Genomic DNA, 57,671 nt, shown 5'->3' with positions numbered 1-57,671 from the left:
ATCAATCTGCATATCGTCGAGCCCCTTGCGGCGCAGATCGAAACGGATCTTGATGGGGCCATGGCCCTTGGCGGCACCGGCACGTACAGCCATACCGCCGTAACGTTCGTCATTGACCCAGTTGTAACCACGGCAGTAGTCGACCACCGCTTCGATCACCTCTTCATTGAAACCCTGCTGGCGCAGCCGGTTTGCCAGCTCTGACTCGGCACTCTCGCGGCGGGCCAGACTGCGCATGGCAAAGGCGCGGGCGGCGGCCAGCTGCTCTGCAAAGGTCGGTTCGGCAGGCTTGACCGGTTCGGTAACGGATTCATCAACCATCATAAATAACAAGGCCGGGTATCTACCCGGCCTTCCTTTGTTCCTTATTCGAACTCTTGTTCGCTTTCGGCATCGAACTCTTCTGCCTCAACCGGTGCAGCCTTGTCATCGACAGGCACTGCGCCGGAGAGCAGCAGCTCGCGCAGACGGGCTTCCACTTCACCAGCCATCACCTTGTTCTCGGCGAACAGCTTCATCACGTTGGCCTTGCCCTGACCGATCTTCTCACCGTTGTAGCTGTACCAGGCACCGGCCTTGTCGATCAGCTTGTGCTTGACGCCGAGATCCACCAGCTCACCCTCTTTGGAGATACCGGCGCCGTAGAAGATCTGGAATTCAGCCTGCTTGAAGGGCGGGGCCACCTTGTTCTTGACCACTTTGACGCGAGTCTCGTTACCGACCACTTCGTCGCCTTCCTTGATGGCGCCGATACGACGGATATCCAGACGCACGGAGGCGTAGAACTTGAGCGCGTTACCACCGGTAGTGGTCTCCGGGCTACCGAACATGACGCCGATCTTCATCCGGATCTGGTTGATGAAGATGCACAGGCAGTTGGCGTTCTTGATGTTGGCAGTCAGCTTGCGCAGCGCCTGGGACATCAGACGGGCCTGCAGACCAACGTGGGAGTCACCCATCTCCCCTTCGATTTCCGCTTTCGGGGTCAGGGCCGCCACGGAGTCGACGATAATGACGTCAACCGCGTTGGAGCGAACCAGCATGTCGCAGATCTCCAGCGCCTGTTCACCGGTATCCGGCTGGGAGATCAGCAGGTCGTCGACGTTGACGCCCAGCTTGGCAGCATAAATAGGATCCAGCGCGTGCTCCGCATCGACGAAGGCACAGGTTTTGCCTTTCTTCTGGGCTTCCGCAATCACCTGCAGGGTGAGGGTGGTTTTACCGGAAGATTCCGGGCCGTAGATCTCGACGATACGGCCACACGGCAGACCGCCAATGCCCAGCGCCACGTCCAGCGAGAGAGAACCGGTAGAGATGGCTTCGATATCCATGGTCTTGCTGTCGCCCAGACGCATGATGGAACCTTTGCCGAACTGCTTTTCAATCTGACCCAGCGCAGCCGCCAGTGCCTTCTGTTTGTTCTGATCCATGCCAATCTCCGCTGGAAATCGTGAGTAAGAAGTGAAGTTGGGCTAAGTATACTGTCTATTCATACAGTATCAAGCCCAATTTATCTGAGCAGGGCCAACAGACCCGACAAGGCCTGTCTCACCGCCTGCTGGCGTACCTGTCGGCGATCCCCGTCGAAGCGGGCGAGCAGGGAGTGGTGACGGCCATTGCGGTCGGCCCAGGCGAACCAGACGGTGCCGACCGGCTTGCCTTCGGTGGCGCCGCCGGGGCCGGCGATGCCACTGATAGCAACGCTGATGGAGGCAGACGAGTGCGCCAGCGCGCCGCGGGCCATCTCCAGCACCACCGCCTCGCTCACCGCACCGTGCAGTTCAAGGCTATCGCTGCTCACCCCCAACATCTGCTGCTTGGCCTCGTTGGTATAGGTGACAAATCCGCGATCGAACCAACCGGAGCTGCCCGCGATGTCGGTGATGGCGCAGGCCACCCCGCCGCCGGTACAGGATTCGGCGGTCGCCGCCAGCCAGCCCCGCTGACCGAGGGACTTACCCAGCTCGATGGCAAGGTGCTCTATCTCTGCATCCAGTTTCATCACGACTCCTTCTGATCCGCTCAAGAGGCACATTATGCGATCCCGCTAGCGCCGCCCGCAACCACGGCAGACCACCCTTGCCTGCCGCAATGTGAGGTGCCGCACCTGTGTCATGCCTTCAATAGTGCAGAACAACCGCGCCCGGAACACCCGCTCCCCCGTCGCGGCGCTTATGTGTAGAATGGCGCCATCAAGCTCAAGGCTCATCACCGCAGACACTGGCCCGCAGAGGCCCCTTCTGGAACAGAACATGACCGCACAACACCAAGCCAGCGGCGCCACAAGCTCCGCTCCCAGCGCCAATCTGAGCGCCCACACGCCCATGATGCAGCAGTACCTTGGCCTCAAGGCCGAGAACCCGGAGATCCTGCTGTTCTACCGGATGGGCGACTTCTACGAGCTGTTCTATGACGATGCCCGCAAGGCCTCCCAACTGCTCGACATCTCCCTGACCAAGCGTGGCCAGTCGGCGGGCAGCCCCATCCCGATGGCGGGGGTGCCTTATCACGCTATCGAGGGCTATCTGGCCAAGCTGGTGCAGCTCGGCGAGTCGGCCGCCATCTGCGAGCAGGTGGGGGATCCCGCCACCAGCAAGGGGCCGGTCGAGCGCAAGGTCATTCGCATCATCACCCCGGGTACCGTCTCCGACGAGGCTTTGCTCAGCGAGCGGCAGGACAACCTGATCGCCGCCGTCTACCACGATGGCCGCCGCTTCGGCTATGGCACCATGGACATCGGCTCCGGCCGCTTCTTCATCAACCAGTTCGAGAAAGAAGAGACCCTGTTGGCAGAGCTGCAGCGCACCAATCCGGCCGAGCTGCTCTACCCGGAATCGTTCGAATTCCTGCACCATATCGAGGGTCGCCGCGGCCTGCGTCGCCGCCCGGAGTGGGAGTTTGAACTGGGCACCGCTCGCAAGCTGCTCTGCCAGCAGTTCGGCACCCAGGATCTGGTGGGATTTGGCGTAGACAAGAGCGAGACCGCCCTGTGCGCCGCTGGTTGTCTGATGCAGTACGTCAAAGATACCCAGCGCACCGCCCTGCCCCACATCCGCAACGTACGCCTCGAGCAGCCAGATCATGCGGTCATCATGGATGCCGCCACCCGCCGCAATCTGGAGCTGACCCAGAACCTGGCCGGTGGCTATGAAAATACCCTGGCCGAGGTGCTGGATCGCACCGCCACTCCCATGGGCAGCCGCCTGCTCAAGCGCTGGATCCACCAGCCGATCCGCGATCGGGTGATCCTGAAAGGTCGCCAGAGCACCATCAAGGAGCTCATCGAGCAGAACCTCTATGACGAGTTGGGCAACCTGCTGCGTCAGGTGGGTGATGTGGAGCGGGTGCTGGCGCGCCTCGCCCTGCGCTCGGCCCGCCCGCGAGACCTCACCCGCCTGCGTCAGGCCTTCGCCCAGTTACCCGAGTTGCAGCGCCTGCTGGCGGACAACGAGCACGAAGCGGTGCAACAACTGGCCGAGCGGGCCAGCACCTTCCCCGAGCTGCTCGACCTGCTGGAGCGTGCGGTGATGGAGGTGCCGCCGGTGCTGATCCGCGATGGTGGCGTCATCCGTGACGGCTTCAATCAGGAGCTGGACGAGCTACGGGATCTGGCCAACGGTGCCACCGCCAGCCTCGCCCGCATCGAGGAGCGGGAGAAGCTGCTGACCGGCATCAACACCCTCAAGGTGGGTTACAACAAGGTGCACGGCTTCTATATCGAGGTGAGCCGCGCCAACAGCCATCTGGTGCCGGCCCACTACATCCGCCGCCAGACCCTCAAGAACAACGAACGCTACATCATCGATGAGCTGAAGAAGTACGAGGACAAGGTACTCACCGCCCAGTCCCAGGCGCTGGCGCTGGAGAAACGGCTCTACGAAGAGCTGCTCGACGCCCTGCTGCCCCACCTCGGCGATCTGCAGGATTCCGCCGCCGCACTGGCGGAGCTGGACGTGCTGGCCAATCTGGCCGAGCGGGCCGAGACCCTCGACTACCGCTGCCCCACCCTCATCGACGAAGATCAGATCATCATCGAGGCGGGCCGCCATCCGGTGGTTGAGCAGGTGATGACAGACCCCTTTATCGCCAACCCCATCCGGCTGGAGCGGGAGCGGCGGATGCTGATCATCACCGGCCCCAACATGGGCGGTAAGTCGACCTACATGCGCCAGACCGCGCTGATCGTGCTGCTGGCCCATATCGGCGCCTTCGTCCCCGCCGACAGCGCCCGCATCGGCCCCATCGACCGTATCTTCACCCGCATCGGGGCGTCAGACGATCTCGCCTCCGGCCGCTCCACCTTTATGGTGGAGATGACCGAGACCGCCAATATCCTCAACAACGCCACCGCCCGCAGTCTGGTGCTGATGGACGAGATTGGCCGCGGCACCAGCACCTACGACGGCCTCTCGCTGGCGTGGGCCTGCGCCGAACAGCTGGCGAGCAAGATTGGCGCCTACACCCTGTTCGCCACCCACTACTTCGAGCTGACCCGGCTGCCGGAGCTGATGAGCGGGCTGGCCAACGTCCACCTCGATGCGGTGGAGCACGGCGACACCATCGCCTTTATGCACGCAGTGCAGGAAGGGGCGGCCAGCCGCTCCTACGGTCTGCAAGTGGCGGCGTTGGCCGGGGTGCCGAAATCGGTGATCCAGCAGGCCCGCCACAAACTGCACGAGCTGGAGAGCGCCACTCCGGTCGCCGCAGGTGAAAGCCGCCCGGCTCCGGTGACTCTCGCCCCGCAGCCTCATCCGGTGGTAGAAGAGCTGGAAGCAATGCGCCCGGACGAGCTCACCCCCCGTCAGGCCCTCGACCTGCTCTATCGCCTCAAGCAGATGCTGTAATCAGCGACTACCGCACAAGCATGCAAAAGGGGAACCGCGAGGTTCCCCTTTTTATATTCAGCGCCCGGCAAACCAGTCAGGCCACCGCCCGCACCTCTCCACGGGCCCGCAACAGACTCTGGCGCCCCTGCCAGTAACCCTGCAGATAACCGGACTCCAGCTTGACCGGATCCTGGGTAAAACGGGAAACCATGAAATCGGCCGGTGGCGCGATCACCTCAATCTCGCAATCGGCAGGAGGATTGGCGATGAAATCGAGCGCTTGGTTGTAGGCGCGATCCCGCTCAAGCATGGCTTGTGCCAGTGCAGGCTGGGTTTTCAGCAAGGCTTTGACCATCCAGCAGAAACGGGCCGGCTTCTTGCGATAGCCCCAGGGCTCCGAGAGCACCACAGTCATCCGCCGCGCCCCGCGCCGATAGGCCTCGATCACCGGAATGGAGTCGCTGATCCCGCCATCGGCCATCGGGCGACCATCGACGCAGGGGGTATCGTGCTGCACCACCGGCAGGGCGCAGGTGGCGGTCAGCACCTCATCCATGTTGTCGGGCCGCACCGGCAGATAGATGGCCTTGCCGCTCGCCACATCGGTCGCCACCGCGTAGAAGGGAATGTCGCGGGCGCAGAAAGTGTCGAGATCGAGCGGGAAGTGATGGCGACTGGCCTGCCACAGCCAGCCGATGTCCACCAGATCGCCCCCTTTGACGAAACGCAGGGGATCGAGAAACCGGGAGCTGCAAGCCAGCTCGGTGATGATGTGGTGACTGCGGCGCGGCTGCTCGCTCAGATAAGAGACCAGATTGGTGGCACCGGCCGAGACGCCCATGACGAAATCGAACGGGTAGTGGTGACTTTCGACAAAAGCATCGAGCACGCCGCTGGCAAAGATACCGCGCATGGCGCCCCCTTCGACAATCAGGGCGCAAGGGTGGGGATTAAACATAACAAGGCTCCGTCAGCTGTAATACCTGCCAGGATCGATCCCGGCCCAGTGATGGACGCCTTCATGCAGAACATCAAGACGCCGCAGCAGGACGATTCAAGCCAGAAGCAGTGCAAGGGCAAACCTGAACCGTGAAGCGACCACCAGTATATGCAGCGCACCAACCTTCAAAAAATGAATTTAAATAATAAAAAACATGCCTTATTGGCATGATTTAGCACATCAGCAAAGACGGCCCTTTATCCGGTAATAGCCCCATCAGGATCAAGGCAGTCCTGGCCCGAACGTCCCGTCGACGGGGTTGTAGTGGTACGCCCGATAGTCAAAGTCCACCTTATCAAGGCGCGGATTGGCCAACTCGAACAACAGGCGCCTGGGGAGCTGCGCCTGCTCGAGGGAAGGTTTGAAGTGGCGCAGCCAGAGCTGTTGCAGCGAGCCATCCCGCCACGCCAGCTTGAGCCCGACCGAGAGGCGGCGGATGGCGGCCTGATTATCCTTGTGGGTGTAGAAGAGGTGGAGGAAGGGATAGTGCAGCGCCACTCGCCGATCCACGGTGAGGCCGGGCAGATCACTGTGCTGCTCCTGCTCGATAAAGAGCTCGTTGGCACCGCGGCAGAAGAGATCGATGCGGCCACGAGCCACCAGCTTGAACAGCCGCTCGTAACCGTCGATCTCCTGCACCTTGAAACCCCCATGACGCAGGATCTCCGCATCCTGCCAGCCACGCCCCTGCCCGTGCAGAAATTGCTGCAGCTCGGCCAGGGTATTGACCCTTGCCACTGCGTCGGCCTGCTGCGGACTGACAAAGCAGATGCGATAACCGAGGATGCCAAGCTCCACCGGAAAACGGACGTAATCCAGCGCTCCGCTCTCCGCGGCCGGACGCAGACTGTCGGCCACAAACAGATTGGGGTATTGCTGAGTCTGCACAATCTGTCGCATCCGGATACGGTTCATCGGCGGCGCGGTTCGCAGCTCGTAGTCACCGAAGCTGTCGCGGGTCTTCTCCAGCGCCAACTGCAACAGATCGCGAAAATAGAGGGTACGCAAGTCCCGATCGCTCTCGGGGCTGATATGAGTGATGACGTCGCTCGCCCTTAGGGGACTGGCAAGGAGGGAAAGGCTGCACAGCAGCAAGCAGGAAGCGAGGCGATGAAAGGTCATACTGCTCATCCTAGGAATACACGCTCACTAGAGTGTAGCGCCGGGGCGAGCAGCCTTCTAAAGGGAAGCCAGGCCTACCAGAACATCCGGCCCAGCAGGGGCGCCAGCAGCACGGTCACCATACCGGCGATCATCATCACCATGCTGGAGACCACCCCTTCTTCGTTGCCCATCTGATAGGCCCTGGCGGTACCGGCGCCGTGGGCCGAAGCACCAAAACCGGCCCCTTTGCCTAGGCGGCTGCGAATGGCCAGCACGGTGAGCACGCTCTCCCCCACCGCCATGCCGATGACGCCGGTCAGCACCACAAACAGCGCGGTGAGGTCGCTCTGACCGCCGATGGCGCGGGTCGCCTCCACTGCGAACGGCGTAGTGATGGATCGCATCGCCAGACTGCGTTGCAACATGTCGGAGAGATCCAGCCAGCGGGCCAGCAGCACGGTACTCCCCACCGCCATGATGACCGATGCGACCACCCCTACCGACAGCGACAACCAGTGGCGACGAATGAGCTGGCGGTTCTCGTAGACCGGCACCGCGAAGGCGACGGTGGCGGGGCCCAGCAGCCAGAGCAGCCAGTGGGATTCCGCCATGTAATCCTGATAGGGGATGTGGAACAGCAGCACCACGGCCACCAGCAGGGTCGGCGCCAGCAGCAGGGGCATCAGCGGCAGGATGCGTTTCTTGCCGTAGAGCCATTTGCTGGCGTAGTAGAAGAGCAGGGTGAGGGCGAAACAGATCAGCCCGAGCAGGGTATCAGACATGACGGCGACTCCGGCGGGCCAGTTTCAGTTCGAGGCGGTAAACCCGGTCCACCACCAGCGCCGTGGTGCCGAGCACCAGCGTAGTGCTCACCAGCAGCACCACCATGATGCGCCACCCCTCCTGCAACAGCAGATCCTGATAGTTGACCACCGCGACTACGGCGGGCACAAAGAAGAGCAGCATCTCGGCCAGCAGCCAGCGAGCACCCGCGCTGAACCACTCGGCCTTAACCACCCCGAGCAGGATGCAGGCCAGCAGCAACAGCATGCCGGTGAGATTGGCGGGCAGCGGCAGATGGAGGGTACGCACCGCGGTATCGGCCAGCAGCCAGATGGCTGCCAGCAACACAATCTGGAAGGGAGTCTGTAACCAGCGCAAGCAGAGGGCTTTCATGATCATCGTCTTTCTGTGAACCGGCTCACAGTATAGAGTTGAGCAAAACCTGCCAGAAATGAATTAAAATTATCGAATTCATGCCGCATAGGCATACTTCATCCCATACCCGCCAACACGAGTCGAGAGAGTCCATGGATATTCGCGCCCTGCGCTATTTTGTCGAACTGGTGCGGGAAAAGAGCTTCACCCGCGCCTCTGAAAAGCTGTTCGTCACCCAGCCCACCATCAGCAAGATGATCCGCAATATCGAGGAGGAGCTGGGCCAACCCCTGCTCAACCGGGAAGGGCGCCGCTTCACCCTGACCGACAGCGGCCAGGTGCTGTTCAACCGGGCCCAGACCATCTTGGCGGAGATGCAACAGCTGGAGGCCGAACTGGCGGATCTGCAGAGCCTGCAACATGGTCGCCTCACCCTCGGCATTCCCCCCATGGTGGGTCACGTCTATGCGGACCTGATCCGCGCCTACCGCAGCCGCTATCCCAAGGTGGAGCTGACCCTGGTGGAGTACGGCGGTCGCCGCATCGAACAGGCGGTGCTGGAGGGGGAGCTGGATCTCGCTATCACCATGCTGCCGACCAAAGAGGGGGGCGCCCTCAGCGCGCTGGAGCTGGATCAATACCCGATCCGGGTAGTGCTGCCTGATCAACCCCGCTGGCATGGCGAGGCGCCGCTGCGGCTGGAGTCCCTGCAGGAGGAGCCCTTCCTGCTCTATACCCAGGCGTTTACCCTGAGCGAGCGGCTGGAGCAGGCGTGTCAGGAGGCGGGCTTTGTGCCGCAGGTGGCGGCGCGCAGCAGCCAGTGGGATTTTCTCACCGCCATGGTGCGCAGCGGCATGGGGGTCGCCTTCTTGCCGGAGCCGGTCTGCCACCGGCTGACCCCGGATGGTCTGGTGCTGCGGCCGCTGGAGCCCGAATTGAGCTGGCGACTCGGGGTGATCTGGCCGAGCGAGCGCTATCTCTCCCGCACTGCCGAGGCCTGGCTGGCCCTCTGCCGCCAGCGGCAGGCACCTCAGTAATCGCCGAAGCGATCGGTTTGCGGATTGTAGAAGTAGGGGCGGTAATCGAAGCTGATCCCGTCGAGGAAGGGATTATCCAGCCGCAACAGTCGGCGCTGGGAGAGCTTGGCAAAAGCGATGGCCGGGCCAAAGCTCTTGCGCCACAGCGCCTGTAGCGAGCCATCCTGCCACGCCAGCTGCAACCCCCGCTCGACCCGTTGCAGTGCCTCGCGATTGTTGGGATTGGTGTAGAAGACCCGGGGCAGCGGGTAGTAGATCAACAGCGCATCATCCACCAGCAGATCCGTCATCTCCTTGTGGGTCAGCTGCTCGCTGCGCAGCTCGCTCACCCCACGGCAGAAGAGATCGAAGCGACCCCGCGCCACCATTTTGAACAGCTTTTCGTACCCCTCCACCTCCACCACCTCCATCCCGGCGTAGCGCAGGATATCCACATCCAGCCACCCCTTGCCCTGACCGAAGGTGAACTGGCGCAGCCCCTTGAGGTCAGTCACTTTGCTCACCGCCCCCTTTTGCTGCGGGCTGACAAAACAGATGCGGTAGCTGACGATCCCCAGATGGATGGGAAAACGGACATAGGCGAGCCCCAGATCCTCGCGGGTGCTGCTGTAGCTGTCCATTACAAAGAGGTTGGGATAGCTGTCGAGCTGCATGCTGACCCGCTCGCGCGCCTTGGTCATGGGCGGCGCAGGCTCCAGCAGATAATCGCCAAACTGGTCACGAGTCTTGTCGAGGGCGAGCCGCAGCAGCTCCCGATCATAAGTGGTGCGCGGATCCCGCTCGCTCTCCGGGCTGATGAAGGTAAACCGGGTGGCCGCCTGTCCGGTCAGCGACAACACGCAGAACAGAGCGACGGCCAGCAGATGCAGGGGTGACATAAACCGCGCCTTGGTTGAAGGGTTACTTTCAGTGTAGCCCTGAGCGTGGGCCCCCCACCTTGGCGCGGCCTGTGCGAGGATAAGCAACACGACAAACAGGGGGACGCGGGCAGATATCCTCACGAGTCACATCGCCCTCGGGCCACCACAGGCCCGGAGAGCAGGTTCACACCGTGCCCGGCACTACTCTTCGCCGATGGGAGCGGCGATCCACTTCATCAGCGTCAGCATATCCTGCGGCGCCACGCCGACCGAGAGGCCGCGCTTGCCGCCGCTCACCAGGATCTCGTCAAACTGCAGCGCCGATTCGTCGAGCACGGTGGGCAGCAATTTCTTCTGGGCCAGCGGGCTGATGCCGCCCACCTTGTAACCGGTCAGCTTCTCCGCTTCCGCCGGTTTCATCATCTCCACCTTCTTGAGACCGGTCGCCTTGGCCAGCTGCTTCAGACTGCACATACCGGATGAGGGAACGATGGCCACCACCGCCTGCTTGTCGTGATGGGCGACCAGGGTCTTGAACACCTGCGCCTCCGGCAACCCGAGCTGGGTCGCGGCATGCTTGCCGAAATCGTCGTGGGCTTCGCACTCGTAGGGGTAGAGCTTGTGGGGGATTTTGAGCTTCTTCAGCAGGTTGATGGCAGGAGTCATGATGGTTGCCTTGAATCGAATCGCATAAAAACAAGGCCAAACAGTCTGCGCCTGCGTGGCGAGGGATGCAAGCCGGAGGGTCAATCTGCGCTCGTCATCCGTAGGGTGCAATGAACGAAGTGAATTGCACCGCTTGCCATATCAAACGCAGGACGAGTCCGGGCAAAACACATTGTCGAGCGGTGCAATGCGCTGTGCTTATTGCACCCTACGAAATACAGCCCAAAACATGGGGGGTTCCCATCGAGCCGAATTCTGCCGGGCAACAAAAAACAAAGAGCGCCTTATCGGCGCCCTTTGGCTTGATGGATATCGCTGAAGCCTGCTGGCTTGGGCTGGCTATCAACCGGTATTGCGCATACCTGCGGCAATACCGGCGATGGTGACCATCAGTGCCTTGTCCAGCTCGGGGTGCAGGGTCTCCGGGTGGTTGCGGGAACGGTTGAGCAACTCGGCCTGCAGCACGTTGAGCGGGTCTGTGTAGGGATTGCGCAGCTTGATGGACTCCTTGATCCAGGGCTGATCCTCCAGCAGATCCCCGCGCGGGCTCAGTTTCAGCACCACCTCGATGGATTCGGCGAGCTCCTGACGCAGCTGTTTGCCAAGACCCCACAGCTCCTGCGGCACCAGACGGGTGTCGTAGTACTCGGCGAGCCAGACGTCCGCTTTGAGGAACACCATCTCCAGCATCTCAAGACGAGTGCGGAAGAAGGGCCACTGGGCGCTCATCTCTTCCAGCACGGCCAGCTTGCCGCCGTCGATGGCCTGTTGCAGCGCCTTGTGGGCACCGAGCCAGGCCGGCAGCATCAGGCGGTTCTGGGTCCAGGCGAAGATCCACGGAATGGCGCGCAGGCTCTCGACGCCGCCGTTGGGCTTGCGCTTGGAAGGACGGGAGCCGAGCGGCAGCTTGCCGAGCTCCATCTCCGGGGTGGCGGCACGGAAGTAAGGGACAAAGTCCGGATGACCGCGCACGATACTGCGGTAGTGATCGCAGGAGTCGGCGGCCAGCTGTTCCATCACCTCGCGCCAGCACTCTTTCGGCTTGGGTGGCGGCAGCAGGTTCCCTTCCAGCACGGCGCTGGTGTAGAGCTCCAGACTCTTGATCGCCACTTTCGGCAGACCGAACTTGAAGCGGATCATCTCCCCCTGTTCGGTGGTACGCAAACCGCCGCGCAGGGAGCCAGGCGGCTGGGAGAGGATGGCCTGATGGGCAGGCGCACCACCACGACCGACGGTACCGCCACGGCCATGGAACAGGGTGAGGCGGATGTTGTTGGCTTCGGCAAGTCCCACCAGGGATTCCATGGCGGCGTACTGGGCCCAGCCAGCGGCCATCATGCCCGCATCCTTGGCAGAGTCGGAGTAACCGATCATCACGTACTGACGGCCCTGAATGTAGCCGCGATACCAGTCCACCGAGAGCAGACGCTCCATCACGGCGGTGCCTGCCATCAGGTCATCCTGGGTTTCAAACAGCGGGGCGACCGGCATGCGGAACTTGCAACCCGCCTCTTTGAGCAGCAGTTGCACCGACAGCACGTCGGACGGTGCACCGGCCATGGAGATGATGTAGATACCGAACGCATCGGGGTCGTGCTCGGCGATAACCTGACAGGTATCCAGCGTCTCGCGCACCTCGGCACTCGGCTCCCAGTCGTGAGGAATGAGCGGACGGCGGGAGTTCAGTTCGTTGAGCAGGAAGGCCTGCTTGTCATCTTCGCTCCACTCGGCGTAGTCACCCAGACCCAGATAGCGGGTCAGCTCGGAGAAGACCAGCCCGTGGCGCTCACCATCCTGACGGATATCCAGCTTGACCAGATGGATGCCGAAACAGGCGACCTTGCGCAGCACGTCCAGCAGCATGCCATCGGCGATATTGCCCATGCCGCAAGCGTGCAATGAGTGGTAGCAGAGCTCCAGCGGCTCGCGCAGCTGGGCGGTAGTCTTGACCAGATCCTGGCTCTCGCTCGCCTGACCCTGCACCTTGGCAGTGAGGTGCTCCTTGGTTTCGCGCAGCGCTTCACGCAGCTCGCGCACCAGAGCACGGTAGGGCTCGGGGTGATCGCCAACGCGAGCGCGCACGGCGTCGGTACAGTCGGACATGGAGAGCTCGGAGGTAAGCTCCTTGATGTCTTTGTAGAACAGGCTCACCGCCATCCAGCGGCCCAGCTCCAGCACTTCGGCAGTCACCTTGGCGGTAACGAAGGGGTTGCCGTCTCGGTCACCGCCCATCCAGGAGGTGAACTTGACCGGCGCGGCATCCAGCGGCAGCCGCACACCCAGATGGTGTTGCAGACGCTCGTCCAGATTGCGCATGAATTCGGGAATGGCGGGCCACAGGCTGTTCTCCACCACGGCGAAGCCCCACTTGGCCTCGTCGACCGGTGTCGGGCGCTGTTCGCGGATCTCGTTGGTGTGCCACGCCTGATTGATGAGCTGCTCGATGCGATTGAGGATCTTGTCCCGCTCGCGGGGCAGCAAGTCGGAGAGCTCCAGCGCCTCGAGGCAGTCGTTGAGCTGTACGTGCTTGTGGATCAGGGTACGACGGGTCACCTCGGTGGGGTGAGCGGTCAGCACCAGATCGATATCCAGCTCGCGCACGGCCGCAATGATGGCCTCTTGTGACAGGTTGGATGCCTTGAGTTTGTCGAACATCTGCTCCAGCGGATCCGGAGTGCAGACCTGCTCTTCACAGCGACGGGAGATGGTGTGGAACTGTTCCGCCACGTTGGCCAGATTGAGGAACTGGCTGAAGGCGCGAGCCACCGGCAGCAGCTCGTCGTCGCTCAGGGTGCGCAGGGTATCGAGCAGACGTTCCCGGTCTGATTCATTGCCCTTGCGGGAGGACTTGGCCAATTGGCGAATGGTTTCGATCTTGTCGAGAAAGGCCTGACCCTGATGATCCTTGATGGATTTACCCAGCAGCTGACCCAGCATACCTACGTTGGCGCGTAGTGCGGCGTACTTTTCGTTCATTCCACATCCTTATCTTGTTGGTGCCTGACACCCATCCGGGGTGCTAGACGACCTCACTTATTGTTGTGCGATTACAACATATGCTCCGTCATCTTAGGGTGACAATCTACCCAGATTGTCTGCGCAAGGTCAAATAACAGGCCGATTCAGAACATGTATTTCCCTCACCACTCCACAACCGGCTTGTTATGTAACTTACTTACAGTTCTTACGCCCCTTTCACCGCCGCCGCTACAGGCAAAAACGTCTGATCAGGTGCTGCAACACCGAGGTGGTCGGCTTGACGAACGAGAGGTCCAGATACTCATCCGGCTGGTGCGCTTGGGTGATATGACCGGGGCCCATCACTATGGTCTCGCAGCCAAGCTGCTGGATAAACGGCGCCTCGGTGCAGTAGTTGACCGACTCGGCGGCGCGACCGCTCGCCTTCTCTGCTTCGCGCACCAGCACAGAGTCGTCGGCGCAGGCGTAGGCGGGAATGGGCTCATGCAGATGCTGCAGATGCAGGCAGCCCGGCTGGTGGATCTCGATGGGCGACAGCGCCTCTTTGAGCATCCCCATCAACTCATCCGGCCCCACCTGCGGAGTGGGTCGCAGGTCGATATGCAGCTCGCAACAGCCACAGATGCGGTTCGGGCTGTCGCCCCCCTGAATGTAACCCAGGTTCAGGGTTGGCTGTGGCACGGCAAAGCGGTGGTCGGCGTAGCGATCTTTCAGATCCTGCTGCAAGCGCAGCACCTGCCCCATCGCCTTGTGCATGATCTCCATGGCGTTGACGCCGTTGGCGGGATCCGAGCTGTGACCGCTCTTGCCGGTAATGCGGATCGCCTCCGACATATGCCCCTTGTGGGCCACCACAGGCACCAGTCCGGTCGGCTCGCCAATCACGGCGTAGTCGGGTTTCAATTCGGCCGCCGCGGCGATGGCGCGGGCCCCCGCCATGGTGGTCTCTTCGTCGGCAGTGGCGAGAATACGCAGCGGCTTGTTGAGCTTGGTGAGGTCAATCTCTTTGAGCGCCTCGACGATAAAGGCGAAGAAGCCCTTCATATCGATGGTGCCGAGGCCATAGAGGCGGTTGCCCTCTTCGGTCACCTTGAAGGGGTCCTTGCTCCAGCCCCCCTCATCGAACGGCACCGTATCGGTGTGACCCGCCAGCAGCAGACCGCCCTCCCCCTGACCGATCGTAGCCACCAGATTGAACTTGCCCGGCAGCTCGGGGAGCGCCGTTACCTCGCACTGAAAACCGAGCTGACCGAACCAGTCGGCCAGCAGCCGGATCACCGCCTCGTTGCTCTGATCCCACTTGGGATCCGTGCTGCTGATAGAGGGAATCGCAATAATATTCTTATAAAGTGAAAAAAAATCCAGATTGGCCATCAGCTCCTCCTTGCGTCCCCGGAATGTTTCTGTTAGAAAATACAAATGCAAAGTGAGTGCATGAATATTCTGTAATTTTACCTGAATATCTGGCTCATCAACAAAGGCTTCTAGTTGTAAGGGAAAGTTAATGTTCTGTCACCTGATCTATAACCGACGACACACACCCGCCTGAATTGCCCCTCCGCACTTGTGCAAAGGGGCGATCGAACACCCTTGTGCACTGCAGCGTCATGCTGTGAATCTCGAACTCTGACTTGGAATATTCAACATGCTTAACACCGTTATCGTCGGTGCCAGTGGCTACGCGGGAGCCGAACTGGCCGCACTGGTACAGAACCACCCACAACTCAAGCTGTTCGGCCTCTATGTCTCCGCCGGCAGTCAGGATGCCCACAAGCGCTTCTCTTCCCTGCATCCCCAGTGGGTCGGTGCCCTCGATCAGCCGCTGCTGCCGCTGGACGAGGATGGCATGACCCGGATCTTGACCCAGGCCGATCTGGTGCTGCTGGCCACCGCCCACGAGGTGAGCGCCGAGCTTGCACCCAAGTTTCTCGCCAAGGGGCTGCCGGTGTTCGATCTCTCCGGCGCCTTCCGGGTCAAGGATCAGGGCTTTTACGACAGCTTCTACGGATTCACCCACGACAGCGAACAGTGGCTGGATCAGGCCGTCTATGGTCTGGCGGAGTGGAATGCCGATGCCATCGCCACCGCCCAGCTGATTGCCGTGCCGGGTTGCTACCCGACCGCATCGCTGTGCGCTCTCAAGCCGCTGCAGCAGGATGGTCTGATTGCCAAGGGGTGGCAGCCCATCATCAACGCCGTCTCCGGGGTTTCCGGCGCCGGGCGCAAGGCAGCCATCAACACCAGCTTCTGCGAAGTGAGCCTCAACCCTTACGGCACCTTCAATCACAGACACCAGCCGGAGATCAGCCACCACCTCGGCAAGGAGGTGCTGTTCCAGCCCCACCTTGGCAACTATGTGCGCGGCATTCTGGCCACCATCTATGTGCAGCTGGCGGACGGCGTAACCCCCACCCAGGTGGATCAGGCCTTCCTCAAGGCTTACGAAGGCAAGCCGCTGGTGCGCCTCACCGGCCAGATGCCCTCTATTCGCGGTGTGGCAAACACCCCTTACTGCGATATCGCCTGGCAACAGCAGGGCAACATGCTGGTGGTGGTCTCTGCCATCGACAACCTGCTCAAGGGCGCTGCCTCGCAAGCCATGCAGTGCATAAATATCAAATTTGGATTTGAACCGGCCACCGGCCTGATTTAAGGACTTAGGAAGGATCTCGAACATGGACAAACAGACGTTGGTAATCAAGCTGGGCGGCGCCCTTATAGAGAACGACGAGGCGCTGACCGCCCTGTTCGCCACCCTCAAAACCTTTCTCGACGATCAGCACCGTCCGCTGGTGCTGGTGCACGGCGGTGGCTGCCTGGTGGATGACCTGCTCAAGGGGCTGGGTCTCACCTCTACCAAGAAGAACGGCCTGCGGGTAACCCCGTTCGAGCAGATCCCCTTTATTGCCGGTGCGCTGGCAGGGACCGCCAACAAGCAGATGATGGCCAAGGCGATCGCCACCGGCATTCCGGCTGTGGGGCTCTGTCTGGCAGATGGCGGCCTGTGTCAGGTGACCCAGCTCGACCCGGATCTCGGCGCGGTCGGCGAGTGCAAGCCGGGCAACCCGGCGCTGGTAGCGGGCATCCTCGGTCAGGGCTTCTTGCCGGTAGTGAGCTCCATCGGCATCACCGCCGAGGGGCAGCTGATGAACGTCAACGCGGATCAGGCGGCCACCGCCATTGCCGAGGCGCTCGGTGCCGATCTGGTGATGCTTTCCGATGTGAGCGGCATCCTCGATGGCAAGGGCAAGCTGGTGCCCCAGCTCGACAAGCTGACCGCGCTGGATCTGATGGAGAAAGGGGTAATAACGGGCGGTATGGCGGTCAAGGTAGAAGCAGCCCTGCACGCCGCCGAGACCCTCGGCAAACCGGTCTGTGTCGCCAGCTGGCGCTACCCGGATCAGCTGCTCAAGCTGCTGGCTGGCGGCGCGGTCGGCACCCAAGTCGCTATTTGATCTCCACCGGAACAAGGAACATCCGATGCAACATCTTCTGAAAGACAGTGATCTGAACAAAGCCCAAATCGAGGCGCTGATTGCGCTGGGCAAGGCAGTGAAGGCCGACCCGAAGAAGTACAGCCAGGCGCTGGCCGGCAAGAGCGTGGTCACCCTGTTCGAGAAACCCTCCCTGCGCACCCGGGTCACCTTCGACATCGGCATCGCCAAACTGGGCGGCCACAGCGTCTATCTGGATCAGCAGAACGGCGCGCTGGGCAAGCGGGAGTCGGTGAAGGATTTCGCCGCCAACCTGTCGCGCTGGTGTGATGCCATCGTCGCCCGGGTGTTCGATCACCAGACCCTGGTCGAGCTGGCGGAGCACGGCACAGTGCCGGTGGTGAACAGCCTGTGCAACCTCTACCACCCCTGTCAGGGGCTGGCCGACTTTATGACCATTGCCGAGCACTATGACGACTTGTCGAAGGTGAAGCTTGCCTACCTCGGTGATGGCAACAACGTCAGCCACTCTCTGCTGCTGCTGGGGGCGACCCTCGGTACAGACGTCACCCTCATCTGCCCGAAAGGCCACGGCCCGGATACCCAGATCTTCCTGCAGGCGCAGGCACTGGCGGCCAAGTCGGGGGCGACCATCCACATCAGCGATGACGTGGCGGATATTGAAGGGTTCGACGTGGCCTACACCGACACCTGGGTCTCCATGGGCGACAACACCCCGATGGAGCAGGTCAAAGACCTCTTTATGCCTTACCAGATCAACCAGGCCCTGCTCGACCGCACCGGCATTGCACATGTGCTGCACTGCCAACCGGCTCACCGCGAGCTGGAGATCACCTCGCAGGTGATGGATGGCCCCGCCTCCCTCATCATGGACGAGGCCGAAAACCGGATGCATATCCAGAACGCCGTGTTGCTGACCCTTCTCGGCAACAAATAACGCAGCAATCAACCTGAATCACGACCCTTTTATTGAATCATCATCGAATCATCACGGAGAGAAGTAACATGAGCGGAATCAACAAGATCGTACTGGCTTATTCGGGTGGACTGGATACCTCGGCCATCATTCCCTGGCTGAAAGAGCACTATGACGCCGAAATCATCGCCTTCGTGGCCGACGTCGGTCAGGAGCGCGACGATCTGGAAGGGATCGAGCAAAAAGCCATCGCCTCCGGCGCCACCAAGTGCATCATCAAGGATCTGCGGGAAGAGTTCGTCAAAGAGTACGTCTATCCGACCCTGAAGACCGGCGCCGTCTATGAGGGCACCTATCTGCTGGGCACCTCCATGGCCCGTCCGGTGATCGCCAAGGCGATGGTCGAGGCCGCACTGGCGGAAGGGGCCGATGCCATCTCCCACGGCTGCACCGGCAAGGGTAACGATCAGGTGCGTTTCGAAGGTGCGGTCGCTGCGCTGGCACCTCAGCTGAAAGTGATCGCCCCGTGGCGGATCTGGGATATGCGCTCCCGGGAAGATCTGCTCTCCTATCTGGAGACCCGCAACATCCCCTGCAAGGCGACCCTGAAGAAGATCTACAGCCGCGATGCCAACGCTTGGCACATCTCCACCGAAGGTGGCGAGCTGGAGAGCACCTGGAACGAGCCGTCCGAAGCGGTCTGGCAGTGGACCGTACCGGCCGAGCAGGCTCCGGATCAGCCGGAGTACGTCAAGCTGACCGTGGCGCAGGGTGAAGTGGTGGCCGTTGACGACCAGCCGCTCAGCCCGCACCAGATCCTGATGACCCTGAACGAGCGTGCTGGCAAGCACGGCGTGGGCCGCATCGACATCACCGAAAACCGGATGGTGGGGATGAAGTCCCGTGGCTGCTACGAGACCCCGGGCGGTACCGTGATGGTCGCCGCGCTGCGCGCCGTGGAAGAGCTGGTCTTGGATCGCCCGACCCGCGCCTGGCGGGAGAAGCTGGGTGCCGAGTTCTCCCATCTGGTCTATGACGGTCGCTGGTTCACCCCGCTGTGCAAGGCGATCCTCGCCTCGGCCAACGCCATCGCCGAAGATCTGGACGGTGAAGTGGTGCTGAAGATGTACAAGGGTCAGGTCACAGCGGTGCAGAAGAAGTCGCCGAACAGCCTCTACTCCGAAGACTTCGCCACCTTCGGCGCCGATGAAGTGTATGACCAGAGCCATGCCGAAGGCTTTATCCGTCTCTACACCCTGGCTAGCCGGATCCGCGCCATGAAGGAGCAGCATCAGGCCATCGGTGGCGACCATACCCACGGCTAAGCAAACGAGATAACCCGTTGATTCCGTTGAGGGGGCATGGCCCCCTCTTCTACAGGCAGAGGGCATAGCCCCTGACCCATCATCAGCGGGTGTGACAAGAGCGGCAGCGCCCCGGCCGCTTCTGTGAGATAACAGACTCGCAGAAAAACAGGGCACGATTTCAAGCTCGGTGGCCAGGGCGCCGCCGACAACGCATTCAAGGAGAGCAGTATGGCACTTTGGGGTGGACGCTTCAGTCAGGGAGCCGATAGCCGGTTCAAGCAGTTCAACGATTCGCTGCGGTTCGATTACCGGCTGGCGGAGCAGGATATTCAAGGCTCCATGGCCTGGGCCAAAGCGCTGGTGAAAGTGGGGGTGTTGACCGAGGGTGAACAGGGCAAACTGCAACAGGCGATGGAGGTGCTGCTCGCCTCGGTGCAGCAGGATCCCCAGCAGATCCTGAGCTCGGACGCCGAAGATATCCACTCCTGGGTCGAGAGCCAGCTCATCGCCGCCGTCGGCGATCTTGGCAAGAAGCTGCACACCGGCCGCTCGCGCAACGATCAGGTCGCCACCGATCTGAAACTCTGGTGCAAGGCGCAGGGCGAGCTGCTGCTCGGCTCCATCACCGCTCTGCAGCAAGGGCTGGTCGCCTCCGCCCGTGCCAATCAGGCTGCAGTGCTGCCCGGTTACACCCACCTGCAGCGGGCCCAGCCGGTCACCTACGCCCACTGGGCGCTGGCCTATGTGGAGATGCTGGAGCGGGATTACTCCCGGCTGCAGGATGCCCTCAAGCGCCTCGACACCAGCCCCCTCGGCTGCGGCGCGCTGGCGGGCACCGCCTATGCCATCGACCGTGAAGCGCTGGCGCTGGACATGGGCTTTGCTGGTGCCACCCGCAACAGTCTGGATTCGGTCTCCGATCGGGATCACGTGGTGGAGCTGATGCACGTGGCGTCCCTCTCCATGACCCACCTGTCGCGTTTTGCCGAAGACCTTATCTTCTACAACACCGGCGAGGCGGGCTTTGTCGAGCTCTCCGATGCAGTGACCTCCGGCTCGTCGCTGATGCCGCAGAAGAAGAACCCGGATGCGCTGGAGCTGATCCGCGGCAAGACCGGCCGGGTGGTCGGCGCCCAGATGGGCATGTTGATGAGCCTCAAGGCGTTGCCACTGGCCTACAACAAGGACATGCAGGAAGACAAGGAGGGGCTGTTCGATGCCCTCGACACCTGGCACGACTGCCTCGATATGGCGGCGCTGGTGCTGATCGATTTGAAAGTGAATGGCGAGCGCACTATGGCGGCGGCGCAGGGGGGTTACGCCAACGCTACCGAGCTGGCGGACTATCTGGTGGCCAAGGGGATTCCGTTCCGTGAAGCGCACCATATCGTCGGCGAAACCGTGGTCTACGCGATCCAGGTGAAGAAGCCGCTGGAGGAGCTGACCATCGGCGAGTTCCAGCGCTTCAGCCCGGTGATCGAGTTCGACGTCTACCCCAATCTGGAACTGGAAGCGACCCTGGCCAAGCGGGTCGCCAAAGGCGGTGTTGCCCGCGAGCAGGTAGAAGCGGCCCTTACCGCCGCAGAGCAGTGGCTGGCCAAGCGGGTGGGTTAAACCAACCTGCTTGTCATTCGAATAAGAAAGCAAAACGGCAACCCAAGGTTGCCGTTTTTATTAACTGCATACCCGTACAGAACTAACCATTTGCAAGCTGATATCTGAAATACTCCCCAAATTAAAACTAAAGGCAACATGTAAACTACTTCTATCTCATGATTTCCTACCCTCGATTTCCCATCTTGTTAAGTAGTACAATAGTTAACACCAAATAGATGAAGGGGTTTTCAATTGAAATTATTCCATTACACTGACTTAAATGCTCTTATATCAATATTACAACGCCAAGAAATCTGGCTGACTGACATCAGATATTTAAATGATGAAAGAGAACTTCATGAAGGGCTGGAAAAGATAAGGGACATATTAAAAAGTATACGTTCAGAGAATTTAATGGACCAAGATTATTCCTCCAAGGCAATCTCATTTCTAGACAATGTTCTAAGGGAACATACTGAATTCATATATGTTGATGATTCTATTTTTGTTTTTTCATTGAGCAATCAACCAGATAGTTTGAGCCAATGGAGAGCTTATGGAAAATATGCAATAGAGTTTGATGTTCAAGAATTATCAACGCAGATAGGTGACATCCAAAAATGCAGCTATAAAAATAGCCTACATGAAAAAAATCTATTGGAGAAAATAACATCTGCAATTTCAGGCACAGCAGAAGATATGACCACCAATGATGGTTGTGTACATAAAGGAATGGATATTGCGAGTCAGTTAATTAGCTTGGCAGCGACCATAAAGCATTCAGGGTTTGAAGATGAGCGAGAATCCAGAATTATTTTATCTACAGGTGAATATGGTTGCGAGAGGAAAATAAATTATCGCACAAGAGGAGATGTGTTAATTCCATATATTTCGTTGCCAATAAGCTTGGATTGCATAAAATCAGTTACCGTTGGCCCACTCAGAGAACAGGATATGGCATTCAACTCTCTGTACGAATTCATAAAGAGAATAGAATACTCTTACCAATCTGAAACTGGGAATTTAGAGTTCGAAATTGACGTATTGAAATCACAAATTCCATTTCGTGGGTAAATAGAATATTCAACGTATAATGTCATGTATACGTGATGAATCTCTACAGAACTGTAACTAAAACAGCTACCTACTAGTCGTTATGTAGCGCTTACATATGCTCATTTAAGCGCTGGCATTTAGCAGCTTGCCAACCCCATCGCCCTTGCCATTGGGCAGGGTCTGTTTAAAGGCGCCGAGCAGCTGATCGAGGTTGAGATCGCTGGTACCGAGGGAATCCTTGAGGGTATCGAGTTCGCTTTGCAGCGCATCGAGGCGTGTACTCTGGGTGCCGCTCGCCAGCTGGTTGCGGGCAGCATCGATGGCGGCAAGGAGGGATTGGCCGCCATTCTCCTGCCCCAGGGTCTGCATCAGCTCCCCCATAAAGTGGTTGATGGCCGAGCGGTTCTGTTCGCTGTCGGCATCCTTGATGCCGAGTCGCTGGAACAGACTCTGGACGGTCGGGGCGAGGTGCTCTTCCTGCACGGCAGGCTGCACAGGCTCGGGTTTACTACTACTGCTGAGCAGTTGACTGCCCAACTTGAGGGCGATCGAGGCAAGGGGAAGCAGGGTACTGATCATGATATCTCTCCGCGACGGCAGCCCTTGGTTGTGTTGCAAAGAGGTGTGCATAAGCGGGGCCAGAACGATGAAAAAACGCCAACCATAGCCAACTCATTGAGCCACCGAACGATTTGCATGGCCGCCTCGTGCTTGGGCATGACCACTGCGGATATCAGGAGGGAGCCGGGCGGCCAGCGGCTGCCGCGGCGGGTCAGGGCGGCAAAGGGCATTGCCGGAGCAAACCGGAAGCGACGGGATTCCCTTCCCTCCACGCTCGCCACCCCCTCGAGCACGCCATTTTTCATTCATGAAACTTATGACCATTAAGATCATGTAAATTTTCTTATCTAACATGTTCGCGCATGATGGCTCTCAAACCGGATTTGCCGTTGCCGATATGCTACCCGGCAGCCGCGCTTCCCTTGCCTCTTTCGATTCTGGAGTCGTTATGTCCCTGATTACCCCCCATATCTCCCCCGAAGTCAGTCAACTGGCCCCGGGCTTTCGCGCCCTGAGCATCACGGTGCAGGCCGCCGCCGTGGTTGACCCGAACGTGGGGGCGCGTGCGCTCGATGAGGCCTGCACCGCCATGCTGACCACCGATGTGCCGTGGGCAGAGGCGCATCTCGCCGCCTGGGGCGAGCTGTTCAGAAAGTTCGGCGCCAAACCGCAGCGGACCCCCTGCTCCGCGGAGGCCCTGAGAAAACGGGTCGCCCGTGACGGCAACCTGCCGGCCATCGATCCCGTGGTCGATCTCTACAATGCCATCAGCATTCGCTACGCCATTCCGGTGGGGGGCGAAAACCTGCTTGCTTATGAAGGGCAACCGCGACTGGTAGTGGCCGATGGCAGCGAGCAGTTCGATACCATGAAGGGGGGCGAGCCCACCCACGAACCGGTGGAGCCCGGCGAAGTAGTCTGGCGGGATGACAAGGGGGTCACCTGTCGGCGCTGGAACTGGCGGCAGGGTGTGCGAACCCGATTGAGTGTCGATTCGGGCCAGATGTGGTTCATTCTGGAGAGCCTGCCCGAGATGCCGCTGGCAGCGCTGCATGAGGCAGGGGAAAAACTGGTCGCTGGACTGCGGGAGATGATGCCGGAGGCGGTGATCGCGCAGTGCCTTATCGGCGATGTCGAGTAAGCCGAAGGACGAGCCAGCTCGTCACCGATAGATACAGAGAGGGGCGCCGCAGCGCCCCTCTCTCTTTCACCCGACTCAGCCCAGCAGCATATAGAGCTGGTGCGCCGCCACACCGGCACTCAAGCCGCCGATGGTGTGGGCAACGATGGCGCGGGAGGTGAGGTGGCGATAGCCGAGGGCATCGAGCATGGCAGTGTGGGTGCTCAAGAAACCGCTCCAGCACATCCCCATGGCGGTAAACACCGCGACCTCGTTACCGGTGATCCACCCCTTGGCAATAAAGGGGGGAACCAGCGACATAGCGGCGCCGACAGCACCGAGGGAGGTAGCCGGGAAGGCGACCAGCTCAGGCTGCTGGAAGCCAAACAGCAGGTCAAACAGCCAGCTCACCTTGGCAGCCAGCACCGGCAGCAGGGCTACCCCCTGAAACGCTTCGCCGGTATACCCCTTGTCGCCCGGGCCGAAGGTGAGCAGCATCACGAAGGTGCTGATGATCAGCACCCCGGGGATCACCGCCATCCCCAGCTCCACGCCAGATTTGCCGCCATCGAGCAGAGAGTTGAGGATCCGCAGCCAGCCGGGAGCCGCCTCTTTGGTCACCCCTACCTTGCGGCCGTCGGACGATACAGCGTCATCGTTCAGCACTTCCCCCACCAGTGGGCGGATCATCCGCTGCATCAGTCGGGTAGAGACCACCGAGCCCACCAGAGCACCCAGCAACCCAATCAGTGCTGCGCTGGCAGTGGATTCACCGCTCGGCAGTTGCAGGGTGGCCATAAAGGTGACCACGATCAACCCCATGCCAAAGGCGGTGCCGAAGTTGGTGAGCGACACCAGCTGCCAAGGGGTGAAGCCTTTGCGAAAGCGGCTGTCCTTGGCGAGGCTGATCACCGCCGGGTTGTCGGAGAAGAAAGTCATCAGGGCCGCCAGCGCGGTGCGGCCAGGCAGGCGAAACACCGGCTTCATCAGCGGCGCCAGCAGCACCTCCAGCAGGCGGATCACCCCGAACTCGCTCAAGAGTTGGCTCAGGGCACCGGAGAGCACCGTGATCCCCATGATAAAGAGCACGGTATTGAGCAGCAGCTGGTGGGCGGTATTGAACAGGGTGTTGACCATGGCAGAGAGGCCCATCTGGCTGCCGAGGTAACCGAACAGGCTGCCAAGAATAAGCAGCACCAGCACGGGTTCCATCCAGTTCCGAATGGCGGCAAGTCGCCCCTTTGACTCTATAACTACATGATTTTCCATATCTATCCTGCGGTTCATCTGTGCGTGTGTGGTTGTTTTTATGGTTAAAAAATGGCTGCGCCAAATAGAAAAAAGCCCTTGTCTTGCGACAAGGGCTTTTTGAATTGGCTCCTCCTACTGGACTTGAACCAGTGACATACGGATTAACAGTCCGCCGTTCTACCGACTGAACTAAGGAGGAATTGTAATTGGTGCCCAGAGACGGAATCGAACCGCCGACACGGGGATTTTCAATCCCCTGCTCTACCGACTGAGCTATCTGGGCAAATGGTGCCGGCTACCGGAATCGAACTGGTGACCTACTGATTACAAGTCAGTTGCTCTACCTACTGAGCTAAGCCGGCACACTTTAAACCATTGTGCATGAACAAATTTTTTATTTCATGGCACCAAAATTGGTGCCCAGAGACGGAATCGAACCGCCGACACGGGGATTTTCAATCCCCTGCTCTACCGACTGAGCTATCTGGGCGTGGGCGCTATTAAACGGATTTTAAGGCGGATGGTCAACGGGAAATTTCACTTTTTGTCTCGTTCGTCTCTTTTTTGCGCAACATCGTCCATTTCTGCCACTTCTTCGGCACAGGCCGCGCCTTTTCGCCCCCAGACTCTGGGTTCCTCCCCCTTGAGCAGGCGGGAGATGTTCTCGTGATGGCGGATCAGGATGAGGCAGGAGAGCAGGGAGACCGGCAGGGTATATTCGGGTTTGAGCAGGTAGGTAAAGAGCGGCGTCAGCAGCACAGTAATGATGGAGGCCAGCGAGGAGTAGCCGCTCACCAGCAGCACCAGCAGCCAGGTGCCAATCACGGCGCCCCCCATGGTGAAACCGATGGGCATCATGGTGCCAAGAGCGGTGGCGACTCCTTTGCCACCACGAAAATGAAAGAAGATGGGGTACATATGCCCGAGGCAGGCGGCGACCCCGATAAAGCCGAGGTAGACGGGTTTGATCTGCAGATACCAGGCGAGATAGACAGGCACAGTCCCCTTGAGCACATCGAGCAGCAGCACCACCAGCGCCGCCATCCGGCCACCGAGGCGCAGCACATTGGTTGCCCCCGGATTGTGGGAGCCATGATCCCGCGGGTCGGGCAGACCTGTGCAGCGGGAGACCAGCACAGCACTGGATAGTGAACCACCCAGGTAGGCCAGAATAATCATCAAAATCGTCAGGGCCGTCATCTTGGTCGTTTTTACCACGATATGAATGGGGTATGATGCGGGCCACATACGCTGGCATGGGCCCATGCCCACCCAGAGCGCCTCGGCAAGCCTGTTGCCCGGCCAGCATCCCTGCGCTGTCATCACAGCCCATCAAGAGTAAAGAAGAAGTACAGTCATGGACAAGGTGTTTATTCGCGGACTCGAAGTTTTGACCACCATAGGTGTATATGAGTGGGAGAAGGGCATTCGCCAAAAGCTCCGTTTTGACCTCGAGATGGGGTTCGACAACCGCCCCGCGGCAGCAACCGACGACATCAATCTGGCACTGGATTATGCCGACCTCTCCAACAAGATTTGCGAGCATGTCAGCGGCAAGGTGGTCGAGCTGGTCGAGACCATGGCCGAGCAGGTCGCCATGCTGGTTCTGACCGACGAGCGGGTACAGTGGGTCAAGGTGACCCTCACCAAGCCGGGCGCAGTGCCCAATGCCGCCGGGGTCGGCGTCGAGATCCTGCGTCATCGCACGCCAGCCGCGAGCAGCAACTGATGACCACCATCTATATCAGCCTCGGCTCCAACATCGAGCGGGATCGCCATATCCGCGCCGGACTCGATGCCCTGCACGCCGAATTTGGCGAGCTGCGGGTCTCCCGGGTATTCGAGAGCGAAGCGGTCGGCTTCAACGGCCGCCCCTTCTACAACCTGGTGGCGGCTGCCGAGACCGATCTGCCGCTGCCCACCGTCTGCCAGCGACTGCGGGCCATGGAGTTCGCCCACGGCCGCGAGCCTGATGCCAAGAAGTTCGCCCCGCGCACCCTGGATCTCGACCTGCTGCTCTATGGCGATCTGGTCTGCGACACCCCGCTGGTGCTGCCGCGCGGTGAAGTGCTCACCAACGCCTTCGTGCTGTGGCCGCTGGCCGAGCTGGCCCCCAAACTGCGCCACCCCGTCGATGGCCGCACCATGGGCGAGCTGTGGCAAGCCTATGACAAGGCCTCCCAGCAGCTGTGCCCCATTCCCTTTCACTGGGAAGCGTGCGAATTGCAGCATCACTGATCCACAAGGGCGCCTCACGGCGCCCTTGTTGTTTGCACGGACAGGGTTGCTTATCACGGATAAGAAAGTGTCATTGGGCCTGACCCTGCGAGGCTGGCAGGATAGCGCCCACTACAGGAGAACCCCATGCCACTCGATACCATTCACCATTTCAACTGCCAGCTACTGGCCGAACTGCCCCACCAGCGCTATGAGCACGAGCCCATCCTCGACTACGCCACCGATGAAAAGGTCAAGGCCCGCCTCGGCTGGCAGGCGGAGTTCAGCAAGACCCTGTTTCTCAAGTTCAAGGATGGCCGCTTCGCCCTGCTGCTGACCCACAGGGACGGACGGCTCGACAACAAGGCGGTCAAGGCCGCACTCGGTGCCAAGCCCTCCATCTGCACCGCCGAAGAGATGCAGGCGGAGATTGGCTGCCTGCCGGGGGCGGTCTGCCCCTTCCTGCCCCGCGCCGATATTCCGCTACTGGTGGATCCGCAACTGCTCAACCACACCGCCTTCACCTGGACTCCGGGCCACCCGGAGCAGACCTTTCTGCTGGCGACCGAGCATCTGGCCGAAGTGTTGGCGCAGCTCCCCTGCGAGGTCAGCTATCTGCCCGCACCGACGGCGTAGCCCCATCACGCGCCAGCTGGGCGAAGATCAGCGCCGCCAGCATGGAGAGCAGCCCGACACAGAGGTAGGTAAGATGGAACCCGGCCAGCCACTGGCCGTTGGCCGCTGAGGTACCCGCCGAGAAGAGCCCGAGCAGGCTGGCGGCAATCGCCACCCCCAAGCTCATGGAGAGCTGCATCACCACCGAGAGCAGGCCGTTGCCACTGCTGGCTAGGGTCGGGCTGAGATCTTGCAGCGTGAGAGTGTTCATGGCGGAGAACTGCAGCGAGTTGATGGCACCGAAGATCGCCAGCCACCCCAGCAAGACCCCGTAGGGGAGCTGGTTGTCGATAAAGTAGAAGCTGGCGATCATCGCCCCCAGCAGCAGAGTGTTGCCGATCAAAATGCGGCGATAGCCCACCGTCGGAATAAGCTTGTTCACCAGCGTCTTGGTCAGCATGGCGCCAATCACGGTGGGGATCATGGTCATCCCCGCCTTGCTCGGCGAGAAACCGAGCCCCAGCTGCAGAAACAGCGGGGTGAGGAAGGGCATGGCGCCGCTGCCGAGGCGGGCAAACAGGTTGCCCCAGATGCCGATGGCAAAGGTGGTGGTCTTGAACAGGTTCAGGCTAAAGAGCGGCTGCGGTGCATTGGCGGCATAGAGCCAGTAGCTCGCCATCGCCGCCAAGCCGAAGATCAGTGCAAACAGCGCCCAACCGGTGGAGATGCTGTGCTCCCCCAGCCCCTGCAAGCCGACCGACACCAGCACCATGCCGACGCTGAACATTACAAAGCCCTGCCAGTCGAACCGGGCGGTCTGCTGCCGCAGCTCCGGCATAAAGTGCCAGCTGGCGATAAAGCCGAGCAGCCCCACCGGCAGGTTGATGAGAAATACCCAGTGCCAGCTCGCCACTTCCACCAGCCAGCCACCGAGCGCCGGCCCCATCAACGGGCCGAGCAGCCCCGGAATGGTGACAAACGACATCACCCGCAGCAGCTCGTGCTTGTCATAGACCCGCAGCACCGCCAACCGTCCTACCGGCATCAGCAGCGCACCGCCAATCCCCTGAAGCACCCGGGCGGCCACCAGCATGGAGAGCGAATTGGAGGCGGCACAGGCGAGCGAGCCGAGGGTAAAGAGCGAGATGGCGGCCAGATAGATACGGCGGGTGCCGAATCTGTCAGCCAGCCAGCCGGAAGCCGGGATCAGCAACGCCACCGTCAACATGTAGGCAATGATCACCGACTGCATCTGCAGCGGGCTCTCTCCCAAGGTCTCGGCCATGCTGGGCAGGGCTGTGTTGAGAATGGTGCCATCCAGCGCTTGCATAAAGAAACCGACCGCCGCCAGCAGGGGCAGCCACTTGCGCTGGGCATCTGTCACTGTGTGGCTCATTGCCACCTCCATTATTTTTGCGGGGGAGCGGCGGCGGTCAGGAAGAGATCGACACAACTCAGGGTCCAGGCATCCTGCTCGGCAGCGCTCTGGGTCAACGGCAAACCCAGCTCACGGAGCATGCGCTCCTTACCCTGCCACATCAGCAACAGCTGCAAGGCGGCCTGTTCGCTGTCTTGATGGCACAGCAGGCCTTGCTGCTTCTGCTGCTCCAGCCAGTTGGACAGCATCTCGGTCACGTAGAGCGGGCCCGCCTCGAAAAAAAGGGTGGCCAGCTGGGCATCGTTGCAGCTGATGCAGGTGCGAAAGATATTGATGGCATCATCGCTCAGGATCAACTTGCGAAAGCTGCGACCAAAGGCAATCAGGCTCTCCCGCACATTGTTGCCACGCAACAATACCTCCGGCATCAGCTCGCTGCTGACGCACTTGCTGCCCACCGCTTCGGCAAACAGCGACTCCTTGTTGGCAAAATGGCTGTAGACCGTCTGCTTGGAGACGCCCGCTTCACTGGCCACCATGTCCATGCTGACCAGATGCAGACCGTGCTGACAAAAGAGCCGTCCTGCAGCATCGAGGATCGCAGCCCGCTTCTGCTGACTACGGGGTGAAATGTTCATTTTTCCTCCACAATCAAACTGGACAGTCTAGTTTCGAAAAACTAGACTCACCGGTGTGATTTGATGTTATGTCAACCAGAGGATGATGTCATGACACTTTGCTTAATCCTGCTGGCGCTGTTACTGAGTGGCTGCAGCCCGGTCACAGAGTCAGAAGAAACACCCGCCCTGACCCGGGTGATCGCCCAGCCGCTGCAAGCCAGCGATCACTACCCGGTGCTGCACCGCTTCAATGGCCGGGTGATCGCCCCCGAGCACAGCCAGATAGGCTTCGAGCTGGCAGGGCGGATCGCCACTCTGCACAAGGGACGCGGAGAGCCGGTCGTGGCTGGCGAACTGCTCGCCACACTGGATACCCGGCTGCTGGCAGTGGAAGCCAAAGAGCTGGCCGCCCGGGCCGCCCAGAACGAGGCCGAGCTGACCCTTGCCCGGCAGACGCTAGAACGGCTCACAGCCCTGCGCCAGCAGCAGTTCAGCTCCCGTCAGGCGCTGGATGAACAGCAGAGCAAAGTCCGCATGCTGGAGGCAAGCGCCAACCAGCTGGCCGCCGCCCTCGAAGCCAACCGGGTCAAACAGGAGAAATCACAGCTGCGCGCCCCCTTCAACGGGATCGTAGTCAGCCGCGAGCAGGCATTGGGGGCCGTGGTGGCTGCAGGCCAGCCTCTCTTCTCCCTGACCCGCAGCGGCCAGTGGGAGGCCGATATCGGCGTGCCGGTGAAACAGGCCGAGACCCTGATCGTCGGCCAACGCTACCCCCTGCAAAGCGGTGCGCAATCACTGGAGGGTCGCCTGCTTAATCTGGGGGTACAAGTGGACGGGCAGACCCACACCCGCACCGCCCGCTTCCAGCTGATCCGGGGCGGCGAACAACTGGCAGAGGGGCAACTGATCACCCTGCTGCATCAGACCCGCGAGCCCACCCGCGCTTACGAAGTGCCGCTCACCGCACTGACCCAGGGATTGCGCGGCAGCTGGACCCTCTACCTGCTCAACGACGAAACGCCACCCCGAGTGGTCAGTCGGGACGTCACCCTGCTGCAGCAAGATGGCGAGCGGGCCTGGATCAGTGGTGCCCTGAACGGACAGGAACAGCTGGTGACCGATGGCCTGCATAAACTGGTGCCGGGCCAGCAGGTCACCCTGACAACCAGCGTGGATCATCAGGCGGCGCATCCGGAGCCACAGTCATGATCCGCCCGTTTATCGAGAATGGCCGCCTGCTGCTGTTGACGGTCGCGCTGCTGCTGACGGCCGCCCTTGCGGCATTGCAGAGCCTGCCCAGAACCGAAGATCCCCAGCTCACCAGCCGTTTTGCCAGCGTAGTTACCCACTTCCCCGGGGCCAGCGCCGAGCGGGTGGAGGCGCTGGTGAGCGAGCCCATCGAGAACCGGCTGCGGGCCCAGAGCGAGATCAAGCTGATCGAGTCGAGCTCTCGCCCCGGCCTCTCCATCATCAATCTGGAGCTCAAGGATGAGGTCAGCGATGTCGAGCCCGTCTGGTCCAGAGTCCGTGACCGGCTGGCAGATCTTGCCGCCGGGCTGCCAGCCGGCGCCAGTGCCCCCAAGCTGGATGACGAGAAGGGCTACCCCTTCACCCGGCTGGTCAATGTGGTCTGGCGCGGGCCGGGCCAGCCGCAGCTGGATCGCCTCGCCCGCTACAGCGCCGAGCTGGAACGCCGGGCTCGCCAGCTGCCGGGTACCGAATACGTCGAGCGGGTCGGGGCACCACAGGAGGAGATCGAGGTGCGGTTCGATCCCCTCGCCCTCAGTGCCAGCGGCATGAGTGGCGAACAGCTTGCCCAGGCGCTGAGCGGTGCCGATGCCAAAGTGGCCGCCGGGGAGTTGCAGGGCAACCACAATCGCTTTCAGGTGGAGATCCGTGGCGCCCTCGATACCCTGGAGCGGATCCGCCAGATCCCGCTGCGTACCGGCGAGCAGGGCCAGACCCTGCGCCTTGGCGATCTGGCCGAGGTAAGACGTACCCTGCACCAGCCGGAGAGTCAGCTGGCCTTTGCCAATGGTGAGCGGGCCGTGGTGGTCGGCCTGCGCATGGCACAGGATCACCGCATCGACCTCTGGTCGGCACGGGTCGACACCATGCTGGCCCAGCTGCAGCAGGACTTGCCGGATAATATCGGCCTCGTCACCAGCTTCGATCAGCAACGTTATACCGATCAGCGGCTCGACACCCTGCTCATCAACATTGTGCAGGGTTTCCTCATCATAGTGGCAGTGCTGCTGGTGACCTTGGGAGTCAAGGCCGCCATTATCGTGGCCCTGTCGCTGCCGCTTACCGTGGCGTTCTCTTTCGCCTGCATGAACCTGATCAATCTGCCCATTCACCAGATGTCGGTCACCGGTCTGGTGGTGGCGCTCGGGATCATGGTGGACAACGCCATCGTCATGGCGGATCGGGTGCAGTATCAGCGCCGTCACGGCATGGCCATGAGTGCCGCCGCACTGGAAGCCATCGGCCACCTCTGGCTGCCACTGCTGGGCTCCACCCTCACCACCATGCTCGCCTTTATGCCGATCATTCTGATGCCGGGCCCGGCGGGCGAGTTTGTCGGCGGCATCGCTTGGGCGGTGATCTGTTCGCTGCTGGGATCCTACCTCATCGCCCACACCCTGGTGGCTGGCCTCGCAGCCCGCTGGATTGGCAGTGATCAGGGGGGACGCTGGTATCAGGATGGCTTGCACCTGCCCCGGGTGAGCGCTCGTTTCCAGCAGAGCATCGCCATGGCGCTGGCTCACCCCTGGCGTACCCTGCTGCTGGTCAGTCTGCTGCCCCTGCTCGGTTTCTGGGTGGCGGGCCGCCTCACCGAACAGTTCTTTCCCCCTGCCGACCGGGACATGATCCACATCGAGGCCAGCCTCTCCCCACAGGCGAGCCTGGCGCGCACCCGCGAGCTGGCACTGGGGATCTCCGCCGAGCTGGCCAGCCTCCCCGAGCTGGTTCGCCAGGATTGGGTGGTGGGCGACAACGCCCCCAGCTTCTACTACAACCTGGTGCCCAGAAAACAGGGGCGGGCCGATTACGCCCAGGGGATGATCACTCTGCAGGATGCCGATGCCGCCGAGCGGCTCATTCCACAACTGCAGCAGCGGCTCGATGCAAAATTTTCCGAAGCGCAGATCCTGGTGCGCAAGCTGGAACAGGGGCCGCCCTTCAATGCCCCGGTCGAGCTGCGGCTGTTTGGCCCCGACCTTGAACAGCTGCACCGTCTGGGAGAGGATCTGCGCAGTCTGCTCGCCAATACCCCGGCCGTGGTGCAGACCCGCGCCACCTTGCAGGCCGGGGCCCCCAAACTCTGGTTGCAGGTCGATGAGGAGGCCGCCCGACTGGCAGGCATGAGCCTGACCGATGTTGCCTCCCGGCTGGCTGGCGCACTGGATGGCAGGTTGGGCGGCACTGTGCTGGAAGGCACCGAGTCAATCCCGGTTCGGGTGCGACTGGCCGAGCCCTTGCGTCAGGATCCGGATGCGCTGCTCAATGTGCCGCTATCGCTCACCGGCACCGGCCAGCAAGGGGCTGCCAATCTCACCTTGCGGGCACTGGCCACTCCCGAGCTGCTGCCAAGCTGGGGGGAGATCAGCCGTCGGGATGGGGAGCGGGTCAATGTGCTGGAGGCCTATCTGGCGGTCGGCGTACTGCCGCAAACCGTGCTGGAGCAGGTCAAAGAGAGGCTGGCCGCCAAGGCGCTGGCGTTGCCGCCGGGCTATCGACTGGAGTTTGGCGGGGAAGCCGCCAAGCGGGATGAATCGGTGGGCAATCTGATGGCGCACGTCAGCCTGGTCGCCGTGCTGCTGGTGGCCGTGCTGGTGCTCAGCTTCAACTCGTTCCGGCTGGCAGGCATCGTCACCCTGGTGGCGATCCAGTCGGCGGGGCTCGGGCTGCTGTGGGTCTGGCTGCTGGGGTACCCCTTCGGGTTTACGGTGATCATCGCCCTGCTGGGGCTGATGGGGCTGGCCATCAACGCCGCCATCGTCATTCTGGCTGAGCTGAAGGCAGACCCGCTGGCACAGCAGGGCAATTTGCCGCAGATCCGCGATTTGGTGGCCGGTTGCAGCCGCCACATCGTCTCGACCACCATCACCACGGTGGGCGGCTTCATCCCGCTATTGCTGGGGGGCGGCGGCTTCTGGCCCCCCTTTGCCATCGCCATCGCCGGTGGCACAGCGCTGGCGACCCTGCTCTCGTTCTACTTTGTGCCGGTGGCCTTTGTGTTGTTCAACCGCCGCCGCCCTGACCCGGTACAGGAGAGCTGCAACGCGCAAGATCAGTTGTCGGGCTGACCCAGCATGGCTTTGAGCCGCTCTTCAAGAGTGGGCTCGGGGGCCTTGAGGGTCGCCATAAAGAGCTGCTCGATACCGGCCTTGTCCTGACTTTTCACGATAAACACCAGTCGGGACTGGGCCTTGCCCTCCGGCCAGTCGCCCAGCGCCTGCAGCGGATAGAGCTGGCCGTGGACGCCGTGGATCACCACCGGCTGGCTCTCCCCTTCCAGCTGCAAGATCCCCTTAAGCCGCAGCAGGGCATCGCCATATTGGGCCTGCACCGCATCGATGGCGGCCAGCAGGCGGGAGGGCTTGAGCGGCTCGCCGATACGCAGGGAGAAACTCTCTATGTTGCCGTGCTCGAAGTGGGTGGGAGCAGCCGTGCCCACCTTGGCGGCGAACGGTTGCATCTTCGGCTGCATGGGTGACGCCAGCCCCTGCTTGGGGGATTCGGTGCGCAGCCAGGCCAGCAGCTGGCGCACATCGCGCCCCGCCGCTTCGTTGTAGGCGCCCAGCTTCTCCAGCACCGCTGGCGACAGTTCGCCATGGGTCACCTGCTGGATCGGGGCCGCCGGATTGAGGGCCGCCAATTGGGCTTCGACCCGTGCTAGCTGCTCGTCATCCACCAGATCGCCTTTGCTCACCACCAGCAGATCCGCCAGCGCCACCTGTTTCACCGCCTCATACTGGGCCGCCAACTGCTGCTCGATATGACCGGCATCCACCACGGTGACGGTGCCATCGAAGCGGTAGCGCTGGGCGATAAAGCCCTCTTCGCGCAGGGTAAATAGCACGGGTGCAGGATCTGCCAGACCGGTGGTCTCGATAATCAGCCGCTTGAACGGTTTGATCTTGCGCTGGATGGCCTTCATAAAGAGCCCCTGCAACGCCTCCACCAGAGAGCCCTGTACCGAGCAGCAGATGCAGCCGGAGTCGAGCAGCATCACCTGCTCATCCACCTGTTGCACCAGATGGTGATCCAGCCCCACTGAGCCGAACTCGTTGATCAGCACGGCGCACTCGCCGAGCTCTGGCTGCTTGACCCAGTGGTTGAGCAAGGTGGTCTTGCCGCTACCGAGAAAGCCGGTCAGCAGGGTCACGGGAATTCGAGTGTCTTGCATATCGGTCATGTCAGATCCTTACCGGTTGGCAAACAGGTCGCTGAGCCAGCGGTTTTCAAAGCGGCCGTGGGGGTCGAGCTCGGCTTTCAACGCAACAAAGTCGTTCCAGCGCGGCAGCAGGGCCGGGAAGTCGTAGAGATCCATCGCCAGATGCTTGCCGAAGTGGGGAATGCCGCCAAGCGGCGCCAGCAGTTGCTGCAGCTCGCGCATCTGCTCCATGGAGCCGTTGACGAAGGTGCCGTCCGCCGCCAGATAGACCAGAAAACCGATCCAGCAGACCGGCTGGCCATAAGCGGCGCTAAGCCAGGCCTCGGAGGGGCCGGTGCAACGCAGGATAAAGGGGTAGTGCAGCACGCCCGGGTTGGCCTGCTGCCACGCTTGCAGGGTCTCCAGTGCCTCGTTCATGCGATTAAGCGGCACCGCCACCTCGCAGTTGATCTGGGGCGCCGGGATCCCCTTGCAGAGGATCTGGTAGACGTTGCCCACCAGATCGGAGGCATCCTTGAAGCGGCGCACCGTCTCGAAGTGCTCGCCAGCCAGCGCCTCATCCTTGGTGTCTTTCGCCATTTTCTGCATGGTGGCGTCGATAGTGGCATTAAGAGCAGCGTTCATGCGGGCGTCGATATCGCCATCCAGCAGCAGCGGCTCGCTGCCGCCTGCGCGGTAGCGGGCAACCTCCTCCTCGGAAGCGGGATCCACCAGCCAGATGTGGCTCTCGCCGGTCCAGGCAAACCACCAGCTCTTCACAAAGCCGTGCTCGCGGTTGAGCCGCTCGTTGTGTTCCAACAGGAAGGGATAGTCGGTGGTGAACTTGGTGCAGCGCATGATGCGGTTCGGTACGGTACGCAGGGTGACGTCGAGCAGGATGCCGAGCATGCCCATCCCCATCACGAAGGCGCCGAAGCGCGGATCGGTGCGATCCACCCGGATGATGTCGCCATTGGCCAGCATCACCGTCATCGCCTCCACCGCATCGCAGAGGGCAGACTGGTGCAGCCCCTGACCGTGGGTACCGGTGCTGAGGGCGCCGCCCAGGGTCTGGATGCCGATGACACCGGGGGATGCGGGCAGCATCCGCTCCATGGCGATCAGCTCGGCATAGACGGTATCGAGCGGCGTACCCGCCTGATAGGTCACGGTATCGGCAGTTTTGGCCAGCTGGCCGCGCAGGTGGTACAAGTCCACCAGCAGTGCCTGACTGCCCTCGGCATAGACGCTATGGATGGGTTCGAAGGAGAGGCCGGAGCCGATAAGGCGCAGCTTGCGCTCGGGGTGTTCCCGCAGCAGCATTTGCAACTCGTCGCGGCTTTTCGGGCGCCACACCTGATCCAGCGCCCCGAGGGGATTGGTTCTCGACCAGTTGAACAGCACCTCCCGATTACCGATCGCCTTGATGCTGTGAAATGCCTGGAACTGAACCGTCATACCGCGCCTCATCTTTTACTGACGTCAAAATGAGCGCCGATTCTACCGAAAAGCGAGCCGCAAGGCATGAAAAACAAGCCCCTGCACTCGAGGGGGGATAGGGAGAGAGCACTCCCCTACCCTGCCAGACGGGAGCGTGGCCGCCCGTCTGTCAACGATAGATCAGGTCGCATTCGGGATGCCTCGCACCCCATCTGGTTGGCGGGTTTGTGCCTCTTCCGGCAGCAGCTCCTCGCAGAACTGGCGCAGCGGCATGGGGCGGGCAAACAGGTATCCCTGTAAATAATCGACCCCTTTGGCCCTGAGGTAGTCAGCTTGACGCTCACTCTCCACCCCTTCCGCCACCAGCGCCAGACCGAGCCGGGTCGCCAGATCGATCACGTTATCCACGATATGCTCCGAGAGCGACTCGGTACCGATGCGGGCGATAAAGGATTTGTCGATCTTGAGGTAATCCACATGGAACTGCTGCAGGTAAGCCAGGCTGGAGTGGCCGGTGCCAAAGTCGTCGATGGCAAGTTTGACCCCCATCTCGTCCAGCTGGCGGAACAGGGAGAGGGTCTGGGGATCTGACATCAACAGCTCCCGCTCGGTCAGCTCCAGCACCAGTACCACCTTGCCGGGGACGAAGTGGCCGAGAAAGGCGCGACACTCGGCCAGCAGAGCAAAATCGTGGCAATGAGCGGCGCTGATGTTGAAGCTGATATGAAACCCATCGGGCAACTGCTCCTGAGAGCGGTTCAACCTTGTCGCCACCTGCTTCATGATATGGGTGGTCATGGGGACGATCAGTCCCGACTCCTCCGCTTGCGGGATAAAGAGATCGGGCCGGATCACCCCTTCATTGACATGCTCCCAGCGCATCAGCACCTCGGCGCCCATCATCTTGCCGTCGTGGCTGGCAATCAGCGGCTGCAGATAGGGAACAAACTCCCTGGCCCGCAGGGCGCGTCGCAACTCATCTGTTGGCGAGCCGGGACGCCCCAGCACCCACCACACCAGCCAGGCCAGCAAAAGCGAGGAAACCGCCAGCCACGACAGCGCCACATGCCGCGCGGCCCACAGCGACTTCCAGTAGACCGGCATGGCATAACCGGCATGGATGGTGAAAGGATAATGGGATGAGGTGAGGGCCTGGCTGATCCCGCGATGGAGGGTGGGCGCCTCGCTCAGATAGCGGCCAGACTCATTGAGCCAGGCCGACCCCACCTGCAGATAAAGCGCACTGGATTTTCCGCTCATGGAGAGCATGAAACTGAGCTGGGTACTGTCGATGGCGCTCAAGGCGGCATCCTTGCCCTGCTCGGTGCGCACCACCAGCAGCGGGTGATTTTGCCGCACCCGGTTGCCACTCATCAGCAACAGCTTGCGGCCGGTGTAGATGGAGCCGTCATCGGCATCATTGGCCCCACCAAACAGCGAAGTGCAATTGATGATGCCGTTTCGCACCAGATTGACCGAACGCAGGAAGGGCTCAATGGCGACCTTCTTGCGCAGCACCAGCAGGTTGTCGCGACAGGGAGCATTCACCAGAGGCAGCACGGAGCGATTGGCCTGCTCCGCATGATCCAGCATCGACTCCATCAGGGTTCTGGCCTTGTGGGCCGAGGCGCTGGATTCCGCTTTCAGCTCCTGCACATAATTGCTGTGGATGAGCCAAGCTCCCACCAGCAGCGGCAGGGTAAAGACCAGCAAGGCACCGCCGAAGCGTAACCCGGTTCGGGAGAGATCGATCCTGAACAGAAACATAAAGAACCACGCCGCAATTCGTCAGGCCTGCCAACGCAAGCACCCAGTGAACAGATATCCACTTTCCCTCGATAACGATGCCTCATCATTACCGCACATAACCGAACAACATAACCCAAAGCGTTTATAAAACGAACCACCAAACAGGTGGTTGGATCTCTCTAGCAAGGATCGTGCAAACAATCTTCAAAAAAGACGGTGAATAACACACAAATAAATAATGCCGCGTAAATACGCGGCATTATTGGCTTCTTATCGCGCAAATCGAGCAAGAACTCCGTTAAACGGCTTGCTGCAGGATCACCGCATCAGCCTTCTTGGTGTAGGAGGCGATCTCGTTGAAGTTGAGGTAGCGGTAAGTGTCTGCCGCAGTGGCATCCAGCGCCTTGGCATACTGCAGGTACTCCGCCACAGTCGGGATCTTGCCGAGGATGGCGGCAACAGCGGCCAGCTCCGCAGAGGCCAGATAGACGTTGGCACCTTTACCCAGACGGTTCGGGAAGTTACGGGTGGAAGTGGAGACCACCGAGGCCCCTTCCGCGACCCGCGCCTGGTTACCCATGCAGAGGGAACAACCCGGGATCTCGATGCGGGCACCGACGCGACCAAAGATGCCGTAGTAGCCCTCTTCGGTCAGCTGATCCTTGTCCATCTTGGTGGGCGGTGCGATCCACATGCGGGTCGGCAGCTCGCCCTGATACTTCTCGAGCAGTTTACCGGCGGCACGGAAGTGACCGATGTTGGTCATGCAGGAACCGATGAACACCTCATCGATCTTGTCGCCAGCCACGTCGCTCAGCAAACGGGCATCGTCCGGATCGTTCGGCGCACACAGGATCGGCTCCTTGATGGTGGCCAGATCGATCTCGATGATTTCGGCGTACTCGGCATCCTTGTCCGCTTCCATCAGGGTCGGGTTGGCCAGCCACTCTTCCATCCCCTTGATGCGACGGGTGATGGTGCGTACGTCGCCGTAGCCTTCGGAGAGCATCCATTTCAGCATCACGATGTTGGACTTCAGATACTCGATGATCGGCTCTTTATCCAGCTTGATGGTGCAACCGGCAGCGGAACGCTCGGCGCTGGCATCAGCCAGTTCGAACGCCTGCTCCACCTTCAGGGTCGGCAGACCTTCGATCTCGAGGATGCGGCCGGAGAAGATGTTCTTCTTGCCCGCTTTCTCGACGGTCAACAGCCCTTTCTGGATGGCGGCGTAGGGAATGGCATGAACCAGATCACGCAGGGTGATGCCCGGTTGCAATTCGCCCTTGAAGCGCACCAGCACGGACTCCGGCATATCCAGCGGCATCACGCCGGTGGCGGCGGCGAAGGCCACCAGACCGGAGCCCGCCGGGAAGGAGATACCGATGGGGAAACGGGTGTGGGAGTCACCACCGGTACCCACGGTATCCGGCAGCAGCATGCGGTTCAGCCAAGAGTGGATGACGCCGTCACCCGGACGCAAGCTCACACCGCCGCGGTTCATGATGAAGTCCGGCAGGGTGTGGTGGGTCTGTACGTCGATGGGCTTCGGATAGGCCGCGGTGTGGCAGAAGGACTGCATGGTCAGATCGGCGGAGAAGCCGAGACAGGCCAGATCTTTGAGCTCGTCGCGGGTCATCGGGCCCGTGGTGTCCTGGGAGCCGACCGTGGTCATCTTGGGCTCGCAGTAAGTGCCCGGGCGAATGCCCTTCACGCCGCACGCCTTGCCCACCATCTTCTGGGCCAAGGTGAAGCCTTTACCGGTATCGGCCACCGGCTGCGGGCGACGGAACACGGTGGAGAACGGCAGACCCAGCGCTTCGCGGGCCTTGTCAGTCAAGCCGCGGCCGATGATCAGCGGGATACGGCCACCGGCGCGCACTTCGTCGATCAGCACGTCGGTCTTCAGTTCAAACTGCGCCAGCACCTGTTCGGTGCCGTGTTTGCAGATCTTGCCGGCAAACGGGTAGATGTCGATCACATCGCCCATTTCCAGCTTGGAGACGTCCACTTCGATGGGCAGGGCGCCAGCATCTTCCATGGTGTTGAAGAAGATCGGGGCAATCTTGCCACCCAGACAGACACCGCCAGCACGCTTGTTCGGCACGAACGGAATGTCGTCGCCCATAAACCAGAGCACCGAGTTGGTGGCGGATTTGCGGGAAGAACCGGTACCGACCACGTCACCCACATAGGCCAGCGGGAAGCCTTTCTCTTTCAGGGCATCGATGGTCTTGATGGGGCCGACGGCGCCATCCTTGTCCGGGGTAATGCCGGGACGGGCGTTTTTCAGCATCGCCAGCGCGTGCAGCGGAATGTCCGGGCGGGACCAGGCGTCCGGTGCCGGAGAGAGGTCGTCGGTGTTGGTTTCGCCGGTCACCTTGAACACGGTGACGGTGATCTTCTCGGCCAGTTCCGGGCGGGAGAGGAACCACTCGGCATCAGCCCAGGATTGCATCACCTGTTTGGCGTGGACATTGCCCGCCTTGGCCTTCTCTTCCACGTCATGGAAGGAGTCGAACATCAGCAGGGTGTGGGAGAGACCCTTGGCAGCAAGCGGCGCCAGGGTGGCGTGATCCAGCAGGTCGATCAGCGGTTGAATGTTGTAACCACCCTGCATGGTGCCCAGCAGTTCAACGGCTTCGGCGGCAGTCAGGATGGGAGAGTGGGCTTCGCCCTTGGCGACGGCGGTGAGGAAACCGGCTTTGACATAGGCCGCTTCATCAACACCGGGGGGAATACGGGAGGACAACAGCTCTTTCAGAAAGTCTTCTTCGCCAGCGGGCGGGTTCTTGAGAAGCGTTACCAGGGCGGCGACCTGCTCTGCATCCAGAGGTTTGGCAACCACGCCCTCGGCGGCACGTTCTGCGACGTGTTTACGGTATGTTTCAAGCACGACTAATTCCTCTTTGGTCTTTTTTTGGGGTTCGCCCACGCTCGCGGCGATCGTCCTTGCGGGACACCCCGTAGGGTGCTCCCCACTATATAAGTTTTAACGACTAATTAAAATCCAAACCCTGTTTACTTATTCACCACAAAATCGTAACCAATTAAACAGACTGGTATTTTTTGAAAATTAATTGAACGCCCTCAACCATAGTTAACAAATTGGCATCATTTCAGCATTATTCGAACGTACTGCCCAATTGCAGATAGAAGACGTCATTGCCCCCCTCTGCCATGCCGTAGCCGAGGAACACAGGGCCGAGGAAGCTCTCCACCCCGACATAAACCGACCCGGCGGTAAACGAGCTCTCCAGACTGATATCCTCACCCTTGTTCCAGACCCCGCCCTGCTCCAGAGATCCACCCAGATAGAGCGGCATCTTGAGGGCACCGAAGTCATTGTCTGCCACACGATAGATGTAACGCAGGCCACCAAACAGGCTGTAGCGACCGCTCAGCTGGTAGCGCTGGAAACCGGAGAGGCGGAACAGTCCGCCCAGATCCTGAATATGCAGCGGCACCACCTCTTCACTGCCCGAGCCACCCCCTTCGAGGATCAAGTTGAGGCTGTGCCTGTCCCATGACCAGGGCTTGATCATCGAGAGCTGATAATTCCAGCCTTCACTGTGCCCATCTGCCGACTCGAGCCCATCCACACTGACGTGGGAATGGCCCAGTTTCATGTCCCATTTCATCCCCTGATAGGGGAAATAGCGGCTATCCAGGTTGTCGTGTTCAAAGCGGACATAGGGGCCCCACGCCGTGGCATCCATCTCCAGCCCCTTGAAGTTCTTCACATCAATCGTGCCCAGTTGTCCCTCCAGCCCCATCGACAACCTGCTCCAGGGCTGGCGGTTCCAGCCCACCGCCAGATCACCGCTGAAGAAGGAGTATTCGGAGTCGAGATAGCTTATCGAAACCGTCTCGGGATCCGGATTGGGGAAAAACAGGCGGCGCAGGGTCTGGTCATAGGCCAGACTCGCCTCACCATAGAAGGTCTGGGAGGGTTCGAGCGGGGTATAGAAGTCGGTCTTGATATGTTTGGCCGTGCCCAGCGACGCCTCGGTCAGCCACTCGGCCCCCCACTCGTTGACGTTGGTGAGGGTATAGGACATGCCGACGTTGTAGTTGGAGGTGTTCTCGAAGTCATCGGTGAAACCGAACTGGAAGTTGAGGTAGCCCGGCCCCCAGTTCTTCTCGCTGGCATCCACCAGCAGCACGTTTTCCCCGTCACGCTCCTCCACCTCGTAGGTGATGCGATCGAACGACTCAAGGGCATAGAGGCGGCGAATGCCCGCTTCCAGACTCTCGTTGGTCTGTACCTTGTCCGGCCGCACTTTGAGCATGGCGCGCACCGTCTCGTCGGAGAGGCGCGACTTGTTGATGATCTCCACCTTGTCGATGAAGTAGGCGGGCTGACCGCTACGCTCGGCACGGCGGCTCAGCTTCTGGTTGCGATAGGCGTTGTACTGCGCCTTGGTGAGCGACAGTTTATCGAGTTGCAGCGACACCTTGTCAGCCGCCGTCTCACCGATCTTGATCCCCTCCGGCATCCGGGCAAAGTCGGCGATCCCCATATCGCCAAACTCGGGTGCGATCAGTATGTCTTTCGGCCCCATCAGCGCCTTCTGCTTGTCGGTACCCACCTGGGTCATATAGGTGGTGAGCTGGTCAATCATCGCCAACCCTGACTTGAGGGACTCCCGGGTACGCAGCTTGGCACCGATATCCACCGCGATCACCACGTCGGCCCCCATCGCCTTGGCGACATCCACCGGCATGTTGTTGACGCTGCCGCCGTCCGCCAGGATGTGCCCCTCCCACTCCACCGGCTTGAGGGCGCCGGGAATGGACATGGAGGCCTGCATCGCCTTGGCCAAGCTGCCGTGATCCAGCACAAAGGGGGTGACCGTCTCCATGTCAGTCGCCATGGCGCGGTAGGGAATGGGGAGATCATCGAAGCTCGCCTGCACCGGCAGGTTGGAGGTGGCCCCCCGCAGCAGGCTGGCCATGGATTGGCCCTGAAAGAAACCGTCCGGCAGCTGGGTGGTGTCGCCATTCACCCCGATGTCGGTGCGCAGCTGATACTGCTCGTTCTGTTGCTTCTTGCGCAGCGACAGCTCGTCGCGGCCAACCTTGTCCTGATACCCCTTGTTCCAGTCGATGGCCAAGGTGGTGCGCTCCACCTCCTCGGCACTGAGCCCCATGGCATACATCCCCGCCACATAAGAGCCCATGCTGGTGCCGACTATGATGTCGACCGGAATCCGTTTCTGCTCCAGCACCTTGAGGATGCCGATATGGGCAGAACCCTTGGCGCCGCCGCCGCTGAGCACCACCGCAATTTTCGGGCGCTCCCCCTGTGCCGCCACAGCCAGCAGCGGGCAGGCCGCCAGCATCACCAAAAGCAGACGGGTCCATCCCGCACCTAAGCTGCGCATCATATTTTCCATATTATTCAGAGGGTCAGTCACCAAGGATGGCCTCTACTATAAGGGGCCCGGCAGTTAGCGCAACCGTCAATCCGCATCCCGCCTGTGCTGCATGGCGAAGGGGCACGCCGCCGCCCCTGTGAGCGCAAACGTAATCCGCAAATAAAGGGCTGCAAGCCTCATGGGTAGCGCCGCGCTGCCGCTAATATGAGCGTCGTCAATCTCAACCTTTTGAGCACCTTTATGCTGGCAACCCTCACTCTTAAACAGAAAATACTGGCCACGGTCACCCTGGCCGTGGTCGTCTCCTGCCTGCTGGTAGGCTACTTCAGCCAACGCTCGGCCCAGCAACTGATCGAAAACCGGATGTTCGAGCAGGAGCTCCCCAACCTGACCCAGCGGATCAGCAAGGAGATTGAACAGGATCTCCACGGCATCGCCCAGGCCGCCCGCCAACTGGCCACCGACCGCTTCATCCTCGACTGGGTGGATCGGGGCATGCCCAAAGAGCAGGAGCCGATCCTCATCAACCAGCTCAAGGATGTGGCCAACCAGTATGGTCTGGTGACCGCCTCCTTCGCCGATCGCCAGAGTGCAGCCTACTACAACCAGGATGGCTTTCTGCGCAACCTGACCCCCACGCAAGACGCCTGGTTCTATGACTACACCAAGAGCCAGAAGGAGATGACCCTCAGCATCTTCCGCGAGAGCAACGGCGAGGTGAAGCTGTTCGTCAACTTCCAGCAGCTCAACGGGCGCGGGCTGGCCGGCTTTGCCAAATCCCTCGACACCATGGTGACCATGGTCTCCAACTTCCGGCTGGAAGAGAGCGGCATCGTCTTTATGGTCGATGGCAGCGGCAAGGTGAAGCTGCACCCCGAGGCCAACCGTATCGAACGCGATACCTTGGGCGGCATCGCCAGCGGTGATACCGGCAGCCTGCTGGCCAAACGCCCCTTTGCCGTCATCAACGCCGAGGTAAATGGCGAGCCCATGGTACTGGCCAGCAGCTATATCCCGCTGCTCGACTGGTATCTGGTGGCCCAGGTGCCAGAAGCCGAGATCTATGCCGAGCTGGATCAGACCCGCAACGAGATCCTGATGATCTCGCTGGTGATTGCGCTTGCCATGGGGCTGATGGGGATGCTGCTGGCAGGCTCGGTCAGCCGCCCGCTCAACGAGCTGGCCCGCCTGTTCAAGGAGCTGGGTAGCGGCGATGGGGATCTTACCCAGCGCCTGAAAGTGGAGGGACGTGACGAACTGAGTCAGGTCGCCACCGGCTTCAACAACTTCGTCGCCAAGATCCACGGATCCATCGAGCAGGTGGCAGAGAACTCCCGCCAGCTCGCGGCCACCGCCAACGAGGTGGCCAACAAGGCGCAGCTGACCCAGCACAACTGTACTGCCCAGCGTGACCGCACCGTGCAGGTGGCCACCGCCATCCACGAAATGGGGGCCACGGTGAGCGAGATCGCCGGTAACGCCTCTCTGGCAGCCGAAGTAGCCAGACAAGCCAACGACCAGGCCGATGCAGGGGCAGTAGTGGTAGCGCAGGCGCGCCACGGCATCGTCGACCTCTCTGGCGAGATTGAGCAGGTGGCAGGGGTTATCGAGTCGCTGGCGAGCCAGACCGACTCCATCGGCAGCATCCTCGAAACCATCCGCAGCATCTCGGAGCAGACCAACCTGCTGGCACTGAACGCCGCCATCGAGGCCGCTCGCGCCGGTGAACAGGGTCGCGGTTTCGCCGTGGTAGCAGATGAAGTGCGCAATCTGGCCAATCGCTCCGCCGCCTCGACTGCCGAGATCCAGGGGATGATCAACCGCTTGCAGGAGCAGAGTGCCCGCGCCGTCAGCGCCATGGCGCAGGGGCGTAACCAGAGTCTGGAGGTAGTGAGCCAGGCCGATGAGGCCAACGCCGCCCTCGGCCAGATCACCGCCCATATCACCCAGATCAACGACATGAATATCCAGGTCGCCACCGCCACCGAGGAGCAGTCGAGCGTGGTCGGCGAGATCAACCGCAACGTGGAAGATATCAACCAGCTCACCATGGAGACCGCCGACATTGCCCACCAGCTGACCGACTCGAGCCGCAGCCTGCAGCAGCTCTCCGGTCAGCTCGACAAGCTGGTTGGCAACTTCCGACTCTGACCCCGACCTTGACCTGAGTCATCAACAACAGAGAGCGCCGTGGCGCTCTCTGTTGTTTTGGTGGCGGCTAATCCGGCATAGCAGTCAGCCCTTGCCATCCCGTTTGCGCTGATACATCAGCTCATCCGCGCGGGTGAGCAGCTCGGCCAGAGAGACACAGCCGCGCCCGTCATAGCAGACAATTCCGGTGCTGCAGGTCAGCGCATAACCGCAACCACTGTGCTGATTGTGCTCGGCCAACATGGCATTGAAACGCTCATAGGCCAGCTGTGCCTGCGCCTCCACCACATTGGGCAACAGGACGGCAAACTCATCGCCGCCCATGCGGGCAAACACGTCGGCGCCACGAAAAGCCTGCTTGAGCAGAGTGGCAAAGGCGATCAGGGCCCGATCCCCTTCTGCATGCCCCCACCGATCGTTGATCCCCTTGAAGCCATTGAGATCCAGATAGAGCAGCGCCAGCGGCATCTGCAAACGACTGGCCAGCGAGAGGCTCTTCTCCGCCAGCATCACGAACCCGCGTCGATTGGAGATCAGAGTCAACTCATCAATGGTGGCCAGCTGCACTGCTTCGAGCTCCCGCACCACCATCGCCGCCAGATCCTTGAGCAACCCCACATCCTCATCGCTCAATTCCCGCGGCACCGTATCTATGATGCAGAGCGTCCCCAGTTTGCAGCCGTTGGCGATCCGCAGTGGCTGTCCGGCATAGAAGCGGATGCCGGGCCCGCCCACCACCAGCGGATTGTCGGCAAAGCGGGGATCCTGCGAAGCATCCGGCACGATGAAGGTCTCATTGCCCATGATGGCGTGGCCACAGAACGAAATGTCACGCGCGGTCTCACTGACCTCCAGCCCGATACAGGATTTGAACCACTGGCGATCTTCATCTACCAGACTCACCAGCGCGATGGGGACATTGAATACCCGTCGGGCCATGCGGGTCAGCCGGTCAAACCGCTCCTCGGCCTCGGAATCCAGCAAAGAGAGCCGCCGCAGGGTCTCCAGCCGCAATACCTCATCAGGTGGAATGGGGGCTTCTAGCATCGTGCCTCTCTCGTCAGTGCCAAAACCTATCTTTAGCATATTGGGCTTTGTCGAAGTCGGGGCCGCAAGGAGAAAACAAAAAGCCGCTCATTCGAGCGGCTTTTTAGACAAGCGAGGAATAAAATTACTTTTTCTTCTTGGCCTTGGCGTTCGGCAGGTCGGTGATGGAGCCTTCGAACACTTCGGCAGCCAGACCCACGGACTCGTGCAGAGTCGGGTGAGCGTGGATGGTCAGCGCGATATCTTCGGCGTCAGCACCCATTTCGATGGCCAGACCGATTTCACCCAGCAGTTCACCACCGTTGGTACCCACGATGGCACCACCGATGACTCGGCCGCTCTCCTTGTCGAAGATCAGCTTGGTCATGCCGTCGGAGCAATCAGACGCGATGGCGCGGCCGGAAGCAGCCCACGGGAAGGTGGCGACTTCGAAGTTCAGGCCCTGTTGCTTGGCTTCCTTCTCGGTCAGACCAACCCATGCCATCTCTGGCTCGGTGTAGGCGATGGACGGGATCACTTTCGGGTCGAAGTAGTGCTTCTTGCCGGCGATCACTTCGGCGGCAACGTGACCTTCGTGAACACCTTTGTGGGCCAGCATCGGCTGACCCACGATGTCACCGATGGCGTGAATGTGCGCCACATTGGTACGCAGCTGCTTGTCCACCTCGATGAAACCGCGCTCGGTCACGGCAACGCCTGCCTTCTCGGCATCCAGCATCTTGCCGTTCGGCACACGACCTACGGCAACCAGCACGTTGTCGTAACGAACCGGCTCGGCCGGAGCGTGCTTGCCTTCATAGGAGACGTACAGGCCGTCTTCGCGAGCTTCAACTGCGGTGACCTTGGTCTCCAGCATGATGTTGAATTTCTTGGCGACGCGCTTGGTGTAAATCTTGACGATATCTTTGTCGGCAGCCGGAACCAGCTGGTCGGCAAATTCCACCACGTCGATCTCGGAACCCAGAGAGGAGTAAACGGTACCCATCTCCAGACCGATGATGCCACCACCGATAACCAGCAGTTTGCCGGGAACGGTTTTCAGCTCCAGCGCATCGGTAGAGTCCCATACGCGGGGATCATCGTGCGGGATGAACGGCAGTTTCACCGGACGGGAACCGGCCGCGATGATGGCGTTGTCGAAGGTCACGGTAGTCTTGCCGTCGGCACCTTCCACTTCCAGGGTGTTCGGGCCGGTAAATTTACCCAAGCCGTTAACAACCTGAACTTTACGCATCTTGGCCATGCCAGCCAGACCGCCGGTCAGCTGGTTGATAACCTTCTCTTTCCACAGACGGATCTTGTCGATGTCGGTCTGCGGTGCACCGAAGACGATGCCGTGCTCGGCCAGCGCCTTGGCTTCTTCAATCACTTTGGCAACGTGCAGCAACGCCTTGGAGGGGATGCAGCCCACGTTCAGGCAGACGCCACCCAGGGTGGAGTAACGCTCGACGATAATAGTATCCAGACCCAGATCGGCTGCACGGAAAGCAGCGGAATAACCGGCAGGGCCAGCACCCAGTACTACGACCTGGGTTTTGATTTCTTTACTCATCATGACCTCTTTGTCGTTCTTATATCCCCGGACAGCGCAGTCTTATACCGAAACGGGTGGCTGCAGCTGTGAAAAAAACGGGGCAAGTTTACGATCATGTTAATGAAATGAGAAGTAAAAAGGGCAGGCTCTGGGCCCGCCCTCTCACTTACAGGACCAGTCGACGAATGTCGGACAGCACGCCGTTCATGGTGGTGATGAAGCGAGCACCATCGGCACCATCGATCACGCGGTGGTCGTAGCTCAGAGCCAGCGGCAGCATCAGGCGCGGCGCAAACTCTTTGCCATTCCACTTCGGCTTCATCTCGGACTTGGAGACACCGAGGATGGCCACTTCCGGCGCGTTGACGATCGGGGTAAAGCTGGTACCGCCGATGCCACCCAGGCTGGAGATGGTGAAGCAACCGCCCTGCATGTCGGCAGCGGTCAGCTTGCCGGCACGGGCCTTCTTGGAGATCTCGGCCAGATCGCGAGACAGCTCCATGATGCCCTTCTTGTTAACATCGCGCACCACGGGCACAACCAGACCGTTGGGGGTATCTACCGCCACACCGATGTGGATGTACTTCTTCATGATCAGCTTGCTGCCATCTTCGGACAGGGAGCTGCAGAAGCGCGGGTGAGCTTCCAGCGCCTTGGCGGCGGCTTTCAGGATGAACACCAGCGGGGTGATCTTCACGTCGGCCTTCTGCTTCTCGAGCATCGCGTTCTGCTCTTTGCGGAACGCTTCCAGCTCGGTGGTATCGGCTTCGTCGAACTGGGTGACATGAGGGATCATGACCCAGTTGCGGTGCAGGTTCGGACCGGAGATCTTCTGGATGCGGGTCAGCTCGACCTCTTCCACATCACCGAACTTGCTGAAGTCTACTTTCGGCCACGGCAGGACGCCCAGACCGTTGCCACCGGCTACGCCGGCAGAGGCAGGAGCGGACTCGGCACGCTTGATGGCATCCTTCACGTAGGCTTGCACGTCTTCTTTGACGATGCGGCCCTTGCGACCGGAGGCTTTCACCTTGGCCAGGTTGACGCCGAACTCGCGCGCCAGACGGCGTACCGCCGGAGAAGCGTGCACGTAGGCGTCGTTGGCAACGAAATCGGTCGCAGCGGCAGCAGCCTGGGCAACCGGAGCCGGAGCAGCGGCAACAGGGGCTGCAGCGACTGGGGCGGCAGCTTGAGCAACCGGCGCGGCAGCAGGAGCAGCGCCAGCCACTTCGAAGACCATGATCAGGGAACCGGTGGAGACCTTGTCACCCGCCTTCACCTTGATCTCTTTGACCACACCGGCGAACGGCGCAGGCACTTCCATGGAGGCCTTGTCACCTTCCACGGCGATCAGGGACTGGTCAGCTTCAACCTTGTCACCCACGGCAACCATGATCTCGGTGACTTCCACTTCGTCGCCACCGATATCCGGTACGTTAACCTCTTTGGCAGCAGCGGCAACCGGGGCAGCAGCCACGGGCGCGGCAGCTTGAGCCGGAGCAGCAACGGCAGCAGGCGCAGCGCCAGCCACTTCAAATACCATCACCAGAGAGCCGGTAGAGACCTTGGCACCAGCGGCAACCTTGATCTCGACTACGCGGCCTGCGAACGGTGCCGGTACTTCCATGGAGGCCTTGTCACCTTCCACAGCAATGATGGACTGGTCAGCTTCTACCATGTCGCCGACGGCAACCATGATTTCAGTCACGTCCACTTCGTCGTCACCGATGTCCGGCACGTGCACATCTTTGCGCACGGCAGCGGCAGGTGCGGCGGCCGGAGCAGCAGCAACCGGTGCAGCCACTTCAGCAGGGGCGGCAGCGCCTTCGGCTTCGAAGATCATGATCTGGGAACCGGTGGCAACCTTGTCGCCCACCTTGATCAGGATCTCTTTAACGATACCGGCGGACGGGGCCGGAACTTCCATGGAGGCCTTGTCGCCTTCTACCGCGATGATGGACTGGTCCAGCTCGACCTTGTCACCCACGGCCACCATGATCTCGGTGACTTCAACCTCATCGGCGCCGATATCCGGCACCATAATCTGTTTGGACATTGTGCTTTATCCTCTTGCGTCGATCCGCGTGACTGGCTGATGCCGCCACGCACATCTCGCGTTAACCGTTTTAAATCCTGGCAGGGTCGCGCAGCATGACGGCACGACCCTTGATCCACTTACGCGTACAGCGGGTTGACCTTGTCGGCATCGATGCCGTACTTGGCGATGGCGTCGGCCACAACCTGCTTGTCTACCTCGCCGCGCTTGGCCAGTTCGGTCAGAGCAGCAACCACCACGTAGAACTCGTTCACTTCGAAGTGACGACGCAGGTTGGCACGGCTGTCGGAACGGCCGTAACCGTCGGTACCCAGCACACGGTAGTTCTCGGTCGGAACGAAAGCGCGAACCTGATCGGCGAAGGACTTCATGTAGTCGGTCGCAGCGATGGTGGCTTCGGAACCCAGTACCTGAGCGATGTACGGTACGCGAGCTTCGGCAGTCGGGTGCAGCATGTTCCAGCGATCCGCGTCCTGACCGTCACGGGCCAGCTCGTTGAAGGAGGTGACGCTGAACACATCGGAACCGATGCCGTACTCGCTGGCCAGGATCTGGGCAGCCTTGCGCACGTGACCCAAGATGGAACCACAACCCAGCAGCTGAACTTTCGCCTTGGCACCGGCGACGGATTCCAGCTTGTAGATACCCTTGCGGATGCCTTCCTCGGCGCCTTCCGGCATGGCCGGCATGGCGTAGTTCTCGTTCAGGGTGGTGATGTAGTAGAACACGTTCTCCGGGTTCTCACCGTACATGCGGCGCAGGCCGTCCTGTACGATCACCGCCACTTCATAGGCGTAGGACGGATCGTAGGAGATGCAGTTCGGGATGGTGTTCGCCAGGATGTGGCTGTGACCATCTTCGTGCTGCAGACCTTCGCCGTTCAGGGTAGTACGACCGGAGGTCGCACCCAGCAGGAAGCCACGGGCTTGCTGGTCACCGGCTGCCCACGCCATGTCGCCGATCCGCTGGAAGCCGAACATGGAGTAGTAGATGTAGAACGGGATCATCGGGCAGTCGTTGGTGCTGTAAGAGGTCGCAGCAGCCAGCCAGGAGGACATGGCGCCCAGCTCGTTGATACCGTCTTGCAGAACCTGACCCTGCTTGTCTTCCTTGTAGTAGGAGACGATGTCGCGGTCTTGCGGGGTGTACTGCTGACCGTGCGGGCTGTAGATACCAATCTGGCGGAACAGACCTTCCATACCGAAGGTACGGGCTTCGTCAGCGAGGATCGGGACGATGCGCTTGCCGATGGACTTGTCTTTCAGCATCACGTTCAGGGAACGCACGAACGCCATGGTGGTGGAGATTTCGCGCGCCTGCTCACCCAGCAGCGGACCGAAGGCATCCAATGCCGGGATTTCCAGCTTGGTGGTGCTTTCGCGCAGACGGGTCGGCACATAGCCTTTCAGGGCAGTGCGACGGTCGTGCAGGTATTTGTGCTCGGCAGAACCGGCTTCGATCTTCAGGTAAGGCAGATCGGCCAGCTGCTCGTCGGCCACCGGCAGGTTGAAGCGGTCACGCAGGTGACGCACGGAGTCCAGCTCCATCTTCTTGACCTGGTGAGCGATGTTCTTGCCTTCGGCCGCTTCACCCATGCCGTAACCCTTGATGGTCTTGGCCAGAATAACGGTCGGCTTGCCCTTGGTCTGGGTCGCCTTGTTGAATGCGGCGAACAGCTTGCGAGGATCGTGACCACCGCGGTTCAGGGCGAAGATCTCCTCGTCGGTCATGTCTTTGACCAGCGCGGCAGTTTCCGGATAACGGTTGAAGAAGTGCTCACGGATGTAGCCACCGTCGCGGGACTTCATGGTCTGGTAGTCACCGTCCACGGTCTCGTTCATCAGCTGGATCAGCTTGCCGGAAGTGTCTTTCTTCAGCAGCTCATCCCACTTGCGACCCCAGATAACCTTGGTGACATCCCAACCGGCGCCTGCGAACAGGCCTTCCAGCTCGTTGATGACCTTGCCGTTACCGACAACTGGACCATCCAGACGCTGCAGGTTGCAGTTGACCACGAATACCAGGTTGTCGAGCTTTTCACGCACGGCAACGGTCAGGGCGCCCTTGGCTTCCGGCTCGTCCATCTCGCCGTCACCCAGGAAGGCGTAAACGGTCTGCTCGGAGCAATCCTTGATACCACGGTCGGTCAGGTACTTCAGGAAGCGAGCCTGATAGATGGCGGCGATAGGGCCCAGACCCATGGATACGGTCGGGAACTGCCAGAAGTCCGGCATCAGTTTCGGGTGCGGATAGGAAGGGATACCCTTGCCGTCCACTTCCTGACGGAAGTTGTCCAGCTGCTCTTCGGTCAGACGACCTTCAGCAAAGGCGCGAGCATAGATGCCCGGGGAGATGTGACCCTGGAAGTAAACCAGATCGCCACCATCCTTCTCATTGCGAGCACGGAAAAAGTGGTTGAAGCAAACATCATAGATGGTCGCAGAAGAAGCGAAGGAAGACATGTGACCACCCAAGTCCAGGTCTTTCTTGGACGCGCGCAGCACGATCATCATGGCGTTCCAGCGGATGATGGCGCGAATACGGCGTTCCATCTCCAGGTCACCCGGGTAGTCCGGCTCGTCGCTGGACGGGATGGTGTTGATGTAATCGCGATTTGCCTTGGCAGCCACGTCCACACCGCTTACGCGGGCTTTCTCGGCCAACTGTTCAAGGATGAACTGAGCGCGTTGCGGACCCTCTTCACGCAGCAGGGATTCCAGAGAGGCAAGCCACTCCAGCGTTTCTATCGGGTCCACATCGTTCTTCAGGATATCAGACATGGCTGGTTCCTATGTTGTTGTGATTGCACGGCATTGCACGGCGAAGGGCGCAAGCATTCGACAATAGAGCCTTGTGGGATTAGTTTTCCTGCTGACGGATCCGACGCATGGATCGCTGGATCCGGCTGTCTTCCCTCTGCATATCCAACAAGGTGTCCTCGATAAAGGCCAGATGCTCATGACAAGCTGTTCTGGCCCGCTCCGGAGCCCCCGAAAGAATAGCCTCGATCAGATTCGCGCGATGGCGACGTATCTTGGCTACCACTCCCGGGCGGCGATTCAAAATCTCGTTATTCTGCAGAATGTTCTGCTCGAGCATCGGGCTCATGGCCCGCAGCAGGTGTAGCAGCACCACGTTGTGGGACGCCTCGGCCACCGCCAGATAGAACTGGGTCACGGCTGCCGATTCGGCCACCAGCGAGCCCAGCTGGCCCGCCTCTTCGATGGTGGTTTGCACCTGACGAATGCGCTCGAAATCAGACCCGGTTCCCCGCAAGGCCGCGTAGTAGGCACAGATGCCTTCCAGCGCGTGGCGAAACTCCAGCAGGTCATACTGGGCTTCCGGGTGGGTACTGAGCAGTTCGAACAGAGGATCGGCGATCCCCTTGCTCAGGGCATTCTGCACATAAGTGCCGCCGCCCTGACGGCGATAAAGCAATCCGCGCGCTTCCAGTCGCTGGATGGCTTCGCGCAAGGAGGGGCGCGATACCTGAAACTGGATGGCGAGTTCCCGCTCGGGAGGCAATTTCTGCCCCGGCTGCAGGCTGCCTTCCAGAATCATCTGTTCCAGCTCGGCGACAATGGAGTCGGCCAACTTGGGTTGCGTAATCTTGCGATAGGGCATGAGGCTACTTTGTTAAATTGGTATTACCAATTTTATGGATGGGGCGAAAATTAGCAGAGGCCTTTTGAAAAGTCCACTCAAAAGATGATCTGAGTCAAGAATCAGCCCTGCCACTTAAGAGGTAAAGCAGGGGAAACATGATTTAGCTCATAGAAAATGGTCTGACCAATATTCTTGACCGCGCTCACAAATAACATTTGCGCAACCAGAGACAAAAATGGCCTGCCAGATAGGCAAGCCATTGATTTTAAAATCCAAACTAAATTTGAATATTTACTTTAGCTGTTTAGTAATTGCCGGTAGTAATCCCACTGAAAACTGGCTCCAGGATCCGTCTTGCGCCCTGGTGCGATATCGCAATGGCCGACAATTTTTTCGTGGGTAATCGCCGGATAGCGCTCCGAAATGGCTCGGGTGAGCCCCGCCAGCGCCCGGTACTGAGCCTCGGTATAGGGGGTCTCGTCGGTCCCTTCCAGCTCGATACCGATGGAGAAGTCATTGCATGCCTCCCTCCCCTGCCAGCTCGAGACACCTGCATGCCAGGCGCGCGCGCCAAACGGTACATACTGCACCAGCTCGCCATCACGGCGGATCAGGCAATGAGCCGAGACTCGCAGCTGATGGATACCGGCAAAATAGGGGTGAGCCTCGGAGTCGAGTCGTCCCATAAAGAGATCGTCGATAAAGGGACCGCCAAACTCCCCCGGCGGCAGGCTGATGCCATGCACCACCAGCAGGGAGATATCATCCGGCGCGGCCCGTTCGTTGTGATGGGGAGAAGGCACCCGGCGCGCCTGCTGGCACCAGCCAGCGGCATCGATAGAGAAACAAGGTTGCGAAGCGAGTTGAGTCATCGGCTACTCGAGTTGACTGATAAATGGCGAGAAAACGAAGATACCTGATAGGCAACCCAACACCAACTCACTGAATCCAAGGGAAATGGTATGTTAGGCTGAGTCATCTTCCGCTCGATATGGATGGGGTATGCAGCACACGGCACGCTGGATGTGGTTACTGACCTGGCTCTCTTTGATGGGTCTGCTGACCCTCTATTTTCACTCCCGCAACCAACCCAGCGTCACGGCCAGCGGCGAGCTGTTGCTGCGGGCCGACCAGAGCGGCCACTATCGTCTGGAGGGTGCCATCAACGGCCAGCCGGTGCAACTGCTGCTCGATACCGGCGCCACCCGTATCACCATCCCGCAGCAGGTTGCCGAGCGCCTCGGCCTGACCGCTTATGGCAGCAGCCAGGTCAATACCGCCGCAGGGCAGATCCGGGTCGGCAACGGCACCATCGAAACGCTGGCGATGGGGCCATTGACCTTGTACGATCTGGCCATCTTTATCAATCCGGCGGCAGACGGTGACGAAGTGCTGGTTGGCATGAACGCCCTCGGTCGGCTGGAGCTGGTTCAAAAGGAGCGGCAACTGCTGCTCAGACCCTTGCAGGAATAAGGCATGTTTCAACAGGATGTCAGCCGCGCCGTGCGCGCCGCACTACTCGAAGATCTGGGCGATGCCCTCACCACGCTGGACCAACCGGACGCCAGCGCCGATATCACCGCCCAGCTGATCCCGGCGGATCGGATGGCCAGCGCCCGGGTCATCACCCGTGAGGCCGGTGTGTTCTGCGGCCAGCCATGGGTCGACGAGGTGTTCGTACAACTCGGCGGCGACGTGAAGGTGGAGTGGAAGGTGCAGGATGGGGAAGTGCTCTCCCCCAATCAGGAGCTGTTCCGCCTCCACGGCCCTGCCCGCCTGCTGCTGACCGGCGAGCGCAATGCCCTGAACTTTGTCCAGACCCTCTCCGGCGTCGCCACCCTCACCGCTCGCTATGTGGCGGAGCTGGAGGGCACCGACTGCCGTCTGCTCGACACCCGCAAGACCATCCCCGGGCTGCGCACCGCCCAGAAGTACGCAGTCACCTGCGGCGGTGGCAAGAATCACCGCATCGGCCTCTACGACGCTTACCTCATCAAAGAGAACCATATCCTCGCCTGTGGCGGCATTGCCGAGGCGATTAATGAGGCTCGTCATCTCAATCCGGGCAAACCGGTAGAGGTGGAGGTCGAATCACTGGCAGAGCTGGAACAGGCACTGGCGGCAAAGGCCGATATCGTGATGCTGGACAACTTCGACGTGACCATGATGCGGGAAGCGGTCGCCATCAATCAGGGCCGCGCCAAGCTGGAAGTCTCCGGCAATGTGACCCTCGACACTCTGGCCGAGTTTGCGGCCACCGGCGTCGATTTTATCTCGGTCGGGGCGCTCACCAAGCATGTGCGGGCGCTCGATCTCTCCATGCGCTTTATCCAGCAGTGAGATTCCCCCCTCAGGCCTGAGCAAATACTCGACCTAACCGGATAAACAACTTGCAAAAGGCGCCATGGGCGCCTTTTCTTTATGCAGGATCCCTCAGCAAAGGAGTGTAATGACGGACCCGCTTTCACCCGTAACAAAGAGTCATAAGAAGCCACTTATTTTATGACTCGCATCAAGTTTTTGGTAAATGACATGAAAGTGGTTAACAAAGGCAGCAATCTCTGTTGCCACCCCTGACAGCTCGGATAAGATACTGACGTTCGGATGGTTTTCTACCGACACTTCCCAGGAACCAAGGATAAAAGGATATTTCAAATGAAGAAACAATCGGGTTTTACCCTTATTGAACTGATGATCGTGGTCGCGATCGTGGCCATTCTGGCGGCGGTAGCACTGCCTGCGTATCAAACATATACAAAGCGGGCTAAATTTGCTGAAGTTGTCTCAGCTGTAGGCCCAGCAAAAACCGCAGTTGAAGTTTGTATCCAAGGCTCTTCAGCAACTGTGGATGCGAACTTAATGGCAACATGCTCCACCGCTGGTGACTCAGCAGTCAGCGGCGCATTCAACACGGCGATAGTCGCAACTGTTGATGCGGCCGCCAGTGGCGCTACTGGTGTTGTGATTACAGCTACTGGGGCCACTGCTCCTTTTGGCGCAACAAACAACGCGTTTACATTAACCGGTACAGCCAATACTACCACTCGCCAAGTAACCTGGGTTAAGGGTGGAACATGTGAAGCAGGCGGTCTCTGTTAACGCATGACCTCTAGTCCTAATAGCGGCCTGGCGTTAAGCCTGGCCGCCTCTTCACTGATCAGTGAAGAGGACTCCCAGCGCTATCTGAGCCAGGCCAAGGCCCAGCGCAAACCCTTTGTGACATTTCTGATAGAGAACGAGATCCTCGACAGCAAGGCGCTCGCCGATTTCTGCGAGCTGGAGTATGGGGTACCTCTGCTGGATCTTGCCGCCTTCGATTTGGCCGAGATCCCGCAGAAGTACCTCAATCAGAAGCTGATTGAGAAACACCACGTCCTGCCCATCTACACCCAGGGCCACACCCTCTATATCGCCATGTCGGACCCGACCAATGTCTCGGCGTTGGAGGACTTTGGCTTCAGCTTCGGCCTTCATACCGAGGCGCTGCTGGTGGAGGAGAACAAGCTCACCGCCGCCATCGGCAAGCTGCTGGAGAGCGAAAATGACGCCCTCGGCATGGAGGATATCGACGAGTCCGAGATTTCTGATCTCGAAGTCTCCGA

At 60.5% G+C, this 57,671-nt stretch carries 46 protein-coding genes and 4 tRNA genes (2 of these 50 running past the window's edge); 19 read left to right on the top strand and 31 right to left on the bottom strand.

Features of this window, described 5'->3' with window-relative positions; genetic code table 11:
* From AB5Z05_RS01585 to AB5Z05_RS01575, 3 genes are all read right to left on the bottom strand, one after another.
* A protein-coding gene (locus AB5Z05_RS01585) for a regulatory protein RecX (RefSeq protein ID WP_244776835.1) crosses the window boundary here: on the bottom strand, positions 1-321 show its 5' portion. The gene continues 189 nt to the left of window position 1, outside the view; the window shows 321 of its 510 coding nt (coding positions 1-321); the start codon lies at positions 319-321; its stop codon lies off the left edge, out of view.
* A 44-nt stretch (positions 322-365) separates the two neighbouring features.
* Entirely contained in the window at positions 366-1,430 is a 1,065-nt protein-coding gene (recA, locus tag AB5Z05_RS01580) for a recombinase RecA (RefSeq protein WP_040068994.1), read from the bottom strand.
* An 80-nt stretch (positions 1,431-1,510) separates the two neighbouring features.
* Positions 1,511-2,002, bottom strand: coding sequence for a nicotinamide-nucleotide amidohydrolase family protein (locus AB5Z05_RS01575; RefSeq protein ID WP_368149939.1), 492 nt, complete (start codon positions 2,000-2,002; stop codon positions 1,511-1,513).
* Between the two features lie 322 nt (positions 2,003-2,324).
* Between AB5Z05_RS01575 and mutS the strand changes: the two genes are divergently transcribed.
* Positions 2,325-4,844 (top strand): DNA mismatch repair protein MutS, encoded by a 2,520-nt coding sequence (mutS, locus tag AB5Z05_RS01570; RefSeq protein ID WP_323918667.1) that lies wholly within the window; start codon positions 2,325-2,327, stop codon positions 4,842-4,844.
* 76 nt (positions 4,845-4,920) lie between these two features.
* Here the strand turns inward: mutS and AB5Z05_RS01565 are convergent, their stop codons facing one another.
* The 4 genes from AB5Z05_RS01565 to AB5Z05_RS01550 all read right to left on the bottom strand — a co-directional run bounded on the left by AB5Z05_RS01565 (position 4,921) and on the right by AB5Z05_RS01550 (position 8,106).
* Positions 4,921-5,784: a patatin family protein gene (locus AB5Z05_RS01565; RefSeq protein ID WP_043822032.1), complete on the bottom strand. Its 864-nt coding sequence runs from the start codon at positions 5,782-5,784 to the stop codon at positions 4,921-4,923.
* A 264-nt stretch (positions 5,785-6,048) separates the two neighbouring features.
* On the bottom strand, positions 6,049-6,948 hold the full coding sequence (locus AB5Z05_RS01560; protein ID WP_058057575.1) for a hypothetical protein: 900 nt from the start codon (positions 6,946-6,948) through the stop codon (positions 6,049-6,051).
* A 74-nt stretch (positions 6,949-7,022) separates the two neighbouring features.
* Positions 7,023-7,712, bottom strand: coding sequence for an LrgB family protein (locus tag AB5Z05_RS01555; RefSeq protein WP_005341581.1), 690 nt, complete (start codon positions 7,710-7,712; stop codon positions 7,023-7,025).
* Positions 7,705-8,106 carry a CidA/LrgA family protein gene (locus tag AB5Z05_RS01550; RefSeq protein ID WP_040069042.1) on the bottom strand — a complete coding sequence of 134 codons (402 nt, stop codon included), beginning with the start codon at positions 8,104-8,106 and terminating at the stop codon, positions 7,705-7,707. Before AB5Z05_RS01550 ends, AB5Z05_RS01555 begins: the two co-directional genes overlap by 8 nt.
* 134 nt (positions 8,107-8,240) lie before the next feature.
* Between AB5Z05_RS01550 and AB5Z05_RS01545 the strand changes: the two genes are divergently transcribed.
* A complete protein-coding gene (locus AB5Z05_RS01545) occupies positions 8,241-9,125 on the top strand; it encodes a LysR family transcriptional regulator (protein WP_047434749.1) in 885 nt (294 codons plus the stop codon).
* Here AB5Z05_RS01545 and AB5Z05_RS01540 read toward each other — a convergent pair.
* From AB5Z05_RS01540 to argE, 4 genes are all read right to left on the bottom strand, one after another.
* Entirely contained in the window at positions 9,119-10,003 is an 885-nt protein-coding gene (locus AB5Z05_RS01540; protein WP_368149938.1) for a transporter substrate-binding domain-containing protein, read from the bottom strand. The genes AB5Z05_RS01545 and AB5Z05_RS01540 overlap by 7 nt on opposite strands.
* Positions 10,004-10,186: 183 nt before the next feature.
* A complete protein-coding gene (gene ybaK / locus AB5Z05_RS01535) occupies positions 10,187-10,651 on the bottom strand; it encodes a Cys-tRNA(Pro) deacylase (protein WP_005336092.1) in 465 nt (154 codons plus the stop codon).
* Positions 10,652-10,993: 342 nt separating this feature from the next.
* Positions 10,994-13,627, bottom strand: coding sequence for a phosphoenolpyruvate carboxylase (ppc, locus tag AB5Z05_RS01530; RefSeq protein ID WP_069528737.1), 2,634 nt, complete (start codon positions 13,625-13,627; stop codon positions 10,994-10,996).
* Positions 13,628-13,858: 231 nt separating this feature from the next.
* Entirely contained in the window at positions 13,859-15,004 is a 1,146-nt protein-coding gene (gene argE / locus AB5Z05_RS01525; protein ID WP_368149937.1) for an acetylornithine deacetylase, read from the bottom strand.
* Between the two features lie 271 nt (positions 15,005-15,275).
* On the opposite strand from argE, the gene argC reads away from it, so the two are divergent.
* The 6 genes from argC to AB5Z05_RS01495 all read left to right on the top strand — a co-directional run bounded on the left by argC (position 15,276) and on the right by AB5Z05_RS01495 (position 21,978).
* Positions 15,276-16,283, top strand: coding sequence for an N-acetyl-gamma-glutamyl-phosphate reductase (gene argC / locus AB5Z05_RS01520; RefSeq protein ID WP_088868346.1), 1,008 nt, complete (start codon positions 15,276-15,278; stop codon positions 16,281-16,283).
* Positions 16,284-16,305: 22 nt separating this feature from the next.
* The gene (gene argB / locus AB5Z05_RS01515) at positions 16,306-17,085 is read left to right on the top strand and encodes an acetylglutamate kinase (protein ID WP_323896154.1); all 780 of its coding nucleotides are present in this window, start codon (positions 16,306-16,308) and stop codon (positions 17,083-17,085) included.
* A gap of 25 nt (positions 17,086-17,110) precedes the next feature.
* On the top strand, positions 17,111-18,022 hold the full coding sequence (locus AB5Z05_RS01510; protein WP_201968011.1) for an ornithine carbamoyltransferase: 912 nt from the start codon (positions 17,111-17,113) through the stop codon (positions 18,020-18,022).
* A 68-nt stretch (positions 18,023-18,090) separates the two neighbouring features.
* The gene (locus AB5Z05_RS01505; RefSeq protein WP_033115910.1) at positions 18,091-19,326 is read left to right on the top strand and encodes an argininosuccinate synthase; all 1,236 of its coding nucleotides are present in this window, start codon (positions 18,091-18,093) and stop codon (positions 19,324-19,326) included.
* A 210-nt stretch (positions 19,327-19,536) separates the two neighbouring features.
* Positions 19,537-20,922, top strand: coding sequence for an argininosuccinate lyase (argH, locus tag AB5Z05_RS01500; protein ID WP_368149936.1), 1,386 nt, complete (start codon positions 19,537-19,539; stop codon positions 20,920-20,922).
* 234 nt (positions 20,923-21,156) lie between these two features.
* Positions 21,157-21,978 (top strand): DUF2971 domain-containing protein, encoded by an 822-nt coding sequence (locus tag AB5Z05_RS01495; RefSeq protein WP_368149935.1) that lies wholly within the window; start codon positions 21,157-21,159, stop codon positions 21,976-21,978.
* Between the two features lie 105 nt (positions 21,979-22,083).
* Here the strand turns inward: AB5Z05_RS01495 and AB5Z05_RS01490 are convergent, their stop codons facing one another.
* Complete coding sequence (locus AB5Z05_RS01490) at positions 22,084-22,539, bottom strand: hypothetical protein (protein WP_368149934.1); 456 nt, start codon at positions 22,537-22,539, stop codon at positions 22,084-22,086.
* A gap of 430 nt (positions 22,540-22,969) precedes the next feature.
* Here AB5Z05_RS01490 and AB5Z05_RS01485 point away from each other — a divergent pair, with 430 nt between their 5' ends.
* Positions 22,970-23,662, top strand: a complete 693-nt coding sequence (locus AB5Z05_RS01485; RefSeq protein WP_368149933.1) for a B3/4 domain-containing protein — start codon at positions 22,970-22,972, stop codon at positions 23,660-23,662.
* 75 nt (positions 23,663-23,737) lie between these two features.
* Here AB5Z05_RS01485 and AB5Z05_RS01480 read toward each other — a convergent pair whose 3' ends face one another.
* The 6 genes from AB5Z05_RS01480 to plsY all read right to left on the bottom strand — a co-directional run bounded on the left by AB5Z05_RS01480 (position 23,738) and on the right by plsY (position 26,092).
* Positions 23,738-24,910, bottom strand: a complete 1,173-nt coding sequence (locus AB5Z05_RS01480; RefSeq protein WP_368149932.1) for a nucleoside recognition domain-containing protein — start codon at positions 24,908-24,910, stop codon at positions 23,738-23,740.
* Between the two features lie 105 nt (positions 24,911-25,015).
* A tRNA-Asn gene (locus AB5Z05_RS01475) sits at positions 25,016-25,091 on the bottom strand.
* Between the two features lie 8 nt (positions 25,092-25,099).
* Positions 25,100-25,175 (bottom strand) — tRNA-Phe (locus AB5Z05_RS01470).
* A 3-nt stretch (positions 25,176-25,178) separates the two neighbouring features.
* Positions 25,179-25,254 (bottom strand) — tRNA-Thr (locus AB5Z05_RS01465).
* A 52-nt stretch (positions 25,255-25,306) separates the two neighbouring features.
* Positions 25,307-25,382: transfer RNA gene (locus tag AB5Z05_RS01460), tRNA-Phe, on the bottom strand.
* Between the two features lie 47 nt (positions 25,383-25,429).
* Positions 25,430-26,092 carry a glycerol-3-phosphate 1-O-acyltransferase PlsY gene (plsY, locus tag AB5Z05_RS01455; protein WP_042053596.1) on the bottom strand — a complete coding sequence of 221 codons (663 nt, stop codon included), beginning with the start codon at positions 26,090-26,092 and terminating at the stop codon, positions 25,430-25,432.
* Positions 26,093-26,249: 157 nt separating this feature from the next.
* On the opposite strand from plsY, the gene folB reads away from it, so the two are divergent.
* The 3 genes from folB (at position 26,250) to AB5Z05_RS01440 (ending at position 27,745) form a co-directional block, all read left to right on the top strand.
* Positions 26,250-26,621 (top strand): dihydroneopterin aldolase, encoded by a 372-nt coding sequence (gene folB, locus AB5Z05_RS01450; RefSeq protein WP_040068960.1) that lies wholly within the window; start codon positions 26,250-26,252, stop codon positions 26,619-26,621.
* Positions 26,621-27,130 (top strand): 2-amino-4-hydroxy-6-hydroxymethyldihydropteridine diphosphokinase, encoded by a 510-nt coding sequence (folK, locus tag AB5Z05_RS01445; RefSeq protein ID WP_368149931.1) that lies wholly within the window; start codon positions 26,621-26,623, stop codon positions 27,128-27,130. The genes folB and folK overlap by 1 nt, the downstream gene beginning before the upstream one ends.
* Before the next feature lie 126 nt (positions 27,131-27,256).
* Positions 27,257-27,745, top strand: a complete 489-nt coding sequence (locus tag AB5Z05_RS01440) for a YbaK/EbsC family protein (protein WP_005336108.1) — start codon at positions 27,257-27,259, stop codon at positions 27,743-27,745.
* On the opposite strand, the gene mdtD is transcribed toward AB5Z05_RS01440, so the two are convergent.
* Positions 27,717-29,120 carry a multidrug transporter subunit MdtD gene (mdtD, locus tag AB5Z05_RS01435; protein WP_368149930.1) on the bottom strand — a complete coding sequence of 468 codons (1,404 nt, stop codon included), beginning with the start codon at positions 29,118-29,120 and terminating at the stop codon, positions 27,717-27,719. The genes AB5Z05_RS01440 and mdtD overlap by 29 nt on opposite strands.
* A gap of 11 nt (positions 29,121-29,131) precedes the next feature.
* Positions 29,132-29,740 carry a TetR/AcrR family transcriptional regulator gene (locus AB5Z05_RS01430; RefSeq protein WP_005355070.1) on the bottom strand — a complete coding sequence of 203 codons (609 nt, stop codon included), beginning with the start codon at positions 29,738-29,740 and terminating at the stop codon, positions 29,132-29,134.
* Positions 29,741-29,830: 90 nt separating this feature from the next.
* Between AB5Z05_RS01430 and AB5Z05_RS01425 the strand changes: the two genes are divergently transcribed.
* Both AB5Z05_RS01425 and AB5Z05_RS01420 read left to right on the top strand, forming a co-directional pair.
* Positions 29,831-30,931 carry an efflux RND transporter periplasmic adaptor subunit gene (locus AB5Z05_RS01425; RefSeq protein WP_368149929.1) on the top strand — a complete coding sequence of 367 codons (1,101 nt, stop codon included), beginning with the start codon at positions 29,831-29,833 and terminating at the stop codon, positions 30,929-30,931.
* Positions 30,928-34,035 (top strand): efflux RND transporter permease subunit, encoded by a 3,108-nt coding sequence (locus AB5Z05_RS01420; protein WP_368149928.1) that lies wholly within the window; start codon positions 30,928-30,930, stop codon positions 34,033-34,035. The genes AB5Z05_RS01425 and AB5Z05_RS01420 overlap by 4 nt, the downstream gene beginning before the upstream one ends.
* On the opposite strand, the gene AB5Z05_RS01415 is transcribed toward AB5Z05_RS01420, so the two are convergent.
* The 5 genes from AB5Z05_RS01415 to AB5Z05_RS01395 all read right to left on the bottom strand — a co-directional run bounded on the left by AB5Z05_RS01415 (position 34,020) and on the right by AB5Z05_RS01395 (position 43,681).
* Entirely contained in the window at positions 34,020-35,147 is a 1,128-nt protein-coding gene (locus AB5Z05_RS01415) for a GTP-binding protein (RefSeq protein ID WP_368149927.1), read from the bottom strand. The two genes, AB5Z05_RS01420 and AB5Z05_RS01415, sit on opposite strands and share 16 nt — an antisense overlap.
* Before the next feature lie 9 nt (positions 35,148-35,156).
* Positions 35,157-36,563 carry a D-arabinono-1,4-lactone oxidase gene (locus tag AB5Z05_RS01410; protein ID WP_368149926.1) on the bottom strand — a complete coding sequence of 469 codons (1,407 nt, stop codon included), beginning with the start codon at positions 36,561-36,563 and terminating at the stop codon, positions 35,157-35,159.
* Between the two features lie 162 nt (positions 36,564-36,725).
* Positions 36,726-38,312: an EAL domain-containing protein gene (locus AB5Z05_RS01405; protein ID WP_368149925.1), complete on the bottom strand. Its 1,587-nt coding sequence runs from the start codon at positions 38,310-38,312 to the stop codon at positions 36,726-36,728.
* A gap of 280 nt (positions 38,313-38,592) precedes the next feature.
* The gene (gene acnB / locus AB5Z05_RS01400) at positions 38,593-41,190 is read right to left on the bottom strand and encodes a bifunctional aconitate hydratase 2/2-methylisocitrate dehydratase (RefSeq protein ID WP_106843559.1); all 2,598 of its coding nucleotides are present in this window, start codon (positions 41,188-41,190) and stop codon (positions 38,593-38,595) included.
* 229 nt (positions 41,191-41,419) lie between these two features.
* Positions 41,420-43,681 (bottom strand): patatin-like phospholipase family protein, encoded by a 2,262-nt coding sequence (locus AB5Z05_RS01395; RefSeq protein WP_368149945.1) that lies wholly within the window; start codon positions 43,679-43,681, stop codon positions 41,420-41,422.
* A gap of 234 nt (positions 43,682-43,915) precedes the next feature.
* Here AB5Z05_RS01395 and AB5Z05_RS01390 point away from each other — a divergent pair, with 234 nt between their 5' ends.
* Positions 43,916-45,826, top strand: a complete 1,911-nt coding sequence (locus tag AB5Z05_RS01390; RefSeq protein WP_368149924.1) for a methyl-accepting chemotaxis protein — start codon at positions 43,916-43,918, stop codon at positions 45,824-45,826.
* Positions 45,827-45,910: 84 nt separating this feature from the next.
* Here the strand turns inward: AB5Z05_RS01390 and AB5Z05_RS01385 are convergent, their stop codons facing one another.
* The 6 genes from AB5Z05_RS01385 to ampD form a co-directional block, all read right to left on the bottom strand.
* Positions 45,911-46,873, bottom strand: coding sequence for a sensor domain-containing diguanylate cyclase (locus AB5Z05_RS01385; protein WP_368149923.1), 963 nt, complete (start codon positions 46,871-46,873; stop codon positions 45,911-45,913).
* 124 nt (positions 46,874-46,997) lie between these two features.
* Positions 46,998-48,425, bottom strand: a complete 1,428-nt coding sequence (lpdA, locus tag AB5Z05_RS01380) for a dihydrolipoyl dehydrogenase (RefSeq protein WP_005336123.1) — start codon at positions 48,423-48,425, stop codon at positions 46,998-47,000.
* A 148-nt stretch (positions 48,426-48,573) separates the two neighbouring features.
* Complete coding sequence (gene aceF, locus AB5Z05_RS01375) at positions 48,574-50,463, bottom strand: pyruvate dehydrogenase complex dihydrolipoyllysine-residue acetyltransferase (RefSeq protein ID WP_005336125.1); 1,890 nt, start codon at positions 50,461-50,463, stop codon at positions 48,574-48,576.
* A gap of 119 nt (positions 50,464-50,582) precedes the next feature.
* Positions 50,583-53,243 carry a pyruvate dehydrogenase (acetyl-transferring), homodimeric type gene (gene aceE / locus AB5Z05_RS01370; protein ID WP_005355086.1) on the bottom strand — a complete coding sequence of 887 codons (2,661 nt, stop codon included), beginning with the start codon at positions 53,241-53,243 and terminating at the stop codon, positions 50,583-50,585.
* Between the two features lie 79 nt (positions 53,244-53,322).
* Positions 53,323-54,087 carry a pyruvate dehydrogenase complex transcriptional repressor PdhR gene (gene pdhR, locus AB5Z05_RS01365; RefSeq protein ID WP_005336127.1) on the bottom strand — a complete coding sequence of 255 codons (765 nt, stop codon included), beginning with the start codon at positions 54,085-54,087 and terminating at the stop codon, positions 53,323-53,325.
* 278 nt (positions 54,088-54,365) lie between these two features.
* Positions 54,366-54,941: a 1,6-anhydro-N-acetylmuramyl-L-alanine amidase AmpD gene (gene ampD, locus AB5Z05_RS01360; protein WP_201958483.1), complete on the bottom strand. Its 576-nt coding sequence runs from the start codon at positions 54,939-54,941 to the stop codon at positions 54,366-54,368.
* Between the two features lie 130 nt (positions 54,942-55,071).
* Between ampD and AB5Z05_RS01355 the strand changes: the two genes are divergently transcribed.
* From AB5Z05_RS01355 to tapB, 4 genes are all read left to right on the top strand, one after another.
* On the top strand, positions 55,072-55,542 hold the full coding sequence (locus tag AB5Z05_RS01355; RefSeq protein WP_005355088.1) for a TIGR02281 family clan AA aspartic protease: 471 nt from the start codon (positions 55,072-55,074) through the stop codon (positions 55,540-55,542).
* Between the two features lie 3 nt (positions 55,543-55,545).
* Complete coding sequence (gene nadC / locus AB5Z05_RS01350) at positions 55,546-56,409, top strand: carboxylating nicotinate-nucleotide diphosphorylase (RefSeq protein ID WP_043821973.1); 864 nt, start codon at positions 55,546-55,548, stop codon at positions 56,407-56,409.
* A 315-nt stretch (positions 56,410-56,724) separates the two neighbouring features.
* Complete coding sequence (locus AB5Z05_RS01345) at positions 56,725-57,168, top strand: prepilin-type N-terminal cleavage/methylation domain-containing protein (RefSeq protein ID WP_201990574.1); 444 nt, start codon at positions 56,725-56,727, stop codon at positions 57,166-57,168.
* A gap of 3 nt (positions 57,169-57,171) precedes the next feature.
* Positions 57,172-57,671: the 5' portion of a PilB family type IVa pilus assembly ATPase TapB gene (tapB, locus tag AB5Z05_RS01340; protein ID WP_005336134.1), read on the top strand. The gene runs 1,207 nt beyond the window's last position; the window shows 500 of its 1,707 coding nt (coding positions 1-500); its start codon is at positions 57,172-57,174; its stop codon lies beyond the right edge, outside the window.

This window comes from Aeromonas sp. R2-4 (assembly GCF_040908365.1).
GTDB lineage: Bacteria > Pseudomonadota > Gammaproteobacteria > Enterobacterales > Aeromonadaceae > Aeromonas > Aeromonas veronii.
Note: the sequence above shows the minus strand (reverse complement) of the source record. Positions and strands in the feature narration are given on the sequence as shown.

Bases quoted from the DNA above. Each gene is read 5' to 3' on its own strand.
- AB5Z05_RS01440 (WP_005336108.1), top strand. From the start codon at position 27,257: ATGCCACTCGATACCATTCACCATTTCAACTGCCAGCTACTGGCCGAA.
- AB5Z05_RS01545 (WP_047434749.1), top strand. From the start codon at position 8,241: ATGGATATTCGCGCCCTGCGCTATTTTGTCGAACTGGTGCGGGAAAAG.
- AB5Z05_RS01540 (WP_368149938.1), bottom strand. From the start codon at position 10,003: ATGTCACCCCTGCATCTGCTGGCCGTCGCTCTGTTCTGCGTGTTGTCG.
- AB5Z05_RS01345 (WP_201990574.1), top strand. From the start codon at position 56,725: ATGAAGAAACAATCGGGTTTTACCCTTATTGAACTGATGATCGTGGTC.
- argC (WP_088868346.1), top strand. From the start codon at position 15,276: ATGCTTAACACCGTTATCGTCGGTGCCAGTGGCTACGCGGGAGCCGAA.
- aceF (WP_005336125.1), bottom strand. From the start codon at position 50,463: ATGTCCAAACAGATTATGGTGCCGGATATCGGCGCCGATGAGGTTGAA.
- AB5Z05_RS01405 (WP_368149925.1), bottom strand. From the start codon at position 38,312: ATGTTTCTGTTCAGGATCGATCTCTCCCGAACCGGGTTACGCTTCGGC.
- AB5Z05_RS01395 (WP_368149945.1), bottom strand. From the start codon at position 43,681: ATGCGCAGCTTAGGTGCGGGATGGACCCGTCTGCTTTTGGTGATGCTG.
- AB5Z05_RS01510 (WP_201968011.1), top strand. From the start codon at position 17,111: ATGCAACATCTTCTGAAAGACAGTGATCTGAACAAAGCCCAAATCGAG.
- ybaK (WP_005336092.1), bottom strand. From the start codon at position 10,651: ATGACTCCTGCCATCAACCTGCTGAAGAAGCTCAAAATCCCCCACAAG.
- folB (WP_040068960.1), top strand. From the start codon at position 26,250: ATGGACAAGGTGTTTATTCGCGGACTCGAAGTTTTGACCACCATAGGT.
- AB5Z05_RS01565 (WP_043822032.1), bottom strand. From the start codon at position 5,784: ATGTTTAATCCCCACCCTTGCGCCCTGATTGTCGAAGGGGGCGCCATG.
- AB5Z05_RS01485 (WP_368149933.1), top strand. From the start codon at position 22,970: ATGTCCCTGATTACCCCCCATATCTCCCCCGAAGTCAGTCAACTGGCC.
- AB5Z05_RS01550 (WP_040069042.1), bottom strand. From the start codon at position 8,106: ATGAAAGCCCTCTGCTTGCGCTGGTTACAGACTCCCTTCCAGATTGTG.
- pdhR (WP_005336127.1), bottom strand. From the start codon at position 54,087: ATGCCCTATCGCAAGATTACGCAACCCAAGTTGGCCGACTCCATTGTC.
- AB5Z05_RS01480 (WP_368149932.1), bottom strand. From the start codon at position 24,910: ATGGAAAATCATGTAGTTATAGAGTCAAAGGGGCGACTTGCCGCCATT.
- ppc (WP_069528737.1), bottom strand. From the start codon at position 13,627: ATGAACGAAAAGTACGCCGCACTACGCGCCAACGTAGGTATGCTGGGT.
- AB5Z05_RS01415 (WP_368149927.1), bottom strand. From the start codon at position 35,147: ATGACCGATATGCAAGACACTCGAATTCCCGTGACCCTGCTGACCGGC.
- recA (WP_040068994.1), bottom strand. From the start codon at position 1,430: ATGGATCAGAACAAACAGAAGGCACTGGCGGCTGCGCTGGGTCAGATT.
- AB5Z05_RS01410 (WP_368149926.1), bottom strand. From the start codon at position 36,563: ATGACGGTTCAGTTCCAGGCATTTCACAGCATCAAGGCGATCGGTAAT.
- mutS (WP_323918667.1), top strand. From the start codon at position 2,325: ATGATGCAGCAGTACCTTGGCCTCAAGGCCGAGAACCCGGAGATCCTG.
- AB5Z05_RS01505 (WP_033115910.1), top strand. From the start codon at position 18,091: ATGAGCGGAATCAACAAGATCGTACTGGCTTATTCGGGTGGACTGGAT.
- argH (WP_368149936.1), top strand. From the start codon at position 19,537: ATGGCACTTTGGGGTGGACGCTTCAGTCAGGGAGCCGATAGCCGGTTC.
- AB5Z05_RS01575 (WP_368149939.1), bottom strand. From the start codon at position 2,002: ATGAAACTGGATGCAGAGATAGAGCACCTTGCCATCGAGCTGGGTAAG.
- mdtD (WP_368149930.1), bottom strand. From the start codon at position 29,120: ATGAGCCACACAGTGACAGATGCCCAGCGCAAGTGGCTGCCCCTGCTG.
- lpdA (WP_005336123.1), bottom strand. From the start codon at position 48,425: ATGAGTAAAGAAATCAAAACCCAGGTCGTAGTACTGGGTGCTGGCCCT.
- AB5Z05_RS01385 (WP_368149923.1), bottom strand. From the start codon at position 46,873: ATGCTAGAAGCCCCCATTCCACCTGATGAGGTATTGCGGCTGGAGACC.
- AB5Z05_RS01420 (WP_368149928.1), top strand. From the start codon at position 30,928: ATGATCCGCCCGTTTATCGAGAATGGCCGCCTGCTGCTGTTGACGGTC.
- argE (WP_368149937.1), bottom strand. From the start codon at position 15,004: ATGGCCAATCTGGATTTTTTTTCACTTTATAAGAATATTATTGCGATT.
- aceE (WP_005355086.1), bottom strand. From the start codon at position 53,243: ATGTCTGATATCCTGAAGAACGATGTGGACCCGATAGAAACGCTGGAG.
- ampD (WP_201958483.1), bottom strand. From the start codon at position 54,941: ATGACTCAACTCGCTTCGCAACCTTGTTTCTCTATCGATGCCGCTGGC.
- AB5Z05_RS01390 (WP_368149924.1), top strand. From the start codon at position 43,916: ATGCTGGCAACCCTCACTCTTAAACAGAAAATACTGGCCACGGTCACC.
- AB5Z05_RS01555 (WP_005341581.1), bottom strand. From the start codon at position 7,712: ATGTCTGATACCCTGCTCGGGCTGATCTGTTTCGCCCTCACCCTGCTC.
- plsY (WP_042053596.1), bottom strand. From the start codon at position 26,092: ATGACGGCCCTGACGATTTTGATGATTATTCTGGCCTACCTGGGTGGT.
- AB5Z05_RS01425 (WP_368149929.1), top strand. From the start codon at position 29,831: ATGACACTTTGCTTAATCCTGCTGGCGCTGTTACTGAGTGGCTGCAGC.
- AB5Z05_RS01560 (WP_058057575.1), bottom strand. From the start codon at position 6,948: ATGACCTTTCATCGCCTCGCTTCCTGCTTGCTGCTGTGCAGCCTTTCC.
- AB5Z05_RS01355 (WP_005355088.1), top strand. From the start codon at position 55,072: ATGCAGCACACGGCACGCTGGATGTGGTTACTGACCTGGCTCTCTTTG.
- AB5Z05_RS01490 (WP_368149934.1), bottom strand. From the start codon at position 22,539: ATGATCAGTACCCTGCTTCCCCTTGCCTCGATCGCCCTCAAGTTGGGC.
- nadC (WP_043821973.1), top strand. From the start codon at position 55,546: ATGTTTCAACAGGATGTCAGCCGCGCCGTGCGCGCCGCACTACTCGAA.
- argB (WP_323896154.1), top strand. From the start codon at position 16,306: ATGGACAAACAGACGTTGGTAATCAAGCTGGGCGGCGCCCTTATAGAG.
- AB5Z05_RS01430 (WP_005355070.1), bottom strand. From the start codon at position 29,740: ATGAACATTTCACCCCGTAGTCAGCAGAAGCGGGCTGCGATCCTCGAT.
- folK (WP_368149931.1), top strand. From the start codon at position 26,621: ATGACCACCATCTATATCAGCCTCGGCTCCAACATCGAGCGGGATCGC.